The sequence below is a fragment of the Actinacidiphila sp. bgisy144 genome, assembly GCF_057708105.1.
The window spans coordinates 1-57,671 of record NZ_JBYIRM010000042.1; the positions used below are offsets into that span (position 1 = coordinate 1).

The window sequence follows — 57,671 nt, forward strand, 5'->3', positions numbered from 1 at the left end:
CGCCCCCCCCCCCCCCCCCCCCCCCCCCCCCCCCGCGGCCACCCGCGCCGGTCGCGTGCCTCCGCCCGCCGGGGTGGCCGCCGCAGGCGCCGGGCAGGAATCCGGCCGAGGAGGTGGCGACATGGCACCGTTCGCCCCGGGAACGACGGTCGTCCGCAGGGACGTCTTCCGAGGCAGGGTCTGGAGCGCCCAGGCGCTCCGCGTGGTGAACGACGACCCCGAAGCGCTGGTCGCGGCCTGCCGCCCCGGCGCCCAGTCCCTGGCCCCGGCGGCCTGGATCGCGACGCAGGTGTCCGGGCAGCGGGTCGGGCGGATGCGGGCGCTGGACGACCTCGCCTCGGGCGACTGGCGGCTGGGCCGCTGGACCTGGCAGGACACCGTCCTGCTGCTCTGGAACCCCCCGGCGACGTACTTCAGCGTCAACGCCTTCTACACGCCCGACGGCGACCACCGCCTCGACCACTGGTACGTCAACTTCCAGCGGCCGCTGCGCCGCACCGGCCTCGGCTTCGACACCTTCGACCTCCTCCTCGACCTCGTCGTCAGCCCCGACCTCTCCCGGTGGACCTGGAAGGACGAGGACGAGTACGCCCAGGGGCGCCGGCTCGGCGTCGTCGACGACACCGACCACGCCGCCGTCGAGGCCGCCCGCGACCAGGTGCTGGCCATGATCAAGAGCGCCGACGGGCCCTTCGCCCCCGCCGCGGGCTGGCACCGGTGGACCTCCTCCGCCAGCTGGCCGACGGCGCTCCTCCCCGCCGCCTCCGCGATCCCCTGACGCCGCGGGGGGCGCGGGCGCGGCCGCGGTTCCGGCCGGACCGGGGGACGTAACAGGTCGGGCGTGGCATCGTTTCGTGTTGTAGCGGGTCCGACGAAGGGGTCCGCGGCCTGTCCCGGAAGGAGCGCGGCATGCGCATGGCCGGTCCGCTGTATGCCCTGTACACGCGGCGGTTGCGCCGCAAGGTCGCCGCGTCCGGGCCGCTGCCGCGGCACATCGGGCTGATCATGGACGGCAACCGGCGCTGGGCCCGGCAGATGGGCCTGGCCAGCCCGAGCCAGGGGCACCGGGCGGGCGGCGAGCACGTGGAGGAGGTGCTCGGCTGGTGCGACCGGCTGGGCGTGACCCACGTGACGGTGTTCGTGTGCTCCACGGAGAACCTGGCCCGCCGCGACAGCGCCGAAGTGGCGTTCCTGATGGGCCTGATCGAGGACCTGGTCGGCCGGCGCCTGGCCGGGGCCGGCGCCCGCCGCCAACTGCACGTCGCGGGAACGCTGGACGCGCTGCCCGACCGTACCGCCCGCGTGCTGAAGGAGGCGGTGGCCGCGACGAGCGGCTGCGCGACCGGTGCGCACGTCACCCTCGCCATCGGCTACGGCGGCCGCCAGGAAGTGGTCGACGCGCTGCGCGAACTGCTCTACGAGCAGGCCGAGTCGGGCCGCACCCTGGGCGAACTCGCCGACGAGATCGACCTCGACGACGTGGCCCGGCACCTGTACACCGCCGGGCAGCCCGACCCCGACCTGGTCATCCGCACCAGCGGCGAGCAGCGGATGTCCAACTTCCTGCTGTGGCAGAGCGCCCACGCCGAGCTGTACTTCTGCGAGGCCTACTGGCCCGCCTTCCGCGAACTGGACTTCCTCCGCGCCGTCCGCAGCTACGCCGACCGCCGCAGCTCCTCCCCCACCCCGTAAGCCCCCGCCCGGTTTGGGCCCGGTGCTCCCGCCGCACCTCTTCCGCCCGGACAACGCCCGGGACACGGCCGCTTCCCCGTTGGTACGGTCGTCACTCCCGCCGTGCGGCACGGCCGCGGGAGCGCGAGGATCTGGGGGGATCTGTGAGCAGCCGGTCGATCGTCCGACGCGTGTCCACGGCCACGGCGGCGGCCCTTCTCGTGCCGTTGGCGCTGGCGTCGTGCCAGGGCTCCGCGCCCTCGAACCACCGGGGTCACGTGACTGCGCGCCCCACGCCGTCGGCGGACCCGCACACCGCCGACCCCGACCCGCGGCATCTGGCGCTGGGCGACTGCTTCACCGCGGACCGCACGCTCACCCTCATCGGTGCGACGATGCCCCTCGCGCCCGTGCACATCGTGCCGTGCACGAGCCGGCACGACGCCGAGGTGTACGGCCGGTTCACCTTCTACCAGGGCCGCCTGCCCTACCCCTCCTCGGAGGACCTGACGGACACCGCCGAGGGCGACTGCGAGAACCTCGTGACGCCCTACGACATGGACAGCTGGACCCTCTCCCCGACGGAGGTCCTGGCCCGCTCCCTCCTGCCGACGCGGGCGGAGTGGGCCGCGGGCGACCAGGACATCATCTGCTACTGGACGCACCGCGACGGCACGAGCGACGTCTCGCTGCGCCGCGACCGGACCACGCTCGACCCCGACCAGTACGCCTACCTCGACGCCACCGACCGGCCGGAGACCGCCCTCGCGCAGGACCCGGCGTCGCAGGGCGAGAACGACCTGTCCTCCTACCAGTTGTGGGCGGGCGGCATGGCCGACTCGCTCACCATCGAGGCGCAGTTGCTGCGCCGGCGCACCTGGCCCGCACGCGCAAGGGGCCCGCTCGACGCGCTGCTGCGCCGCGTCGACCTGCTCGCCGGGCGGTGGCGCGACGCTTCGGAGGACAGCACCCGCGCATCGATCAGGCGCGACACCCGTGCCCTCCGGAGCGAGGACTCGGTGCAGCAGGAGCGCGCCGTCCGCCAGGCGCTCGGCCTCACCGCCACCCGCGCGCGCTGACACCGCTTCATCACGGGTTGGGCGGGGGCGGGGCCGCGGGGGGCTTGACGCTTGGCTGGGGGCGGGCCTATTTTGACATGCAGATAGGAAAGTTTACTAACAGTGAATTGGGGGAGGATGGCGCGCATGGCTGGCACTCCCGGAACGCCGCGCGTCCTGCGCGCCATGAACGACCGCGCCGCGCTCGACCTCCTGCTGGAGCACGGCACGCTCTCGCGTACCCGCATCGGCAAGCTCACCGGCCTGTCGAAGCCCACCGCGTCGCAGTTGCTCGCGCGGCTGGAGGCGGCCGGGCTGGTGCTGGCCACCGGCACCACCGCGGGCCGCCCGGGGCCCAACGCCCAGTTGTACTCGGTGAACCCGGCGGCCGCCTACGTCGCCGGGCTCGACGTGAAGACCGAGCGGATCAGGGCCGCGGTCGCCGACATCACCGGCCGCACGGTCGGCGACTTCCGGCTGCCCACGCCGACCCACCCGGCCGGCAGCGCCGTGCCGCAGGTGGTGCAGGCGCTGGAGGGCGCGCTGAAGGCCGCCGGGCTCGGCCGCGCCGACCTGCACCGGGTGGTGATCGGCACCCCCGGCGCGTTCGACCCGAGCACCGGGCGGCTGCGCTACGCCAGCCACCTGCCCGGCTGGCACTCCCCCAGCCTGCTCGACGAGCTGGCCGCGGCGCTGCCGATCCCGCTGGAGTACGACAACGACGTGAACCTCGCCGCGATCGCCGAGCAGCGCCTCGGCGCGGCCCGCGGCCACGGGGACTTCGCGCTGCTGTGGAACGAGGAGGGCATCGGCGCGGCCTTCGTCCTCGGCGGGCGGCTGCACCGCGGCTGGACCGGCGGCGCCGGCGAGGTCGGCTTCCTGCCGGTGCCCGGCACCCCCCTGGTCCGCAACGTCGCCAAGGCCAACAACGGCGGCTTCCAGGAGCTGGCCGGGTGCAACGCGGTCCTGCGCATCGCCCGCGAACTCGGGATCGACGTGCCGGACGGCAGCCTGGAGGACGCCGCGGCCGAACTGCTGCGCCGGGCCGCGGACTTCCACCAGGAGGCGGCCGGCGCGGACGGCGGCGGCGAACCCGCGGGCCCGTACGCGGAGTTGCTGGCCCGCTGCGCCACCGGGCACGCCATCGGCCTCGCCTCGATCGTCGCGGTGCTCGACCCTGAACTGATCGTGCTGGCCGGCGACGTCACGGTCTCCGGCGGCGAGCCGCTGCGCGCCTTGATCCAGTCCGAGCTGGCCGAACTGGCCGTACCCCGGCCTCGGTTGGTGCTCGGCACCGTCGCGCTGCACCCCGTGCTGAGCGGCGCCCTGGAGAGCGCGCTCGCCACCACCCGCGACGAGGTGTTCGACACCTCCCGCTGACCCCGCACCCGCGACCGCACCCGTGGCGGCCACCACACCCACGGGAATCCGACCCGGCGGCCGCCGTTCTCGTGACGGCCCCGGTGGTCGTGGTCCTCTTCCTCGCATTCGCACAGAAAGCCTTCATCGAAGGTGTGACGCTGACAGGAGTCAAAGGTTGAAACTCGCAGTCGTGGGCGGCGGTTCCACCTACACGCCCGAACTGGTCGACGGGTTCGCGCGGTTGCGGGAGACGCTGCCGGTGGAGGAGCTGGTGCTGATCGACCCGGCCGCCGAAAGGCTGGAGCTGGTCGGCGGGCTGGCCCGGCGGATCTTCGCGAAGCAGGGGCACCCCGGGCGGATCGTCACCACCGACGACGTCGCCGCGGGCGTGGCCGGCGCCGACGCGGTCCTGCTCCAACTGCGCGTCGGCGGACAGGCCGCGCGCAACCAGGACGAGACCTGGCCGCTGGAGTGCGGCTGCGTCGGCCAGGAGACCACCGGCGCGGGCGGGCTCGCCAAGGCGATGCGCACCGTGCCGGTGGTGCTCGACATCGCCGAGCAGGTGCGCAGGACCGCCCCGGACGCCTGGATCATCGACTTCACCAACCCGGTCGGCATCGTCACCCGGGCGCTGCTCCAGGCCGGGCACAAGGCGGTCGGCCTATGCAACGTGGCCATCGGCTTCCAGCGGAAGTTCGCCCGGCTGCTGGACGTCACCCCCGAGCAGGTGCACCTCGACCACGTGGGCCTGAACCACCTCACCTGGGAGCGCGGGGTGCGGCTGGGCGGACCGGACGGCGCGGACGTGCTGCCGCGGCTGCTCGCCGAGCACGGCGACGCCATCGCCGAGGACCTGCACATGCCGCGCACCCTGGTGGACCGGCTCGGCGTCGTGCCGTCGTACTACCTGCGCTACTACTACGCGCACGACGCGGTGGTGCGCGAGCTGGGCACCAAGCCGTCGCGGGCCGCCGAAGTCGCCGCGATGGAGAAGCAGTTGCTGGCGATGTACGGCGACCCGGCGCTGGACGAGAAGCCGGAGTTGCTGTCCAAGCGGGGCGGCGCCTTCTACTCCGAGGCGGCCGTCGCGCTCGCCGCCTCGCTGCTGCGCCCGCCGTCGCCGTCGTGGACCGGCGACGTGCAGGTGGTCAACACCTACAACAACGGCACGCTGCCCTTCCTGCCGGACGACGCCGTCGTCGAGGTGCCCGCGCGGGTGGACGGCACCGGCGCCACCCCGCTGCCGGTGCCGCCGCTGGAGCCGCTCTTCGCCGGCCTGGTCGCGAGCGTCACCGCGTACGAGGACCTGGCGCTGGACGCGGCGCTGCGCGGCGGCCGGGACCGGGTCTTCGCCGCGCTGCTGGCCCACCCGCTGATCGGCCAGTACGCGTACGCCGACGGCCTGACCGACCGGCTGATCGCGCACAACCGGGAGCACTTCGCGTGGGCGTGACATCCGAGCCGCTCGTCCCCGGCGGCGTCCTCGCCGTCGACGCGGGCAACAGCAAGACCGACGTGGCGCTGGTCGCCGCCGACGGACGGGTGCTGGGCGGCGCCCGCGCCGGCGGCTTCCAGCCGCCGGTCACCGGGGTCGACCGGGCCGTGGCGGTCGTCGCCGACGCGGTGGAGCGCGCGGCCGCGGCCGCCGGGCTGCCCGCGGCGGGCGACCGCGGCGGCCGGCCACTGGCCGAGCACACCTCGGCGTGCCTGGCCAACGCCGATCTGCCGGTCGAGGAGCGGCAGTTGCGGCAGGCGCTGCACGCGCGCGGCTGGGCGCGCGAGACCCACGTCGCCAACGACACGTTCGCGGTCCTGCGGGCGGGCGTGGCGCAGCCGCGCGGCGTCGCCGTGGTGTGCGGCGCCGGGATCAACTGCGTCGGGCTGCTGCCGGACGGGCGCACCGCGCGCTTCCCCGCGATCGGGAAGATCTCCGGTGACTGGGGCGGCGGTTCGGGCCTGGCCGAGGAGGCGCTGTACCTCGCCGCGCGCGCCGAGGACGGCCGGGGCGGCCCGACCGCGCTGGCCGCGGCGCTGCCCGCGCACTTCGGGCTGCGCACCATGTACGAGCTGATCGAGGCGCTGCACCTGGCGCACATCCCGTACGAGCGGCGGTACGAGCTGACGCCGGTGCTCTTCGCGACCGCCGACGCGGGCGACCCGGTGGCCCGGTCCGTCGTCGACCGGCAGGCCGAGGAGGTGGTCGCGCTCGCCACGGTCGCGCTGCGGCGGCTGGAACTCCTCGACGACGAGGTGGACGTGGTGCTCGGCGGCGGAGTGCTGGCGGCGGGCAACGCTCGGCTGCTGGACGGCGTCACCGCCGGGCTCGCCGCGGCCGCGCCCAAGGCCCGCGCGCACGTGGTCACCGCGCCCCCGGTGCTCGGGGCGGCACTGCTCGGGCTGGACCGCACCGCGGCCCCGCCCGACGCGCACACCGCGCTGCGCGCGCACTACCGCTAGAGCGGGGACCGGGGGCCGGGCCCGGGGCACAGGGTGGCCAGGAACCGCGCGGCGGCCCCAGGCGTGTGCAGAGGTAGCAGACGGCAGCCATACTGCTGCTGCACACCGAACGCTCTGTGGGGAGGGTGCGTGACGCAGACGCCAACCGGCAACACCACGGGCACGGCACAGGTGCCGGCGCCGGTACCGGGCCAGGCGCGGGGCCACCAGGGCGCCCCCGCCCACCCGTTGCCGCCGGCTGCGCACGCCCCGCGCCGCGCCGCCTGGCGGGAGTCCCTCACCCGGGTGCGCGCGGCGGCCACCACGGAGCCGGGCCGGCTGCGGGTGGTCGGCGCGGTACTGGCCGTCGTCGTGGTCGCCTTCGGCGCCGTCACCGCGTGGCAGGTCGCCGAACGGCAGTCCGCGGCGGGCAACGTGATCGACCACAGCGGCCCGCTCAGCGCCAACGCCGCCGAGATCTACCGGTCCCTCGCCGACGCGGACGCCACCGTCGCGGGCGGTTTCCTCGTCGGCGGCGAGGAGCCGAAAGCGGTCTCCGACCGCTACCAGCGGGACATCACCACCGCCGCCGAACTCATCGCCGACGCCGCCGCGAACAGCGCCGGGTCCAAGGAGGCGCGCACCCAGATCGCCGCCCTCAACAGCCAACTCCCGCACTACACCGAGCTGGTGGCGACCGCGCAGGCCGACAACCGGCAGGGCCTGCCGCTCGGCGGCGCCTACCTGCGCTACGCCGACCAGCAGATGCGCAAGCAGGGCGGCCTGCTGGACGCGGCCGACAAGCTCTACCAGGCGGAGAACGGCCGGCTCGGCGCCGACTACGCCGACGCGAAGGCCCTGCCGTACGCGTCGTGGGCGCTGGGGGTGATCGCGCTGGGCACGCTGGTGTGGGCGCAGCGGCGGCACTACCGCCGCACCAACCGGGTGTTCAACCAGGGCATGCTGACCGCGACGGCGGCGACGTCGGTGGTGCTGCTGTGGCTGGTCGCCGCGCACACCGTGGCCCGTACCGACCTCGCGGACTCCTACCACCACGGCGCGCAGTCGATGCAGGTGCTCAACAACGCCAGGACCGACGTGCTCCAGGCCCGCGGCGACGAGAACCTGACGCTGGTCGCGCGCGGTTCGGGCGACGCGTACGAGGAGAGCTTCAGCAAGGAGATGGACGCGCTGGCCGGGCCGGCCGCCGGCGACCGGGCGGGCCGGGGCAGCGAGTTGGCGCAGGCACTGGCGCTGGCCGACAAGGAGGCCGGGCGCGCCCCGGTACGCTCCGCGATCGCGAACGTGGCCGAGTGGCGGCAGCGCCACACCGACGAGCGGTCGGCCGACGACAGCGGTGACTACACCACCGCGGTTGCCGAGGTGATCGGCGGGAAGAAGAGCAGCGGCGCCACCGTCACCGAGACCACCGCGCAGACCTTCGACGCGGTCGACACCAGCCTGGGCAAGGCCGTCGCGCAGGAGCAGCAGGAGTTCCACCAGGCCGCGACGGACGGGCGCGGCGCGCTCGCCCTGCTGCCGGTCGGCGCCGGGGTGCTCGCACTGCTCGCCGCGGGCGCGGCGGTCATCGGCGTCGGGCGGCGCCTGTCGGAGTACCGGTGAGCGCCATGCGCACGGACACACGTACCCCGGGGCGGGGCCGGTCCGGCCGGGCCGGGAGCAGGGAGGTCGCGATGAGCCGTACAGCACGCGGATGGGGCGGGGTCGCGGCGATGGCGGCGGCGTGCGCGCTGACCGTCACGGCGGCGCTGGGCCCGCTGGGCGTGGGGCCGCTCGGCGGCGGTTCGGCCGCCGGGGACACCCCGGGGGTCGCCACGGGCCGGACCGTGCACGTCCAGGACGCCGCCGCCACCGACGCCGGCAGCTGCACCACGCCCGAGGCGAGCCTGTCGCCGTCGTCCGGCAGCACCGACGGCGCCGCCGTGGAGCGGATCAGGAAGCGCGGCCGGCTCATCGTCGGCGTGGACCAGAACAGCTACCTGTGGGGCTTCCGCGACCCGGAGACCGGCGCCATCACGGGCTTCGACATCGACATCGTCAAGGCCATCGCCCAGAACATCCTGGGCAGTTCGGCGAAGGTGCAGTACCTGACCGTGCCGACCGACAAGCGGGTGCCGGACATACAGGACCACAAGGTCGACATGGTGGTGCGCACCATGTCGATCACCTGCGACCGGCTGAAGCAGGTCGCGTTCTCCATCGCCTACTTCGAGGCGGGACAGCAGCTGCTGGTGCCCAAGGACTCCGCGATCACCGGCTTCGACGACAGCCTGGCCGGCAAGCGGGTGTGCACCGCCAGCGGCTCGACCGGGTACGCGAAACTCCAGCAGGGCGCCCACGGCGCGCGCGTCACCACCGTCGACAACCAGCTCGACTGCCTGGTGCTGCTCCAACTCGGCCAGGTCGACGCGGTGTTCACCGACAACGCGCTCGCCGCCGGACAGGCCGCGCAGGACCCGACGGTGCACCTCGTCGGCCAACCGGTCACCAAGGAGCCGTACGGTGTGGCCATGAACCTGGACGACCAGGACCTGGTGCGCCGGGTCAACCAGGTGCTGGCGGCCTATGAGGCGGGCGGCGCGGACAGCGCCTGGATGCACGCGTACGAGACCTGGCTCGCCAAGGACCTGCCGGGGGTCACCGGACCGCCGGCGCCGACGTACAAGTAGCGGCAGGAAGCGCCCGGTAGGACATATCAGCAGGACGTACCCGTAGGACGTACCAGTAAGGCCGACCGGCGGACGGGAAGAGAAAGAGGGTGTGATGGCGGTCGCGGGAGCCTCCGGCCCGGTCATGGGCCGGGAGGATGTCGATCTTGCGCTGGAACGGCTCGGCGCCGAGCACGAAGCCGTCGAGACCTCCCTACTCGCCCTCCAGGACCACTCCGGGCGCAGACTGCTCGAAGGCGCCGAGCTGACCGGCGTCACCAAGGAGCGGTGGGAGCGCACCGACACGGCGATCACCGCGCTGTGGGCGCACTTCGACGCGTACACCGCCGCGCTGGACACCGCCCGCGAGCTGCGGGCCCGCCGCCGCTGGCCGACCCAGACCGAACTGGCCAGGCTCACCGAGCTGTTGCGCGGCGACGGCATCACCGTGGTCGGCGCGGCCGTGCCGGACCACGAGCGCTCGCTGACCGGACCGGCCCGCGCCACCGAGCAGTTGAGCCTGGACGAGCTGGTCCGCCGGATGAACACCTGGTACGACCAGGCCATGGAGACCGTGGCCGCCGCGGACGCGGTGTGGTCCGCGCTGCCGGCCAGGATCGACCTGCTGGCCGCCGAGACGCAGCGGGTGCGCTCACTGGCCCACTCGGTGGGCGTCCGCCCGGGCGAGCACCCCGCCGGGGACGAACTGGAGTCGCTGGTAGCGGAGTTGAAGGAGCTGCGGGCCCGTACGGTGGCCGACCCGCTGGCCTTCTGGAACCCGCGGCCGGCCCCCGGCCGCCCCGACACTTCGGGCTACGACGACGCGGGGCGGCGGCTGGAGGAGATCCGGCGCGAGGTCGAGGCGGTGCTGCACGTGCGCGACGACGCCGAGCACCGGCTCGGGCGGCTGCGGGACGTGATGTCACGGGCCGACCGCACCCTCACCGAGGCGCGCGGCGCCCGGGTGGAGGTGCTCTCGAAGATCCTCGCCTCCGACGTGCCCGCGGTCAGCGGCCCGGCCGCCGCACTGCACGAACGGCTCGCCGCGGCCGAGGAGTTCGCCCGCACCGCGCAGTGGCACCGGCTCTCCCCGCTGCTCGACAGCCTGGAGGGCCACGCGGACGAGGAACTGCTGCGCGCCCGCGAGTCGTTGACCGCGGTCACCGCCCCGCTGGCGGTCCGGGCGGAACTGCGCGGCCGCCTGGACGCCTACCGGGCGAAGGTGGCCCGGCTCGGCATGGCCGAGGACCCGGTGCTGATCGAACGGTACGACCAGGCACGGCGGTTGCTGTGGACCGCGCCCTGCGACCTGGGCGCGGCCGAACGGGCGGTGCGCCGCTACCAGCAGGCCGTCAGCGACCTGGGCGGCACCCCGCGCACCCCCACCGACCGGAGCCCGGCATGAAGGCGCCCGCGGGGACGGCACCGGGGACGGCCTCGGGTGCGGCATCGGGGACTGCCTCGGACACGTCTACGAATGCGGGCTCGCGTGCGATCGCGGGCCGGCGCGCGAGAATCGGCAGCGTCACCACGACCGGCGTACCGGTCGGCATCATGAGCGGCAGTGCGGCAGCGGCAGTCAGGGACCGGGACAGAAACAGGGAAGGCTGAGGGGGAGACCGTGAGCGAGTGCCAGCGACCCGGCTGCGGCGGGACCTTGGAGGACATGGGCGGCGGCGACCTGTACTGCGACACCTGCGGGCTGGCTCCGGCCGCGGCCGCGCCACCGGCCGCCCCGGTGGGCAGCGCGGGTGCGGGCGCGGGATCGGGTGCGGCGGGCGGCTCAGGCTCCGGTGCAGGCTTCGGTGCGGGCTCGGGCGGCTCCGGCGGCTCGGGCGGCACCTCCGTCCCCGGCACGTCCTCCGCACCCTCCGCACCCTCCTCCCGCTCCTCGCGCTCCTCCCAGGCCTCCCGCCGGTCGGTCTCCGGGCGGCTCTCCCAGTCCCTCGCCGGCAGCTCCACCGGCCGCTCGGTGTCCGTGCGCAGCACCCGCGGCAGCGGCTCCGGCCCCACCCGCGGCAAGCTGGGCGCCGGCCTGGTCCCGGTACCCACGGTGCCGCGGGCCGACCCGGCCGCCGCCGTGCTGGCCAACCCCGAGGTGCCCGAGCGCAAGCGCTTCTGCAGCAAGGGCGAGTGCGGGGCGCCGGTGGGCCGCAGCCGCGAGGGGCGGCCCGGCCGTACCGAGGGCTACTGCACCAAGTGCGGGCACCCGTACTCCTTCACGCCCAAGCTGCGCCCGGGCGACGTGGTGCGCGGCCAGTACGACGTGGCGGGCTGCATCGCGCACGGCGGCCTCGGCTGGATCTACCTCGCCCGGGACCGCGCGGTCGCCAACCGCTGGGTCGTGCTCAAGGGCCTGCTCGACACCGGCGACGAGGACGCGCTGGCCGCCGCGGTCTCCGAGCGGCGCTTCCTCGCCGAGATCGAGCACCCCAACATCGTGCGGATCTACAACTTCGTCGAGCACCTCGACCAGCGCACCGGCACCCTCGACGGCTACATCGTCATGGCGTACGTCGGCGGCAAGTCGCTCAAGCAGATCGCCAACGAGCGCCGCACCCCCGACGGCAGGCGCGAACCGCTGCCGGTCGCCCAGGCGATCGCGTTCGCCATCGAGGCGCTGGACGCGCTCGGCCACCTGCACAGCCGCAACCTGCTGTACTGCGACTTCAAGGTGGACAACGCGATCCAGACCGAGGACCGGCTCGAACTGATCGACATGGGCGCGGTGCGCCGCATGGACGACACCGAGTCGGCGATCTACGGCACGGTCGGCTACCAGGCGCCGGAGATCGCGGAGGTCGGCCCGTCCGTCGCCTCCGACCTGTACACCGTCGCCCGCACCCTGGCCGTGCTGACCTTCGACTTCCAGGGCTACAGCAACATCTTCGTCGACAGCCTGCCCGACCCCGACAAGATCGAGGTCTTCCAGCGCTACGAGTCGTTCTACCGGCTGCTGGTGCGCGCCACCGACCCGGACCCGCACAAGCGGTTCTCCTCGGCCGAGGAGATGTCCGACCAGCTGCTGGGGGTGCTGCGCGAGGTCGTCGCCCTGGAGTCGGGCACCCCGCGCCCGGCGCTGTCCACCCTGTTCGGGCCGGAACTGCGGGTGGTGGACACGGAGTTGGTGCGGCCGCTGACCGGTGACACCTCGCGGCTGGGCGCGTCGCGGCCGCCGGACGCGCCACGCCGGCCCCGCGCGGACCGGGGCAGGCGGGCGATCCCGGCGCAGGCCGGACCCGCGGGCGCCCCGGCCGTACCCGGTGCGGCGGGCGGCGGCCCCCTTCCCGTCCCCGGCGCCGTGCCCGGCGCCGTCCCCGTCCCCGTCCCCGTCCCCGGGCGGCCGATCGTCTCCCGGCTCGACGCGGCCGCGGCCGTCCTGGCGCTGCCCGTCCCGCACGTCGACACCGCCGACCCCAACGCCGGCTTCCTGGCCGGCATAGCGGCCGCGGCACCCGGCGAGGCGGTGGCCGCGCTCCGGTCCGCGCCGGTCGACTCCGTGGAGAAGCGGCTGCGCGCGGTGCGGGCCCACCTGGAGCTGGACGACCTGCCGGGCGCCCGCGAAGTGCTGCGCGGCCTCGACGAGTCCGAGGACAGCGCCGACTGGCGGGTGGTCTGGCACCGCGGGCTGGTCGCGCTGTGCACCGCCGACCACGCCACCGCGGCGCTCAGCTTCGACGCGGTCTACGACGCGTTCCCCGGCGAGCCCGCGCCGAAGCTGGCGCTGGGCATCTGCGCGGAGGTACTCGGGCAGCTCGACAACGCCGCCGAGTACTACCGCCTGGTGTGGACCACCGACCACAGCTATGTCAGCGCGGCCTTCGGGCTGGCCCGGGTGCTGCTGAAGTCCGGCGACCGGGCCGGGGCGGTGCGCGCGCTGGAGTCGGTGCCCGAGTCGTCCATCCACTACACCGCCGCCCGGGTGGCCGCCGTCCGGGCCCGGCTGCGCGACCGGGGCCCGCAGGAACCGCTGCTGCCGGACCTGTACTCCGCGGCCCACCAGGTCGAGGCCCTCCAGCGGCAGGGCCTGGACCACGACCGCCGCGAACAGCTCGCCACCGAGGTGTACGGCAGCGCGCTGGACTGGCAGCTGGCCGGCCGGGCCGGCGCGGGGGGTGCGGAGGGCGCGCCCGCGGTGCCGCTGCTCGGCGTCGCGCTGGACGAGCGCGGACTGCGGTTCGGCCTGGAGCGGTCCTACCGGGTGCTCGCCCGGCTGGCCGGCCAGACCGGTACGAGGATCGAACTGGTGGAGCGGGCCAACCGCTTCCGCCCCAGGACCTGGGTGTGAACCGATGCCACCACTGCCCGAGTCGGCGCACAAGGCGCCCGCGGCCCGCCCGGCGATCTGCCCGGGCTGCTCCGAACCGCACGACCCCGGGGACCGGTTCTGCGGTGCCTGCGGCCGCGATCTGAGCGCGCCGCCGCCGGTCGCGCCAGTCTCCCCGGAGGCCGCCGGGGAGCCGGCGGACGGGGCGGACGGCGAGGGCGGTTCGGACGGCGCGGGCAGCTCGCACGACGCGGGCGGTTCGGGCGGCGGCGACACCACCAGCTCCTTCGTGCTCGCTCCCCCGCGGGGTGCCGCCTCCCCGCCGCCCTCCTCCGACGCCACACTCCCGCTCGGCTTCTCCGCCCACGGCGCCGACAGCACCGGTGCTACGGGCAGCCGGGGTACGGGCAACGGCGGTACGGGCAAGGACAGCACGGGCAGCGGCCACCCGGAGGCACCGTACGGCCCGGTCTGCGTGGCCTGCGGCGTCGGCGGCGTGGACGACGACGGCTACTGCGAGCACTGCGGGCACGCCCAGCCCCGCCAGCGCGACCACCAGGAACGGGAGTTGGCGGGCGTCGCCGCGGTCAGCGACCGCGGGCTGCGCCACCACCGCAACGAGGACGCCTTCGCCCTGGCCACCGCCGCCCTGCCGGGGGGCGCCGCCGCCGTCGCGGCCGTGGTGTGCGACGGCGTGTCCACCGCGTACCGCCCCGACGACGCCTCCGCCGCCGCGGCCACCGCGGGCAGCGACGCCCTGGTCGCCGCCCTGGAACGCGGCACCGCGCCCGACGACGCGATGCGCGAGGCGCTGCTGACCGCCTTCGACGCGGTCGGCGCGCTCGCCGCGGAGGAGCCCAAGGAGCCGATCCACCGCAACTCCCCGGCGTGCACCTACGTCAGCGCGGTCGTCACCGGCCAGGTCTTCACCGTCGGCTGGATCGGCGACAGCCGCGCGTACTGGGTGCCCGACGACCGCGAGCGGCCCGCCGCCCGCCTCACCGAGGACGACTCATGGGCAGCGCGGATGGTCGAGGCCGGGCTGATGTCGGAGGCCGAGGCGTACGCCGACGCGCGCGCCCACGCGATCACCGGCTGGCTCGGCGCGGACGCCGCGGAGGTCGACCCGCACGTGGCCGCCTTCCAGCCGGAGTGCCCGGGCGTGGTCGTGGTGTGCACCGACGGGCTGTGGAACTACGCCGAGTCGGCCGCGGAGATGGCCGAGGCGGTACCGGCCGACGCCCGCACCAGGCCGCTGGCGAGCGCGCGTTCGCTGCTCGGCATGGCGCTGGACGGGGGCGGCCACGACAACGTAACGGTCGCGGTGCTGCCGTTCCCGGCAGCGGCCGCAGGGGCAGGATCACCCTCCGCGTAGCCGGTCCGGGCGCGGCGCGCAGGCGCACCGCGCACGGCGGGGGCGGACGAGCACAGCGTGAAGGAGTACAGGAAGCGATGCCCAGTCTTTCGAAGTCGAACGTGCCGCAGTTCTCCGTGGACGTCTACCAGAACGCGTACCTGCCCGAGGGCGGCCGCGAGGTCAACGCGATCGTCACGGTGACCTCGACCGGCGGCGGCACGTCCGGCGGCCTGCCGCTGCCGGGCGGCGCGCCGTCGGCCGGCGTGGTCATCATGGTCGACTGCTCCGGCTCGATGGAGTACCCGCCGACGAAGATGCGCAACGCCCGGGACGCGACCGCGGCCGCCATCGACACGCTGCGCGACGGGGTGTCGTTCGCGGTGGTGGCCGGCACCCACCAGGCCCGCGAGGTCTACCCGGCCGACGGCGGCCTGGCGGTGGCCGACGCGCACACCCGCGCGCAGGCCAAGCAGGCGCTGCGCAAGCTCACCTCGGGCGGCGGCACCGCGATCGGCACCTGGCTGCGGCTGGCCGACCGGCTGCTGTCCGGCTCCGACGTCGCGATACGGCACGGCATCCTGCTCACCGACGGCCGCAACGAGCACGAGAAGCCGGAGGACCTGCGCGGCGCACTGGACCACTGCGCCGGCCGCTTCACCTGCGACGCGCGCGGGGTCGGCACGGACTGGGAGGTCAAGGAGGTCACCGGGATCGCCTCGGCGCTGCTCGGCTCGGTGGACATCGTCGCCGACCCGGCCGGTCTGGCCGCGGACTTCCAGGCGATGATGGAGAACGCGATGGGCAAGGAGGTCGCCGACGTGAGCCTGCGGGTGTGGACCCCGCAGAACGCCGAGATCGCCTTCGTCAAGCAGGTCGCGCCCACCGTGGAGGACCTGACCGGGCGGCGGACGCAGGCCGGCCCACGGATCGGGGACTACCCGACCGGGTCATGGGGCGACGAGTCGCGCGACTACCACGTCTGTGTGAAGGTGCCGCCGGTCGTCGTCGGCCAGGAGATGCTCGCCGCGCGGGTGTCACTGGTGCTCCCGGAGCCCGACGGCAGCACGCAGGTGCTGGCGCAGGGCCTGGTGCGGGCGCTGGGCACCGACGACATGGCGGCCTCCACCCGGATCAGCCCGCAGGTCGCCCACTACACCGGGCAGGCGGAGCTGGCGCAGGTGATCCAGCAGGGCCTGGAGGCCCGCAAGTCCGGGGACATGGACTCCGCCACGGCCAAGCTGGGCCGCGCGGTGCAGCTCGCCAACGCCTCCGGCAACGAGGACACCGCCAAGCTGCTGGCCAAGGTGGTGGACGTGGTCGACGCCGCGAACGGTACTGTGCGGTTGAAGCCCAAGGTCGCCGACGCGGACGAGATGACCCTGGAAACGCGGTCGACGAAGACCGTACGCGTGAAGAAGTAGCCATCGGGTACAACGTGCTCGCGCACAACCTTTGGAGCCGCCCGAATCCGGCGGAGGGGGAGCCGACACCATGCCGATCTGTGCCAACGGCCATCAGAACAGCGCCACCGACTGGTGCGAGGTCTGCGGCGTGCTGTTGACGGCACCGGCCGCGGGATCGCGGCCGGCGTCCTCCGCGACGTCGTCCTCGTCCTCGCCGTATTCGACGCCGCCGTCCTCGCCCTCGCCCCCCGGTTTCGGCGGCGAGGGCGAGGGCGGCGAACACTGCCCGAGCTGCGGGACACCGCGGGAGGGGGCGGCGCTGTTCTGCGAGGGCTGCCGCTACAACTTCCTCACCCACACGCCGACCGTGGTGCCGTCGCAGCCGGTTCCGCAGCCGGTCCCGCCGCCCGACTACCCGCCGTACCAGCGGGAGGACTCGCAGGCCTCGCGGCCCTCGCAGGTCAACCGCCCGGCGGAGTCGGTGCCGGACGGCTCGGTCACGGTCGGCTCCGGCTCGGGGGACTTCGAGCTGGAGCCGCCGTCCAGGCCCGCCCGGCGCTCGGACACCGGCGGCACCGGGAGCGGCCCGACCGGCTCCACCAGCAGCGGCCGGTCGTCCTCCGCGGCCGCGGGCACCAGCGCCGGCTGGGTGGCGGTGATCGCGGCGGACCGGGCGTACTTCACCGCGATGATGGCCCGCAGCGGCCCGGACGCCGGGCAGCTGTACTTCCCGGCGTTCTCCCCCGAGGTGGAGCTGCCGCTCACCGGGCACCAGGTCACGATCGGCCGCCGCCGGCACAGCACCGGCGAGGCGCCCGACATCGACCTGTCCCGCTCCCCGGAGGACCCGGGGGTCTCGCACCACCACGCGGTGCTGGTCCAGCAGCCCGACGGCTCCTGGTCGGTGGTCGACCAGGACTCGACGAACGGGACCACCGTCAACCTCGCCGAGGAGTCCATCCGGCCCTACCTGCCGGTGCCGCTCGCCGAAGGGGACCGGGTGCACGTCGGCGCGTGGACGACGATCACGCTGCGCAGGGCCTGAGCGCCGCCCGCGCGAGCCGGCCGGCCGCCGGTCAACCGCCGGTGAGCGGCCAGGTCAGCGGGCCGTCGGGGCGGTCCCGCCAGATCCACTGGTGCGTCCCGTCCACGGTCAGGCCGTAGCGGGTCCGGTCCGCGCCCCCGCCGAACACCCTTGCGGCCAGGCCGTGTTCGGGTGCCCCGGCCGGCGCGCCGGCCGCGCCCCGCAGCGGCACGAAGTACGCGGGAGTGTCCAGGAACCGCCCCTGCGCGCGCCCGGGACCGTACACCGTCAGCGCCACCAGCCCCGCGGCCAGCGGCAGCAGCACCAGCCCGCCCGGCACGCACTGCTCCAGCCACGCCGGCGGCACCGACGGCAGCTCGCAGGTCGCCATGACCCGCTGGTACGGGGCGCCCGGCGGGTGGCCGAACGCGCCGTCGCCGGTGACCACCTCGACCGAGCGGGCCGTCTCGGTGCCGTACGCGTCCAGGTGGGCGCGGGCCGCGGCCGTGATCTCCGGCTCCAGGTCGATCGTGGTGACCGTGCCGGGGCCGAGCCGGTGGGCCATCAGCGCCGCGTTGTAGCCGGTGCCCGCGCCGATCTCCAGCACCCGTTCCCCGCCGTGCACCTCCAGCGCCTGGCACATCAGCGCCATCAGCGACGGCTGGCTGCTGGAGGAGACCAGTTCGCCGCCGACGACACGGGTGGCGATCGGCCGGTCCTCGTAGGCCCCGGCGAGCAGCCGCCCGGTGCGCTCCTCGCCCTCCTCCAGCACGAACAGCTCCCGCGGGACCTCGGCGAAGGCCGCCCGCCAGGCGGGGTCGGTCAGGCCGCCCCCGGCCACGATCCGGTCGACCATCCGGGCCCGCAGCTCGCCCGGGGCGGCGGCGTGCCGCTGCCCGTGGCGCCAGTAGCGCCCGTCCTCCGGCCAGGTCCCGGCCATACCTCCATGGTGCGCCGGAAGGCCCGCCGACACGAACCGCCCCGCCTGCCGGCCTTCCGCCCGCCCTTTCCCCGCCTCCCTTCCCCTTCGGAAGCGGGCGCCGCGTCTGCGACGATGGAAGGGTGAATGAGATCCGGCGCGGCGAGTTGCAGCAGCAGACGTTCTACGAACTCGTCGGCGGCGAGGAGACCTTCCGCCGCCTCGTACACCGCTTCTACCTGGGCGTCGCCGACGACCCCGAGCTGCGGGCGATGTACCCCGAGGAGGACCTCGGCCCGGCCGAGGAGCGCCTCACCCTGTTCCTGATGCAGTACTGGGGCGGCCCGCGCACCTACAGCGACGAGCGCGGCCACCCGCGGCTGCGGATGCGGCACATGCCCTTCGCCGTCGACCGCGCCGCCCACGACGCCTGGCTGCGCCACATGCGCGCCGCCGTCGACGAGCTCCAGCTCCCCGCCGACCAGGAACGCCAGCTCTGGGACTACCTCGTCTACGCCGCCGCCTCCATGGTCAACACCCCCGGCTGACCCCGGCCGCCGGCCCCCCTCTGCCCCCGTGTGACCCCCGGCCGTCCCCTCGGCGGCGCCCGATCCGTCCGCTGGCCGGACCATCACGATCGGATTGCGACATACGCCGCACCGCTTCTGCGCCGCAGCTCTCTTTGAGAGCATCTCGTCAGCATCTGACGGGGGGAACACGTGACCGGATTCGTGCTGCTCCGTGTCCGGGCCCACCGGCTGCTGCTCGCGGCCGCGCTCCTGACGGTGCTGCTCACCACGTGCGTGCTCGCGACCTTCACCGCCTTCACGGGGGCGATCGGTGACGCGGCCCTGCGCCGCACCCTCCAGCACCAGGCCGCCGGGCAGGCCACCGTCGAGGTCACCAGCGACCTGAACGGCACGACCACGGGCGCCGTCGACACCGCGGTACGGCGGCACCTGCGCACCTCGTTCGCCGGGCTGCCCACCACCGTGCGCGGCAGCACCCGCTCCGGCCCGTACGGCCTGCCGAAGACGCCCCGGACCACCGGAAAGCCCGCGGACGGCGACCCCGACCTGACCCTGCTCGCCACCTTCGACCGGGCCCAGGTCCGCCTGGTGAAGGGCAGTTGGCCGACCGCGGCCGCACGCGGCGCGACGCGGGTGCAGGTCGCGGTCCCCGAAGTGGCCGCGCAGGCGCTGGGCACCGCCCCCGGCGACGTCCTGACCCTCACCGACCGGTTGGGCGGCGCCCCGCTGACGATCCAGGTCAGCGGCGTCTTCCAGCCACGCGACCCGGCCTCCCCATACTGGCACCTCGACCCGCTGGGCGGGCGCGGCGCGCACACCGTCGCCTTCACCACCTACGGGCCGATGCTCGCCGACCCGGGCAGCTTCGGCTCCGGCCGGGTCACCGCCGCCGCGATGTCCTGGCAGGCCACCGGGGACTTCCGGCAGGCCGGCAGCCATGACATGGACCGGCTGGAGAACGGCGTCCGGCAGACCCTCTACGCGCTCCACGACGACCAGGCCACCTCCACCACCACCGCCACCAGCGACCTGCCCGCGCTGCTCGACGCGCTGCGCCGCAGCATGCTGGTGACCCGCTCGACGCTGCTGATCGGCGCGCTGCAACTGGTGATCCTCGCCGGGTTCGCGCTGCTGCTGGTGGCCGGGCTGCTCGCCGAGGAACGGGCCGGGGAGACCGCGCTGCTGCGGGCCCGCGGCGGCTCACGGGCCCGGGTCGCCCGGCTGGCCGGCGCGGAGGCGCTGCTGCTCGCGGTGCCCGCGGCAGTCCTCGCCCCGCTGCTGGCCGGGCCGATCACCCGGCTGCTGGCCGGCACCGGCGCCATGGCCCGTACCGGGGTCAGCCTCGGCTCGGGCAGCACCGGCCTGGCCTGGCTGGTCGCCGGGGCCGCCGCGCTCGCCTGCGCCGGCGCGGTGATCGTGCCCGCGCTGCGCACCGGCGGCGCCGACTCCGCCGAGCGGGCCGCGCGCTCCCGGCGCCGCTCCCTGCCGGGCGCGATGCAGGCCGGCGCCGACGTCGGGCTGCTGGTCGTCGCCGCCATCGCCTACTGGCAGCTGGACCGGCGCGCGTCGGGCAGCGGCGCGTTGAGCACGAACGCAGGGGGCGGCCTGGGGGTGGACCCGATCCTCGTCGCCGCGCCCGCGCTGTGCCTGCTGGCCGGCACCGTGCTGGTGCTGCGGCTGCTGCCGCTGGTCGCGCGGCTCGGCGAGCGGCGGGCCGAGCGCGGCCGGGCGCTGCCGCTGGCGCTGGCCGGGTGGCAGCTCGCGCGGCGGCCGCGGCGCGGCGCGGGCGCGGCACTGCTGCTGGTGCTGGCGATCGCGATGGGCGTCTTCTCCATCGGGCAGAGCGCGAGCTGGGACCGCTCGCAGCGCGACCAGGCCCAGTTCGCGGTCGGCGCCGACCTGCGGGTGACCGGCATGACCACCCCGCCGTTCGGACAGCCCGGGATCTTCGCCCGGCAGGCGGGCGTCGCGGCGGCGGCACCGGCCACCCGCACCGGCCTCTACCTCGACCAGAACCGTACGGCGAGCGTGCTGGCCATCGACTCCGAGCAGGGCGGGAAGGCGATGCGGTTCCGCTCCGACCTCACCGGGGGGCGGTCGGCCGCCGCGGTGCTGGCGCCGCTGCGCCAGGGGGTTCGGGCCGGGGGCGGGTTCGCGCTGCCCGCCGGCACCCGGCAGGCCGCCTTCGAGGCGGTGCTGCGGCCCGCGGCGGGCTCCCCCGGCGGCGCCGCGGTCGTCCACCACGTCGGCGTCACCGTCCTGGACGCCGACGGCGTCCCGTACTCCGTCCCGCTCGGCGACGTACCCGCCGACGGCAAGCAGCACCGGCTGCTCCTGGACCTCGCCGCGCAGGCCGGCACCACGGACGGCGCACCCGCCGGACCGCTGCACGTCACCGCCGTCAGCGTCGGCTTCGACATGCCCGCCCAGGGCGGCACCTACGCCCTGACGCTGTCGGCCCCGCAGGTCACCGGCGGTTCGGGCGCGGTTCGTACGCTGACGGTGCCCGCGCAGCAGTGGTCGGCCGCGCCCTCCTACGACGACCCGGCGCTCGCCGAACTGCCCGGCGCGCACGCCCCGTCGTCCGACGTGCCGCGGGTCGGCGGGGCCGCGACGCTGTCCCTGGGCTACGGCACCGGGTCGGTGCGGGTCGCCTCGAACGCGTACGACTCGGCACCGACCGGCACCGTGCTGGTCCGCGCGCCCAGCGCCGACCCGGCCGCCGTGGCGGGTGTCGCCACCGACGACTTCCTCGCCGCGCAGCACGCGAAGGTCGGCGGCCGCGTCACCGTGCAACTGGGCGGCATCCAGGTGCCGGTGCGGGTCGTGGGGGCGGTCCGCGCGATCCCCGGGCTGGGCGACGGCACGGGGTCCGGGGCGGATAGTTCCTCGGCCGCATCCTCCGGGTCCTCCTCCACCGGGTCGGGCGCGGACGACGGCGGCGCGGACGCGGGCCGCGACCAGGACGTCGGCGGCATGGTCGTCGACCTGCGCGCGGTCAACCAGTACCTCCAGTCCCACGACGGCCAGGCCATGGAGCCCACCGAGTGGTGGGTCGCCGCCCGGCCGGGCGCGGTCGCGCGGACCGCCGCCGCGCTGCGCGCCCGTACCGACGTCGACACCGTCCTGGTCGCCGACGAGACCGCCGCCGACCTGCGCGCGGACCCGCTGGGCGCGGGCCCGCAGTCGGCGCTGCCGGCCGCCGTGGTGGCCGCGGCGGTGCTGGCCGCGGTCGGTTTCGCGGTCTCCGCGGCCGGCGCCGTGCGGGAGCGCACCGCGGAGTTCGCGATCCTGCGGGCGCTGGGCGCGCCCCGGCGCCAACTGGCCCGGGTGATCGCGGCCGAACAGGGGCTGCTGGTGCTGGTGTCGGTGGTCGTCGGCGTGGCGCTCGGCGCGCTGCTGACCCGGCTGGTGGCCCCGCTGATCGTGCTGACCCCGCAGGCCACGACGCCGACGCCGGCCCTGCTGGTACGGCTGCCGGCCGGGCGCGTACTGGAACTGCTCGCGGAGGTCCTGGTGGTGCCGGTGCTGGTGGTGCTGGCGACGGCGGTACGGCGCGGCGATCCGGCGACGGCGCTGCGGCGGCAGGGGGAGGACTGAGATGGCGGCGGCACGGGAACAGGGATCTGCCGTACCGGAGCCGGACGGTGGGGTCGTAGCCGGGGACGGTGCGCGCGCGGGTGCCGGTGGCGCGGGCGGTTCCGCTGGTACGGCCGGCGACGCTGGTACGGCCGGGGACGGCGGGGGCGTGCGGCTCGCCTGGGTACGGGTGCGGCTGCGCTCGGCCCGCGGCGCGGCGCTCGCGACGTTCGCGCTGGTCCTGGCCACCGCCTTCCTCGCCGCCGCGCTGCCGCGGGCCGTGGACCGCTACGAGGACCGGGCGCTGCGGCAGACGGTGCTGGCCGGGCAGTTCCCGGACCGCGGGGTCGCGCTGACCGAGGACTACGACGCGCGGCAGGGGCTCGGCGGCACCTCGCCGCTCGACCCGTCCGGCATCGGCAGCGTGCAGTCCTCGGTCCGCTCGCTGCTGGCCGGCGCCGCGCCGCTCGCGCCGGGCGCCGCGGTGTACGGGGCGCGGACCGCCAAGGAGTCCGGGGTCCCCGACCAGGGCCTGCCGCTCACCTCCTCGCACCTGCCGACCGCCGACCTCGTGGCGCAGGCCGATGTCGGCGCGCACGCGCGGCTGCTGTCCGGCCGGCTGCCGCACGCCCCGCGCAGTTCGGCCCAGGACGCGTCCGCGCCGGTCGTCGAGGCGGCCGTGACGGAGCGGACCGCCCAGGTGCTCCATCTGAAGGTCGGCCGCACCCTCCACCCGCAGGGGCTGAGCCCGACCCCGCTGACCGTGCGCATCACCGGCATCGTCGCCCCGCGCGACCCCGCCGCCGCGTACTGGAACGAGGACGGCGACATGCTCGGCCCGGTGGTGAACGAGCAGCCGGCCGGCGTCGGCGAAGCGCCCCACACCTACTGGCACTTCACGCTGCTCACCGACCCCGCCGCCGCCGTCCTGCTGCCGCGGCTCGGCGCGGGCGTCACCCTCTACTGGTACGAGCCGATGGCCGTCGGCCGGCTGACCGCGCACGGCGTCCCGGCACTGCGCGGCACGCTGGACTCGCTGTCCGGCGGCCCGCTGGCCGCCCGGCTCCAGGACACGGTCGGCGCACCGGTGGACATCGGCGACGGACTGGCCACCGTGCTCGGCGAGTTCGTCCGGGAGCGCGACGCCACCGCGCCGCTGGTGCTGGTGGCCGCGGTCGGCGTCGGCACCACGGCGCTGGCTGTGCTGCTGATGGCCGGCGGGCTCGCGGCGGAACGGCGGCGCGCCGAGATCGTGCTGCTGCGGGCGCGCGGGGGTTCGCTGCGCGCCGTGACGGGGCGGCTCGCCGCGGAGACCGCCGCGGCGGCCGTGCCGGGCGGGGTGGTCGGCGCGCTGCTCGCGGTGGTGCTGCTGCCGACCGGCCGCTGGCTGCTGCCGGTGCTGCTGGCCGCGCTGGCCACCGCGGTCGTCGTGGTGGCGCTGCCGGTGCGGGCCGGGTTCGCGGTGCGGCGGCCGCGGCCGGGCGGGCGGGAGGACGTGGCGACGGCCCGCCCGTCACGGCGCCGGCTCGTGGTCGAACTGACGGTGGTGGTGCTGACGGTGGGCGCGGTGGCGGCGCTGCGGCAGCGGGGCGGCGGTTCGGGCACGGACCCGTTCCTGGCCGCGGCTCCCGTGCTGGTGGCGATCGCTGCCGCGCTGGTCCTGCTGCGGCTGTACCCGGTGCCGCTGCGGCTGCTGGCGCGTCCGGCGGCGCGGCTGAGCGGCGCGGTCACCCACCTCGGCCTGGCCCGTGCGGGCCGCTCCTCGACGGGGGGCCAACTGCCCCTGCTGGCGGTGCTGGTGGCGCTGACCGTGACGTCGTTCGGCGGCTCGGTGCTGGCGGGGATCAGCCAGGGCCGGGACCGGGCGGCCGCGGCGACGGTCGGCGCCGACGCGCGGCTGGACGCGGCCACCTCCACGCTGTCCCCGCGGCTGCCGGGCGCCGTACGCAAGGTGCCCGGGGTCGGTCTGACCACCACGGCGCGGGTGGAGCAGAACTCGGCCGACGCGACCTTCAGCGAGTCGTACGCGGTGGTGCTGGTCGACCCGGCCTCGTACGACAAGCTGACCCGCGCGGTGGGGCTGCCGTCCTTCCGGTCCGGCGCCCTGTCCGGGCACCGGGGCACGGGGGCGGACGAGGTGCTGCCCGCGGTGCTCTCGCCGGGCCTGGCCGAGCAGGTCGGCCAGGAGACGGTGTCGCTCAGCACCGGCCTGGGCAGCACCGACATCCGCGCCGCGGGCGTACTGCCGACCACACCGGCCGCGCCCGGCGGCGAGTTCGTGCTCGTGTCGGCGGCCTCGGTCGCCGCGCTGCACCCGGTCGCCGGGGCGGACACGCTGGAGGAGCCCACGACGCTGCTGGCGATGGCGGCGCCCGGTCGGCACATCGACGCGGCGGCGCTGCGCAAGGTGGCGGCCATGGATACCTCGTCGGTGTCGGTCCTGCTGCGCAGCCAGGAGCGGGCCGCGCTCGCCGACACCCCGTTGCAGCGCGGCGCCCGGAACCTGTACCTGGCGGCGGTCGCGGCCGGCGCGGGCTACAGCGCGCTGGCGCTGCTGCTGTCACTGCTCCAGGCGGCGCCGGGGCGGGCCACCGTGGTGGCCCGGCTGCGCACGATGGGCATGACGCGGCGGCAGGCGCGGCGGCTGGTGCTGCTGGAGACGCTGCCGCAGGTGCTGCTGGCGGCGGTCGGCGGGGTGCTGGTGGGGCTGGCGGTGGTGCCGCTGCTCGGGCCGGGCATCGACCTGCGGGCGCTGACGTTCGGGACCGGGCCGCGCGACTTCACCCCGGTCGACTTCGGGCTGGGGCTGCGGGCGAACCCCTGGGCCCTTGCCCTGCCGTCGGCGGGGCTGCTGATACTGGCGTGTGCGGTGCTGCTGGCGCAGACATGGCTGTCGGGACGGCGGCGGGAGAGCACGGAACTGAGAGCGGGGGACCGGGTATGAGCGGGGATGTGCGGGGCGCGGGGGCGGGGGGCACGGGTCCGGCGGGTGTAGGTGCGGCCGGTGCGGGTACGGCTGGTGCGGGTGCGGCCGGTGCGGACGGGCGGCCGGCGGTACGCAGCCTCGCCGACCTGGAACAGCAGGCCGCCGCCCGCCGGGACGGCCCCGCCTACGGGCATGACGCGCTGATCAGCTGCGACCGCCTGGTACGGATCTTCACCGCGGACGGCGTCGAGGTGCAGGCGCTCCAGGGCCTGGACCTGCTGGTCGGCAAGGGCGAGCTGATGGCACTGGTCGGCGCGTCCGGGAGCGGCAAGTCCACCCTGCTGAACATCCTCGCCGGCCTGGACGTCCCCACCGCGGGCGCCGCCTCCGTCGGCGGCTACGACCTGCTCGCCATGGACGCCGCCGCCCGCCTCGAATACCGGCGGCGCGTGGTCGGCTTCGTCTGGCAGCAGACCGCCCGCAACCTGCTGCCCTACCTGACCGCGGCCCAGAACGTGGTGCTGCCCATGCAGCTCGCCGGCCGCGGCGGTCCCCGCGCCAAGCGCCACCGGGCCGCCCGGGCCGCCGAACTGCTCGACATGGTCGGCGTCGGCCACTGCCGCGACCGGCAGCCCGGCCAGATGTCCGGCGGCGAGCAGCAGCGCGCCGCGATCGCCGTCGCGCTGGCCAACGACCCTGCCGTGATCCTCGCCGACGAGCCGACCGGCGAGCTGGACTCCGCCACCGGCGAGCAGGTCTTCGCGTCCTTCCGCACCGCCAACGAGGAACTGGGCACCACCGTGGTCGTGGTCACCCACGACCACGCGGTCTCCAGCTCCGTCCGGCGCACGGTCGCCATCCGCGACGGCCGCACCGCCTCCGAGGTGGTCCGCCGCACCGAAGTCGACGAGCACGGCCAGGAGTCGGTCGTCGCCCGGGAGTACGCCACCGTCGACCGCGCCGGGCGGCTCCAGCTGCCCCGCGACTACACCGACGCCCTGGACATCCGCTCCCGGGTGCTGCTGGAGCTGGAACAGGACCACATCGGGGTCTGGCCGGACCGCCCGGAGCAGTAGGGCCGCGCCGGCGGCCCGGTCAGGAAGGCGAGACCGTCAGCCCGGACGCCCCGGACGCCGAGCGCGTCGCCACCGAGCCGTAGCCGGTGCGCAAGCGCAGCCACGGGCCGGCCGCGAGCACCGCGACCGCCTCACCCGCGGCCTCGCCGGAACGCCGCGCGGGCAGGAACCCGAGCGCGTGGGCGGCGTGCACCACGCGCAGGGTCACCCCGGCCCCGCCGCCGGGCAGCGGCCGGCTCCACAGCTCCTCGGCGAGCGCGTCCAGCTCCGCCCGGGAACGCCGCTCCGGCACCAGCGCCTCCGTCCGCGCCCGGAACTCCGCGACCGCCCTCGCCGCGACCTCCCGTACGACGGCCGCCTCCAGCTCCGCGACGCGCCGCCAGCCCTCCCGCGGCGGCAGCAGCCCGGCCCAGGCCGGACCCGTGACGGACGGCGGCACCGTGAACCGCCCGCCCCCGACCGCCTCGCCGACCGCCTCCAGCAACTGCCCGGCCGACACCGTCGCGTCCACCGCCGCCGCTATCCCGTCGCCGCCGAGCGCCAGGCTCTTGACCGCCAGCACCCCGCCGAACGGCGGCTGCCCGAACACGCCGAGCGCCGCCTCCCCGGCCGCGGAACGCAACCGCACCACCGCGGCCTTGTCCCACCTCACCAACCGCCCCAGAAACGCGGCGAGGTCGGCCTCCACCACGGCCGCCCCGCCCGGTCCCTCGGCGAAGCCGAGCCGCACGCTCACCCGACCACGGCCCCCTCGTCGCGGTAGCGCTCCAGGAACGCCCGCTCCTCCTCGGTGATCCGCCGCGGCCGCTGCTCGGCCAGCAGGTACGGCACCACGACCGTCGCCGCCCGCGCGTACACCGCCTCGTCGTCCTTCACCTCGTACCTGACCGTCATCGACGCGGCGTTGATGCTGTCCACCCACGTCTCGATCGCCACCGGCTCGTACCGGTGCACCAGGGGCCGCAGGTAGTCGATCTCGTGCCGGGCCACCACCGACCCGCCCGAGAACGTGCCCCCGCCTTCCCTGTCCGCCAGCCGGAACATCAGGTCGATCCGCGCTTCCTCCAGATACCGCAGGAACAGCACGTTGTTGACGTGCCCGTACGCGTCCATGTCGCCCCAGCGCAGCGGACAGCGGAAGACGTGCCGGGCCATCAGCCGCGCGTCAGCTTCTTGTACGTGGCCCGGTGCGGGCGCGCCGCGTCCGGCCCCAGCCGCTCGACCTTGTTCTTCTCGTACGACTCGAAGTTGCCCTCGAACCAGAACCACTTCGAGTCGCCCTCGTACGCCAGGATGTGCGTCGCCACCCGGTCCAGGAACCACCGGTCGTGGGAGACGACCACGGCCGCACCCGGGAACTCCAGCAGCGCGTTCTCCAGCGACGACAGCGTCTCCACGTCGAGGTCGTTGGTCGGCTCGTCGAGCAGCAGCAGGTTCCCGCCCTGCTTGAGGGTCAGCGCCAGGTTGAGCCGGTTGCGCTCCCCACCGGACAGCACCCCGGACGGCTTCTGCTGGTCCGGGCCCTTGAAGCCGAACGCCGACACGTACGCCCGCGACGGCATCTCCACCTGTCCGACGTTGATGTAGTCCAGGCCGTCCGAGACGACCTCCCACAGCGTCTTCTTCGGGTCGATGTTCGCCCGGCCCTGGTCCACGTACGAGATCTTCACCGTCTCGCCGACCTTGATGGTGCCGGAGTCCGCCTGCTCCAGGCCCTGCAGCATCTTGAACAGCGTGGTCTTGCCGGCGCCGTTCGGCCCGATGACGCCGACGATGCCGTTGCGCGGCAACGTGAACGACAGGTCGTCGATCAGCACCTTCTCGCCGAACGCCTTGTGCAGGTGGTCCACCTCGACCACGACCGACCCGAGCCGCGGACCCGGCGGGATCTGGATCTCCTCGAAGTCCAGCTTCCGCATCTTGTCGGCCTCGGCGGCCATCTCCTCGTACCTGGCCAGTCGGGCCTTCGACTTGGCCTGCCGCCCCTTGGCGTTGGAGCGGACCCACTCCAACTCCTCCTTCAGGCGCTTCTGCCGCTTGGCGTCCTTCTGCCCCTCGACCTTCAGCCGGGATGCCTTGTTCTCCAGGTACGTCGAGTAGTTGCCCTCGTACGGCAGCGCCCGGCCGCGGTCCAGCTCAAGAATCCACTGCGCGACGTTGTCCAGGAAGTACCGGTCGTGGGTCACGGCCACCACGGTGCCCGGGTACTTCGCCAGGTGCTGCTCCAGCCACTGCACCGACTCCGCGTCGAGGTGGTTGGTCGGCTCGTCCAGCAGCAGCAGGTCCGGCGCCTCCAGCAGCAGCTTGCACAGCGCCACCCGGCGCTTCTCGCCACCGGACAGGTTCGTCACCGGCCAGTCCCCGGGGGGGCAGCCGAGCGCGTCCATCGCCTGCTCCAGCTGAGCGTCCAGGTCCCACGCGTTCGAGTGGTCCAGCTGCTCCTGGAGCTTGCCCATCTCCTCCAGCAGCGCGTCGGAGTAGTCCGTCGCCATCTGCTCGGCGATCTCGTTGAACCGGTCGAGCTGCGCCTTCGTCTCCGCGACGCCGTCCTGTACGTTCTCCAGGACCGTCTTCGACTCGTCGAGCGGCGGCTCCTGGAGCAGCATCCCCACGCTGTAGCCCGGCGACAGGAACGCGTCCCCGTTCGACGGCTGCTCCAGCCCCGCCATGATCTTCAGCACGGTGGACTTACCGGCGCCGTTCGGGCCGACCACACCGATCTTCGCGCCCGGCAGGAAGCTCAGCGTCACATCATCGAGGATGACCTTGTCGCCGTGCGCCTTACGCGTCTTGCGCATCGTGTAGATGTACTCAGCCAAGAGAAACCGTCCGGCAATCGAGAAGGGCCAATGTGCGGCTCCGCCGCGTGAGGGCAGATACGCCCCATCTTGCCAGCCGTCCACCCCAGGGGGCGAACGGGTAGGTCAGCCCCGCCCCGTACCCGAACCGTTCCCGGCCCGCCCTGCCCGTCCCCGCGGCCCGGTCCGGCCCCGGCGGAGCCGGTCCAACCGGTTCGGCCGCACCGGAGCCGGCCGAGCCTGGGACTTCCGTGCCTGCGCCGACCGGGCCTGACCGTCCCGGGTCCGGCCGGACCGGGCGGTCAGGCGGGACCGGGCGGTCAGGCGGGCTGGACGGACAGGCGCGCCCGCCCGTCCAGCCGGCTCACACCGATCAGGCGGCGGAGTTCTTGCGCGCGTTGCGGCGGAAGAAGAAGACCGCTCCCCCACCGACCACCACGAGGGCGACCGCTATGCCCGCGATCATCGGGGTGGCGCTGCTGCTACCGGTCTCGGCAAGGTTGCCGGTGTCGGAGGCGGACGCCGGGCTGGGCTGGTTGGTCGCCGGAATGGTCGGCGGCGCGGTGGCCGCCTTGCAGTCCAGCACGCCCTTGAACGTCTTCACCGACTTGTCGGGCAGCGCGATGTCGATCTTGTAGCCCTGGTCCTCGGCGACGGGGACCGTGATCGTCTGCGACTCGCCGGGGGCGATGGTGTAGGTCTTCCCCTCCAGCGTGAAGGTGAAGGACTCGTCGCCCTTGTTGCTGGCACTGACGTCCACACCGGACTTGGAGCAGTTCACCTGCGCCGACAGCGCCGGTATCGGGCCCTGGTCCGCCCACGTGGCCGTCGCGGTGGCCTGGATCTCCGACTGGCTGGTGCCGGCCAGGATCATGGTCTGGCTCGGGCCGTTGTTCTTGGAGTTGGTACCCGCGAAGGCGCGACCGACCGGCACGCTGGTCGTCGCGGACACCGTCACCGAGGTGCTGCCCTCCTTGGTGCCCGCGGGCACGTCGAAGTACAGCTGGCTGCCGTCCGAGACCGACGTGACCGGCTTGCCGTCACCGTCGACGAGCTTCACGCCGTCGGGCGCGTCAGCGGCCAGGACCGCCTGGGCACCGGTCGCGCTGGTGTGCGCGGTGATCGGGCCGATCCGCCCGCCGGACTTGCCGGACACCGACGGCGGAGTCAGCTCCAGCGACGGCGACGGCTCGGCGACGGCCTGCGCGGACTGGTCGAGGTAGTCCGCCAGCTTCTCCGCGGCCGGGTCGTTCGCGGCGGCCTTCGGGTCGTCGGAGAGCCGCCAGATCGCGACCTGGGTGCCGGCCGCAGCCGACTCCTTGGTCAGCGGACCCGATCCCGCGGTGGTCGCCAGCGCGCCGAGGTCGTTGACCGTCGGGAAGGAGTGCTGGAGTATCCAGGTGATCTTCCCGGCCACGTCCTTGTCCCGGCCCTCCTGGGTCAGGGACGTCGCGCTCCAGGGGACCTCGTGGTAGACGGCGTTGCCGCTGGTGTCGGCGCCCCTGTAGAGGTCGATGCAGTAGGTGTAGACGCTGGTGCCGTCGTCGAGCTTCAGCTGGAACAGGCCGGCCAGCTCGGGAGCGGACTTGCCGCTCTTGTCGGTCACGGTCGCGCCGCCGTACATACCCGGTGCGAGCTCGCCGAGCTTGCCGGTCGCGCCGCCGGACGTCGTGGTGGCTGTGCTGTCACCGGAGTTGCCGCCGTCGGCGGCGGCCGTGGTCGCGCCGGCGAACACGCCGGCCGCGAGCAGGCCGGCCGTGACACCGGCCGCCGCGAAGCGGGCAGCACCCCGTCTGTAGGTGTTGAACATGAATTTTCCCCTCCGGGCGAGGTACCTGGTCGTGATGAAGGGGTTGACCCCGCCTGTGCCGAGCCCCCGTACATACGAACGCCGAAATCCTAGGAACCGCGCATGTGATCCCCACAGTCGAGAGCCGCCCGAGCGGCATTCGAATCTCAATCGTTATGCGCGAAGGGCGTGTCTCTGTCATTGTCGATAAATCATTGACACAATTCACGCCACGAATACCCGCGGGTATTCACCCGCCGCTCGCACGCCGCACGGCCCACGTCAACCCCGCTCACGGCACGGCAGCCGTCAACTCCGGTGCGGACGGCCGGACTTCCGCCCCCGCACCTGTGGTCGCCCCGCCGCGGCCGCCGGAACGGCTGAATCGTGCCACACCGCGGGCGAGGTCGTGCCCGATCGCCACCGCCTCCAACTCCGCCGCGAGATAGCGGCGGCCGTCCTTCTCGTCCTCCCTGATCCGCAACCGGCCCTGCACGACCAGCGGTTCACCGAGGCAGACGGACTCCTTCACATTGCTTCCGAGGTTCCGCCACGCACGCACGGTGTAGAAGCTCGTCGCGCCGTCGGTCCAGGCGCCGCGCTCGGCGTCCCAGCGCCGCGTGGTGGTCGCGAGCCGAAAACGGGTCACGACCAGACCGGTGGCCGTCACCTGGCTCTCGGGCTCGGTCGCGACATTTCCCACAACCGTCACCAGCGTCTCGTTCATCGCGCATTCCTTTCGTCCGCCGCGCTCCCGTGTGGAACGCGGCAAGACCATCTTGCGCGAAATCGGACGACTGAGGAAAAAAGATCCGGAAAATGTGGATAGACCGCCTGTTGTGGATAACTTCGTCACCCGGACGAGTGAGACGAGCGCTCCACAGCCCGCCCGAGCGGCAGCGGCGCACCGGTCGAGCCCTCCGCGGACCTGCCGGCCGGGACGAGCCGGGCGGGCGCCGGAGCGGAGCCGGCCACGACCGCGTACTGCTCGCGCACCTCGCGGTAACGCATCAGCTCGGCCGCGACCGGTTCGAGGACCCGGGCCCGACCGCGGTCGGCCGCCGCATCCCGCAGCCGCCGCTCGGCGGCCTGGCCGTACCTCCTGGCCGGTCCGCGCGCGGCGATCCGGCAGGTGCCGGAGACCAGCGGACCGCCGAGCCCGCCCACCGCGACCGTGACGAGCGGCGGCCACCACGACATGTCCAGCGAGCCGGAGCCGACCGCGGACAGGCAGACCACCCCGGCCAGCGCGAGCGCCATCAGCAGCCACTGCACGGCCGCGGCCACGGACCACCAGCCGGGCCGCTCCGGCGTGCGCGGCCGGGCCCGGACCGCCGCGGCGTCGAGCGCCGCCGGCAGCCCTTCCCCGCCCCGCCGTGCCGCGTCGCGCACCGCCCTGGCCCACGGCGCGGGCAGTCCGCGCGCGGCGTCGGCCGCAAGTCCGCGCACCGCCTCGTCGATCACCGGCCGCGACGCCGTCGGCCGCGCCGGCGCTTCCTCCTTGTCCGCGCCCGCACGCGCGGGCGCGCGGACAACGGACGGGCGGGCAATGGGCTGCCGCGGCACCGTTTTCCCTCGACCGAGTGAACCGGTCATTTTCCGGGCGAAACGGGAACAGCTCGCGGCTCCGGCCCGTTCCCCCAACAGTCGACTCCACGGAGTGCCGCAGGCGTCCCATGCGGCGCTCGCCCACTCCTTTTCCGCCGACTGACCGGCGCCGGCCGCTCCCACCGCGTCCGCGAGCCGGTCGACGAACTCCTCACGCGCCGGATCGGTGAGCCCGGCGCCGCCCTCGCCGACGTAGAGCGGCTGGAGCCCGCTCGCCATGCGGTCCATGTCCGCCGCCAACCGCCGCCCCGCAGCGGCGCGTTCGGAGACGATCTGGGCCAGCACGGCGCGCAGGTCCGGCACGCCCTGCCCGGTGAGCGCGGAGGCGGCGAGCACGACGGCCCCCGCTTCGCCGTGCTCGCCGACCGCCAGCCCGTCCTCGTCGAGCAGCCGCCGCAGGTCGTCGAGGACGAGGTCGGCCGTGTCCCCCGGGAGGCGGTCGACCTGGTTCAGCACCAGCACGGTGACATCGGCGTGCCCCGCCAGAGGCCGCAGATACCGCTCGTGCAGTGCCGCGTCGGCGTACTTCTCCGGGTCCAGCACCCACACGACGACGTCCACCAGCCGCAGCAGGCGGTCCACCTGCTCGCGGTGCCCGGGGGCGGCGGAGTCGTGGTCGGGGAGGTCGATCAGCACCAGCCCGTCGAGGCTCAGCTCCTTGGCAGCACCGAGGTCGCCACCGATCTCGGCGCTGTCGCCAACTGCACAGTGGGAAGCGTCGTCCGCGGCCGCGGCCTGGCCGGGCAGACAGGGCGCCTGGCCACCGGGATACTTCTCGTCCCGCCCGTCGGCCGGTGCTTCCGCGTCCGCCTCGGCTGCCGCGCCTGCCTCCCCGGACGCCGGGGCCGAGGTGTCCCGCAGCCCGTAGCGGGCGTAGCGGTCCTGCGGGGCCACACCCAGCCGGTCGAGCAGTCCCGCCGCCCGCTCCGGCTGCCACGCGCAGGAGACCGGTCGTGAGGTGGTGGGCCTGCGCACACCTGTGGCGGACAGTTCGAGCCCGGTCAGCGCGTTGAAGAGCGTGGACTTGCCACTACCGGTAGCCCCTGCCACGGCGACCACGGTGTGGTCGAGCGACAGCCGCCGCCGCTCGCCGACCCGGGCGAGCAGCTCGCTGCTGTCGGCCAGCTCGTCCGGGCTGATCCGGGTCCTGGACAGGCCGAGCAGTTCGCCGAGGGCTTCGACCCGCACGGTCAGCGGGTCGGCCACCGTCGGCTCGACTGATGCGTTCGGGTCGTCCAGGGCCGAGGGGCTGGTGGCCACCGGGTTCACCTCTCCTTCTGCAGTACGGACAGGGCGGCGATCAGGGCGGACTGCTGTCCGGCGGTGACGTCGTAGCCGTCGATGGGCGCGAGCCGGCGTTCGCGTTCGCGGGACAGCAGTCCGGCGACGGCGTCGTCGAGCAGGGCGCGGGCGGCGTCGCGCAGCCGTACGGCGGCCTGGGCGCCGAGGGTTTCGGCCAGTTGCTCGCCGGCCGGCCGACCGGCCCTGCCGCCGAGCAGCACCGTGGCGAGGAGTGCGGCGATGTCCTCCGGGTCGGTGGCCGGCCGGTCGGCGGAGCGGGCGGCACGGGCCTCGGTGTAGGCGAGCTCGGTCACACCGCGCCGCCAGCGCCGTACTCCCTTGTCGATCCGGGCCGCGACGGCCACCCGGTCCCGGTCGGGGCGGGAGGTGGGTTCGTCGAGCAGCGCGGCTCCGGCCGGCTCGCGCTGCCACGCCTCGGCCACGCGGTCGTCGGCGGCGTCGGTCTCGGTGCGCAGCAGGGCGGCCAGTTCCTCGGCCAGGGCGCGCTGGAGCGCGTCGGGGCCGCAGGCCGGATAACTCTGCCAGTACGCCAGCGCCTCTCCGGCGAGTGGGCTGCCCTCCTCGATCGCGGCCGCGGTGCGGGATGCGGCCTGCTCGTAGGATTCCTCGGCGGCGCGGGTCAGCCGCTGGGCGGCCGCATGCTGGGCGGCGGAGGCGGCGGCCAGCGCGGGCAGTCGCTCGTTCATCGAGTCGAGGGTGCCGACGGCGGTGCGGCGGGCGGCGTGCTGCCGCGCGGCGGGGTCCTCGGCGCAGTGCGCCAGCCAGGCGCGCAGCGAGGCGACGGTGGTCTGCGGCAGCAGGCCGGCGCCGGCAGCCGACTCGGGCAGTTCCGGCACGGTGAAGCGGGGCACGTCACCGAGCCCGGCTTTGGCGAGCAGGGCACTGTAGTGGCGGCTGATGTCCTCGACGACCTGGTGCGGGACCCGGTCCAGGACGGTGGCGAGGGTGACGTCGTACTCCTTGGCGGCGCGCAGCAGGTGCCAGGGCAGGGCGTCGGCGTAGCGGGAGGCGGTCGTGACGAGAATCCAGATGTCAGCGGCGCAGATCAGTTCGGCGGCGAGTTCGCGGTTGTGGCTGACCAGCGAGTCGATGTCCGGGGCGTCGAGGAGGGCGAGGCCGCGGGGCAGGGAGTCGTCCGCCTCCAGACGGAGTTCGGCCCGCTCCGGTCCGAGGCGCTCGGCGTCGGAGCGGTCCGGTCCGTCCTCGTCCGCCCGGGAACGCTGACGGACGGACCAGATGCGGGCCAGCCCCGGCAGCACCCGGGGGTCCGCGAACCACGCCCGGTCCTCGGGGTGGCAGACGAGCACCGGTGTGCGGGTGGTGGGGCGCAGCACTCCGGAGGGGCTGATCCGGCGGCCGACCAGCGAGTTGACGAGGGTGGACTTTCCCGCCCCCGTGGACCCTCCCACGACCGCGAGGAGCGGCGCTTCCGGGGCTTTCAACCGGGGGACGAGGTAGTCGTCGAGCTGGGTGAGCAGCTCCTGCCGGGTCCGGCGAGCCCGTTCGGCCCCGGGCAGTGGGAAGGGGAAGCGCGCGGCGTCGACACCATCACGCAGTGCGGACAGCGCATCAAGCAGCTCGGGCCGTACGTCCAAGATCACCACAATGGCACAATGCCCCATATTGGCGTGATTTTGAAGCGTATTCGAGCGGGTTTGCCCTATTCGCCCGCCACGAGACCCCGATGGGACGCATGTGGACCAGGGGACGGAATGAGCCACCGGCATAACGAGTGCACAACAGCAGCATTTCGACCCGTCAAAAGCGATGCGGCTTCAGTGGTCACCTGGGATTATCGGACCGCTTCACCGAACCTCCACAACGTGTCACGCGGGTGAAGCATGCGGCAGCGGGCATCTGTCGCCCTATCCTTGACCCCGGTACGAGGTCACGGAACCACCCAGGGGCGGAGACAGCCGCGGCCACTGTCCGGCCCCCGTAGCTCAGTGGATAGAGCAGGTGCCTTCTAAGCACTTGGCCGCAGGTTCGAGTCCTGCCGGGGGCACCACAGCGAGAGCCCGCAGGCCACGCACGGAGTCATTTCATCCTCTTTTTTCGCTTTTATGGCGATTTCCGACCTGGCGAACCGTTGCCTCAGATGGCTGGTTTCAGCCCCCAAGGCCGCTGTTGACGCGGTTGCTGCGGCTACATCCCGGATCGTGGCGGCCCGCCCGAGGGCGTCACCGTGCGAGGAAGTCGATCACGGCCGGAAGCGCGCCGGGGTCCTGGAAGGGAAAGATGTGTCCGCCCTCGAAGACCCGCAGCTCGGCGTCCGGGACAGCCCGGGCGATGGCCTCGCTGTTGGCGACCGGGGCGATGCCGTCGTAGCGCCCGGCGGCGACCAGCGTCGGGCAGGTGACGGCTGCGAGCCGGTCGTACACGTCGTGCGCGGCTCGGGCCCTCATCTGGAGTTCCTCGCCCCGCTGTACGCCGGCCGGCCGGTCCGACGCCAGCCGCCCGCGCATCGACTCGACCACGGCGCGGTCGCCGGGGTGGGCGGCCAGCCACTCGGCGGAGAAGCGGGTGTCGAGGATGCTCGTGTACCGGGCCACCCGCTCCTCCGGCGGAAGCAGGGGCAGCGTGTGCAGCGGGTAGGAGGAGCCGCCGCGGCCCCCGGAGGACGTGCACAGCAGCGCCAACCGTTCCACCCGCTCCGGCCGGGTGACGGCCAGTTCCTGCGCCACCATCCCGCCGAAGCTGAACCCGAGCACGCGGAAGGACGGCCAGCCGAGGTGGTCGGCCAGTGCCAGCGCGTCCGCGCCCAGGTCCGCCATGGTGTACGGCCCGGCGGCGGGCCCGGACCTGCCTATGCCGCGCTGGTCGAAGGCGGCCACCTCGAACCGGCCGGACAGGCGCATGATCAGCACGGCCGCCTCGGCGAGCGTCCCGCCGGAGCCGTTGAGGAACAGCAACCGCGGCCCCTTGCCCGTCACCTCGTAGTTCAGGGCGACTCCGTCGAGGTCGGCGGTGGCCATGCGATCAGCTCCTTGTCCGGTCCGTCGTGCGCGGCGGCCGTGCCCGGCGCCGTCGGTGGGATTCTCGCGCACGGCGAAGTCGCGCCGTCCGCAAGCCCCGTTCGACCGCCGACCCGCACTCCCGTGGATCAGGACCAGGCCGCGCCGCCCGCGTAGTCGGAGGCAAGCGCCGTGTTGATGCCGGAGATGATCGACGTGGAGGTGGTGATGAAGCCCAGCTCGCGGTTCTTGTTGAGGGAGGCGTTGGAGAAGTTCTGCGAGCCGACGTCCACGGTGGCGGCGCTGGTGCCGTAGTCGGCGACGATCGCCTTGGCGTGGATGTACAGGGACGCGGTGTAGGCGTAGGTGTGCACATGGACGCCGGCCGCGGTGAGGGCATCGAACTCGTCGGCGTACTCGTTGTCGTCGTTGGTCATGGTGACCTCCACGTTCACCCCGCGCTTGGCGGCGTTCTCCAGCGCGGTGACGACGGTGGCGTAGCCCATCTCCTCGTTCTCCACCGACAGGCTGGTGGTGGCGCCGTTGATGATCGCCAGGATCTTCGACTGGGCGTCGGTCGGGCTCCACACCAGGTGGTCGCCGTCGGTCGGGGTGATCGCGGTACCGGCGTAGTCGGCCGCGAACACCTTCTCGATCGCCTTGACGTCCAGGGAGTTGTTCTCGATGACGGCGAAGTCGCGGCTGGTGGAGTAGTACTGGCTGGTCAGGTTGCCACTCATGATGGCGGTGGTGGCGTCGTCCACCGTGAGGGTCTTCTGGTGGGTGGCGGCGTACGTGGTGGAAGCCCAGTGCGTGGGCACGCCGTTGGCATTGAGGTAGGTGTAGGCCGCGGTGTTGTTCGACTTCTCCAGGTTCTGGTCGAGGATCACCCGGACCGTCACCCCGCGCTTGGCGGCGGCGACGAGATCCTGCTCGGCGGTGGTGTCGGTCAGTTCGTACATGGTGAGGTCGATGCTGGTCGTCGCCGAGCCGATCAGGTCGTAGATCGCGCCGTAACCGGCGGACGGCTCGGTGACCAGGGTGTAGGTGACCGCCGAGGGGGCGACCGAGGCGGAAGCGGTCGCAGCAGTACCGGACGTGGCGGCACCGGCGGTTCCGGCAGCCCCAGCGACCAGAGCGGCGGCGGCGAGCAGACAGGCAGGACGGATGTACGGGCGGGACATGCGAACCTCGCATAGGTCGTCCGATGTGGCATGTACAGGACATCACGACCCGCCTCGGCGATCTCCACAGTCCAGGCGAAATCCTGGACTCGGCTTGGCAAAGTCCCCAAGCGCGGAGGGCCTCGTCCAGCCGGACCCGGATGCGTACCGCCATCACCAGTCTGCGACGAACTCCCCCCGCACACAGGAGTGTTGGCGCCCCACCCGGAGCTCTCCGCATACGCCCCGCACCCGCAGCACTACGGCACACGAACCCCGGCGCACGGCCGCGCCGCACACGCAGCCCGACCAGGGGCGCCACACGCAGATGGTCGCCCTTTTGACTATTTGATCCTTTTAAGGTGGTTTGTCCCACATCTCACCGGGCACACCACCTTCGGCCCCTCCCCCGGCCGTGACCGACCGTATCCCTGAGGGGTCGCAGCGCGAGGAGCTGGTGATTGATGGCCTCTTCCGTCCCCGCTTCCAGTCACACATCCGCACACGCCTCCCCCCGGGGCCGGCACCCGCACGACGACGCCCCCGACACGGCCGAGGCGTTCCGCTTGCTCGCCCGGCTGCCGGACGGCGCCTCCAAGGAACATCTTCGGCAGCAGATCGCCACGGAGTGGCTGCCGATGGCTCACCGCCTGGCCGGGCGCTACCGCAACCGCGGCGAGTCCCTGGACGACCTGCGCCAAGTGGCCGCCCTCGGCCTGGTCAAAGCCGTGAGCCGGTACGACCCGGACCGCGGCACCGCCTTCGAGAGCTACGCGGTGCCGACCATAGACGGCGAGATCAAACGGCACTTCCGCGACTGCATGTGGTCGGTGCACGTACCGCGCCGGGTCCAGGCCCTACGAGCCCGCGTCCGCGCCGCACACCAGGAGCTGACCCAGACCCGGCCGGGACGCGAACCCACCGCCCGGGAGATCGCCGAGCACTCCGGCCTCACCGAGGAGGAAGCCGCCGCCGGCCTGGAAGCCCTGGAGAGCTTCAGCTCCCTGTCGCTGGACGCCCAGTGCCGGCAACCCTTGGACTCCGGACCTATGTCCCTGGCCGACACTCTGGGCGCCCCCGACCCCGCGCTCGACGTCGTACTCGACCGCGAAGCGGTCAAACCGCAACTGTGCCGCCTTCCCGAGCGCGAACGCCAGATCCTCTACCTGCGCTTCTTCCACGGAATGACGCAGAGCATGATCGCCGACCGGCTCGGCATCTCGCAGATGCACGTATCCCGCCTGATCGCCCGGTCCTGCTCGGCGATCCGAGAGGAGGTCGTCGGCGCCGAACACGCAGTGGACGCCCTCGAACGCGGCGCCCCCGACGCCGCCTCGCAGCAAACCCTGCACCGCCGTGATCACACACCGGCTCCGAACGCCGCCGCACCGCACAGACGCGCTGCCTGACCACTCCCGGCACCGCCCCTGCCGCCTCCCTGGCCCCTGCTCTCCACCAGCGCATCCTCCCTCCCGGCGGCCCGAACTCCCCTGTCCAGGACCAGGCATGCTTTTGCCAGAAAGGGCTACGAGGGTGAACAGACGGTGTGAGAAAGTGTGCGCCTGAGCTGTCCCCAGCAGGCTTCGAGCACCTGCCGGTACCGCGCTCGCCGCCGGGGGCGAGCGCGCTGGCAGCTATGGGCCACCCCGGCGATCAAGCAAACGATGCGAGGGATCGTTGCGTATGGACTCCACCCTGTCCGGGGCGACTTCGACAGCCCGACGCCGCAGACGGCTGACGAACCACATCAAGGAGCATGTGCGGGACCTCCATGCCCAACTCACGCTTCTCAACCACCAGATAGGTGCGCACCTCGACCTTCGGGACGCCGATCTGGAGTGCCTGGACCTGATCAGCCGACACGGCCCGATGGGCCCGACAGCACTGGCGCGGCGCGCGGGCCTGCACCCCGCCACCCTCACCGGCGTGCTGGACCGGCTGGAACGAGGCGGCTGGGTTGTCCGCACCCCCAACCCCAGCGACCGCCGAGCGATCCTCGTCCAGGTAATCAAGGAGAAGGAAGCCGAAATCGGCTATCTCCTCTCCGGCCTCAGCCATGCCATGGACGGCGTGTGCGCCGATTACGACGATGACGCCCTGACCACCATCGCCGACTTCCTGCAGCGCAGCACCGAGGCGGGACGGACCGCCACCGACGAACTCACCAAGAGCTGATCCACCCGCCTCCACACCGGCCCGGCCCCCTGCGCCAGCAACTCCACCACCCCAGGCGCAGGGGCCGGGCTTTGTGCTTCCCGCCCCCACGGCGGCGCCCGCCCACCCGATAGAGCAACCGAACTGCGCACTCCTGTTCATTACACCCTCACTTCAAGCAGAATCAATCATCTACACTGACCGAAGTACGCGCACGACACCCGACCGCGCAGCCCCGCGCGCCGCCTGCCCGAGGAGCCCTTATGGCCGCCCCGTCACTGACCACCACCGAGATCACCACCCAGCCCGACTGCTGGCAGCGCGCGGTCGAGCTCGCTCCGGAGCAGTCCGGGAAGCTGCCCGCCCGTGGTGAGCGGGTCGCGGTCATCGGCTGCGGCACCTCCTGGTTCATGGCGCAGTCCTACGCCACCCTGCGCGAGAGCACCGGTCAGGGTGAGACGGACGCCTTCGCCGCCTCCGAGTTCCCGCTCGGCCGCAGCTACGACCGTGTGCTGGCGATCACCCGCTCCGGCACGACCACCGAGGTGCTCAGGGCCTGCGAGCAACTGCTCGGCTCCACCCCGGTCACCGCCATCACCGCCGACCCGAAGACCCCGGTCATGCAGGCCGCGGACGAGATCGTCGTCCTGGATTTCGCCGACGAGCAGTCCGTGGTGCAGACCCGCTTCGCCACCACCGCGCTGGCGCTGCTCCGTGCCCACCTCGGCGAGGACCTCACCACCGCGATCGCCGACGCGCGCACCGCCGTGAGCGACGATCTGTCACCCGAGGCACTGGCCGCCGAGCAGGTCACCTTCCTCGGCACCGGCTGGACCTACGGGCTGGCGCAGGAGGCCGCGCTCAAGATGCGGGAGGCCGCCGGCGCCTGGACCGAGGCATATCCGGCCATGGAGTACCGCCACGGCCCGATCAGCATCACGGGCCCCGGCCGCGTCGCCTGGTCCTTCGGCCCACTGCCCGAGGGGCTGGCCGACAATGTCGCCGCCGTCGGCGGGCACCTGGAGCACCGGCCCAGCGTCGACCCGCTCGCCGACCTCGTCCGCGCCCAGCGCCTCGCCGTCGCGATCGCCGAGGCCAAGGGCTACAACCCGGACCGTCCGCGCAACCTGACCCGATCGGTCATCCTCGGCTGACCCCATCTCCATCCACCGCCCTTCTCCGCTTCTCCCGCTGACGGCGCTTCCGCATCCGTCGGCACCCGCTCCGCATCCGTCCGCCGCTGCCACGGCGGACCGACCCACCTGCACCGTCGGCACGCCGCGTGCCGGCCCACCGGTCCCCGAACGACCCCGGGGACCCGGACCCGAGGAAGCCGCATGCCGACCGCCGCCACCGCCGAACTCGTCCTCGCCGCACACGCGTCCGGCGGTGGCGTGGCCGCCTTCAACGTGATCACCCTGGAGCACGCCGAAGCGATCACCGCCGCCGCCGAGCAGACCGGTCTGCCCGTCATCCTCCAGATCAGCGAGAACGCCGTGAAGTTCCACGGCGGCCGCCTCGATGGTGTGCTCGCGGGCGCGGCGGCCGCCGCCGAAGCGGCCGCCGTACCCGTCTCCCTCCACCTGGACCACGTGGAGGACGAGGCACTCCTTCGCGCCGGGGTCGCCGCCGGCGTGACCTCGGTGATGTTCGACGCATCGGTCCTGCCCTACGAGGAGAACGTCAGCGCCACTGCCCGGATCACCGAGTGGGCCCACACCCACGGGGTGTGGGTGGAGGCCGAACTCGGCGAGGTCGGCGGCAAGGACGGTGCGCACGCCCCGGGTGTGCGCACCGACCCGGCGGAGGCCGCGGCTTTCACCGCTGCCACCGGTGTGGACTCGCTGGCCGTCGCGGTCGGCAGTTCGCACGCGATGACCGAGCGCACCGCCCGGCTCGACCACGAACTCATCGGCCGGCTGCGCGAGTCCGTGGGCGTGCCGCTGGTCCTGCACGGCTCGTCCGGCGTGTCCGACGGCGAACTGCGGCAGGCGGTCACCGCAGGCATGGCGAAGATCAACATCGGGACGGCGCTCAACATCGCCTTCACCACCGCCGTACGCGACTACCTCGCCTCGGACCCCACAGCCGTCGACCCGCGCCGCTACCTCCGCCCTGGTCGCGACGCGATGACCGCTACCGCCGCCCACCTGCTGCGAGTGGTGGCCGGCGGGCCCGAGCAAGAAGGCTGAGACCCGAAGCGGGATTGTCACGCACGGTAATTCTGCCGCAGTCCGGCCGGTCCGAAACGATCTCCACCGACAAGCAACTCGAACGAGTGATCGAGTGCGCTTCGATGTGATCAATACTTCGGTAATACTGGCCGTGACCTGCGGTTTGTCACCGTTACGCGGGTTCCGTGTCACAGAAGATCAACAACCGCATGCGCGCGTCGCGCCCCGTCGTTGTCCGGACGAAGGTGCTGATCGATATCGCCGTCGCATGGAGGTGCTTCATGACCGATCGGACCCTGTGGTCGTACGCGGACATCGCAGCCCACATCCGCGTCCAGGTGGACACCGTGCGTTCCTACCGGAAGCACGGCCACCTGCCGGACCCCGACGTCGTCGAACGCGGGAAACCGTTCTGGTACGCGGACACGATCCGGGCGTGGAGCGCCCGCCGCCCGGGCAACAGGGGGCGCCGGGACCCCGGCTGACCCGGCGCCGCGGCGCAGCTCACCGCTAAGTGCCGCGCCCGGTCAGCGGACGCGAACTGTCGCCCGCATCGTTGTCCGGCGGCGGCACGGGAGACGGCAGGATCTCCCGGCCGTCCTCGGGCACCGAGACCGGGGGAGGACGCTCGGACGCGGCAGGCGGCGGGACGATCACGGCACCCGTGGCTGCGGACGGCTGCGGGGCGGACGCCGCCGAGGTGCCGCCCTCGACACCCGCCGCAGTCGGTCCGCCCGGCCCTTCACACCCCCCGGCGGCGGACGCGACCACGACGGACGGGGGGCTGCCCCCGTCGCCATGCCGTCGGTCCCGCCCGCGTGAAACCCACTGCGCCACCGTGCCGACCCCGGCGACCAGCAGGGATATGCCGAGCCCGAGGGACAGCGCGTAGAAGGAGTTCGAGGCTGCCCGGCCGCTGATGTATCCGGCACCGACGGAATACGACGCCCACACCGCCTCCGCGACACCCGCGCCGACGGCATACCGCCGTGCCGGATACCGCACGACGCCCGCGGCCAGCCCGCCGATCACCCGGCCGCTGGGCAGGAAGCGGACGCCTATGACAAAGGGCACACCATGCCGCTGGATGCGCAGGGCGGCCCATTTGAGCAGTGCCGCCTGGCGGGGCCGGCGGCGCATGCGGTGCAGCACCCGGCCGCTCAGTGCCCGCCCGGCGCGGTGCAGCAGCATGTCACCGACAACGGCGCTGCCCGCCACCACCAGCAGCACGAGGGCGATGCTGAGACGGCCCTCAGCGGCCATCACACCGCCCGTGACGAGCAGGACGGCGTTGGGTACGAGCGGCGGGGCCGTCGTCGCGGCCAGCAGCGCGTACGCCCAGAAGACGTTGCCACCCCGCAGGTGCTCGGCGAGACCGGAGGTGAAGTCGATCGACGACACGCTCAGTGCAACGTCCATACCACCGCCCCTCTTCCCACCCCCTGGGATCAACGCTCCCAGCGGTTCCCTCGGCTCGGCAAGCGGGTTTGGCGGTGTAGGGGTACTTCTCCGCCGATTCCCCGGAAATCTCATCCTCGGGATGCAGCGGGCCTACTCCCGTGGGTGGAGGCCCGGAAACCACTGGTCGCCGTCAACGCCCGAGCAACTCGCCGCCGTTGCACTGCAGGATCTCGCCGGTGATGAAGCCGGCCTCCGGGGAGGCCAGGAAGAGCACGGCCGCCGCCACGTCCGCCGGCCTGCCGACCCGGCCCACCAGCGTGCGTCCCGCGCGCCGGGTCAGCTCCGCGTCATTGAGCCGCGACCCGAAGAACTCGGTGCCCGCCACGGTCCCGGGAGCCACGATGTTGCACGTGACGCCCTGCGGACCCAGCTGGGCGGCCAGGGAGTGGTTCCAGGCGTGCAGGGCGGCCTTGGAGGCCCCGTAGGAGCCACCGCCGCGCAGCGCCGCGACCGAGGTGACGGTGACCACCCGGCCGGCGTCGGAGAAGCGGTCCCGCAGCGACTCGGTGAGCAGCACCGCCGTCAGGACGTTCCGTTCGAAGTCACCGCGCCAGCGCGCCAGCAGACCGTGCGGCCCGGCTCCCACGGCCAGCTCGCGGCTGCCCGCGCTGTTGACCAGAACGTCGACCCGCTCGGGCAGTTGTGCCAGGACCCTCTCGACGTCGTCGGGATCGGCCAGATCGCAGACGGCCGGAGTGACGTCCAGCCCGCGCTCGGTGTGCAGCTCGTCCGCGGCGGCGTGCAGGACCTCGCGGCGGCGGCCGACGATCGTGACGCGGTGGCCGTCCTCCGCGAACCGGATCGCGATGGCCAGGCCGATCCCTGTGCCTCCGCCGGTCACGACGATGTTCCGGACCGTTGTCGCGTTCTCTGCCATGTGCTCCGCCCCTCGAGGAGAAACAGCACGCTACGGGATCACGCCGGACCGGCCGCGAGCGGGGTAGCCAGCACAAACACCCACAGCGAAGAGACGTAGATCACATCGCCGAGAGCGTAACCAATACGGCGTCTCGTGGGTCTTATGTCTTGAACACCGGCCCCCGGCGGAGCCGGTGTAGAGAGTTGAGGTACGGTCCATCTTGGGGGATGGATCGAGTTGCGTCGCCGGGGCGATCTCCGGGGAGCTTGAGCGGCCCTCCCGGCCGCTTCGTCCCGGCTTGGCGCGGCCGCCGAAAAACGCCCGGTACGGACCCGTGGGGGGATCCGCTCCGGGAAACGGGAGCGCCCCGTGCCGGACCCGTGGGGGGATCCGTCGCGGGGCGCTCTCTTTACGCGTGGGCCCAGGTCAGCGGGCCTCGACCGGGACGTAGTCGCGGGTGACGACGCCGGTGTAGATCTGCCGCGGGCGACCGATGCGGGAGCCGGGCTCCTTGATCATCTCGTGCCACTGGGCGATCCAGCCGGGCAGCCGGCCCAGCGCGAACAGCACGGTGAACATGCTGGTCGGGAAGCCCATCGCGCGGTAGATCAGGCCGGTGTAGAAGTCCACGTTGGGGTAGAGCTTGCGCGAGACGAAGTAGTCGTCGCTGAGCGCGTGCTCCTCCAGCTTGAGCGCGATGTCGAGCAGCTCGTCGGACTTGCCGAGCGCCGAGAGGACATCGTGCGCCGCCGCCTTGATGATCTTCGCCCGCGGGTCGAAGTTCTTGTAGACGCGGTGCCCGAAGCCCATGAGCTTCACGCCGTCTTCCTTGTTCTTCACCCGGCGGATGAAGGAGTCGACGTCGCCGCCCTCGGCCTTGATGCGCTCCAGCATCTCCAGCACCGACTGGTTGGCACCGCCGTGCAGCGGCCCCCACAGCGCGCTGATGCCGGCGGAGATCGACGCGAACAGGTTGGCCTGCGAGGAGCCGACCAGCCGGACCGTGGACGTCGAGCAGTTCTGCTCGTGGTCGGCGTGCAGGATCAGCAGCTTGTCCAGCGCGTTGACCACGACCGGGTCGAGCTCGTACTCCTCGGCCGGGACCGAGAAGGTCATCCGCAGGAAGTTCTCGACGTAGCCGAGGTCGTTGCGCGGGTAGACCACCGGCTGGCCGACGGACTTCTTGTACGCGTACGCCGCGATCGTCGGCAGCTTGGCGAGCAGCCGGATCGTGGACAGGTCGCGCTGCTCGGGGTCGAACGGGTTGTGGCTGTCCTGGTAGAACGTCGACAGCGCGCTGACCACGGAGGACAGCATCGCCATCGGGTGGGCGTCCTTCGGGAAGCCGTCGTAGAACCGTTTGACGTCCTCGTGCAGCAGCGTGTGCTGCGTGATCTGCCCCTGGAACGAGGAGAGCTGGTCGACGGTCGGCAGCTCGCCGTTGATCAGCAGGTACGCGGTCTCCAGGAAGGAGCCGCGCTCGGCGATCTGCTCGATCGGGTACCCGCGGTAGCGCAGGATGCCCTGCTCACCGTCGAGGAAGGTGATCGCGGACTTGTACGCCGCGGTGTTGCCGTAGCCGCTGTCCAGGGTGACCAGCCCGGTATCGGCACGCAGCTTGCCGATGTCGAAGCCGTTGTCACCGACGGTGCTGTCCACAACGGGGTAGCTGTACTCGCCGTCCCCGTACCGCAGTACTACAGAGTTGTCGCTCACGTCATTCCCTCACCGACGGTTTTGCCTCTTCTTCGAGGTGCCCTGACTACGTCCACTGTCCCCCATTTGGCACTGGGGTGTGCACTCGGGGTCGGCCATCGGGCCGAAAAGTGGCACGGAGTGCCTATTTTGCGCCCAGATCAAGCCGATGGTCGAGAGCGGTGAAGCGCCGACCCGCCGAGACCGTGCGCACCGCCTGGCCGATCGCCCGGCGGGACCCCACCAGCACGACCAGGCGTTTCGCCCGTGTGACCGCGGTGTAAAGCAGGTTCCGTTGGAGCATCATCCAAGCGCCGGTAGTGACGGGGATCACCACCGCGGGGTACTCGCTGCCCTGCGACCTGTGAATCGTGACGGCATAGGCGTGGGTCAACTCGTCCAGTTCGTCGAAGTCGTATCCGACCTCTTCGTCCTCGTCGGTCCGCACCGTCAGCTTCTGCTCCACCGTGTCGAGGGCGGTGACCACGCCCACGGTGCCGTTGAAGACGCCGTTGGCACCCTTCTCGTAGTTGTTCCTGACCTGCGTGACCTTGTCGCCGACCCGGAAGGTGCGCCCGCCGAAGCGGCGCTCGGCGACGTCCGGGCGGGCCGGGGTGACAGCCTGCTGGAGCAGCCCGTTGAGCACGCCCGCGCCGGCCGGCCCGCGGTGCATCGGGGTGAGCACCTGGACGTCGCGGCGCGGGTCGAGACCGAACCTGGCCGGAATTCGACGGGCCACGACGTCGACTGTCAGCCGGGCCGCCGCCTCCGAGTCCTCCTCGGCGAAGAGGAAGAAATCGGCCAGTCCCTGAGTGACCGGCGGGGTGCCCGAGTTGATCCGGTGCGCGTTCGTCACCACACCGGACTGCTGGGCCTGGCGGAAGATGCGGGTCAGCCGCACCGCCGGCACCGGGCCGCTCGGGGTGAGCAGATCCCGCAGCACCTCGCCCGCTCCCACGCTCGGCAGCTGGTCGACATCGCCGACGAACAGCAGGTGCGCTCCGGGTGGCACCGCCTTCACCAGTTTGTTCGCCAGCAGCAGGTCCAGCATGGACGCCTCGTCGACGACCACCAGGTCCGCGTCGAGCGGCCGGTCCCGGTCGTAGGCCGCGTCCCCGCCCGGCTTGAGCTCCAGCAGGCGGTGCACCGTCGAGGCGGCGGCCCCGGTCAGTTCGGCGAGCCGCTTGGCAGCCCGGCCGGTCGGCGCGGCCAGCACCACCTTGGCCTTCTTGGCAACCGCCAGGGCGACCACCGAGCGCACCGTGAACGACTTGCCGCAGCCCGGGCCGCCGGTGAGTACCGCGACCTTCTGTGTGAGCGCCAAGCGCACGGCGTCCTGCTGCTCGGGGGCGAGGTCCGCGCCGGTCTGCTCGGCGAGCCAGGCCAGCGCCTTGTCCCAGTCGACGTCCTGGAAGGCGGGCATACGGTCCTCAGGTCCGCGCAGCAGCCGCAGCACCTGGGCGGCGAGCGCGATCTCCGCCCGGTGGAATGGCACGAGGTACACCGCCTTGATCGGTTCGCCGTCCCCGTCGGGCGACGGGACGCTCTCACGCACCACGCCCTCCTCGTCGGCCAACTCCCCCAGGCACTCGATCACCAGGCCGGTGTCCACCTGCAGCAGCTTCACCGCGTCGGCTATCAGCCGCTCCTCCGGCAGGAAGCAGTTGCCGTTGTCCGTGGCCTGCGAAAGGGCGTATTGCAGGCCGGCCTTGACCCGCTCGGGGCTGTCGTGCGGAATTCCCACCGCCTGTGCGAGCCGGTCGGCGGTCAGGAACCCGATGCCCCACACCTCGGCGGCGAGCCGGTACGGCTGGTTCTTCACCACGGAGATCGAGGCGTCGCCGTACGTCTTGTAGATGCGCACGGCGATGGAGGTGGACACCCCGACGCCCTGGAGGAAGACCATCACCTCCTTGATCGCCTTCTGCTCCTCCCACGCGGCCGCGATCAGCTTCGTCCGCTTTGGCCCGAGGCCGGGCACCTCGACGAGACGGGTGGCCTCTGTCTCGATGACGTCCAGCGTGTCGGTGCCGAAGTGGTCCACGATGCGCTCGGCGATGCGCGGCCCGATGCCCTTGATCAGCCCGGAGCCGAGGTAGCGCCGGATGCCCTGGACCGTGGCCGGCAGGACCGTCGTGTAGTTCTCGACGGTGAACTGCTTGCCGTACTGCGGGTGGGAGCCCCAGCGGCCGTTCATCCGCAGGGACTCGCCGGGCTGCGCGCCCAGCAAGGCGCCCACCACCGTGAGCAGGTCGCCGGAACCGCGTCCGGTGTCCACCCGCGCGACCGTGTAGCCGTTGTCCTCGTTGGCGTACGTGATCCGTTCGAGGACGCCCTCCAGGACCGAAAGGTGCGGTGCCTCACCCATCTGCGAGCTCCCTTCGGGCCGGTCGGTGATCTGCTCCGAAGGTACCGGCAGCGGCCGACAGCGCGGCGGCGGTCACCCGCCCGGCTGTGGACAACTCCGAAGCCGGCGGGCGGAAAGCGAGAGGGGCCCGGCCGAAGCCGGGCCCCTCTTCATCCCTCCCCCTGTACCCCCGAAACCCCCCTCGGGCGTACCAGCCGGGCTCCCTGAACCCCCTCCGGGAGCCCCGATGCCATGTACGACACACCACGGCCCGAAAGGGTTGCACCGCGGAACGGCAAAATTCGAAGATTTTTTTTTCCGGCCCCGTCAGGGCACGTCAGAGCACGTGCCTCCGGTACCTGTCGGCGACTTCGGCGAGCACCTCGGCCCCGTCCCTCGCCCACAGGCCGGGGTTGAAGATCTCCACCTCCACCTGGCCCTGATAGCCGGCCTTGTCGGCCAGGACGCGGAATCCCCTGAGGTCGACGCAGCCGTCACCGAGTTGACCGCGCCCGAGCAGTACGCCCTCGGGCAGCGGCGTCACCCAGTCGGCCACCTGGAAGCAGGCGATCCGGCCGCCCTCGCCGGCGCGCGCGATCCCGGCCGGCGCACGGTCATCCCACCACAGGTGGTAGGTGTCCACCACGACGCCGACGTGTTCGGGCGCGAAGCGCTCCGCGATGTCCAGGGCCTGTTCCAACGTCGAGATCACACAGCGGTCCGAGGCGTACATCGGGTGCAGTGGCTCGATCGCCAGCCGCACGCCGTGCTCCGCGGCGTACGGCACGAGCGAGCCGATCGCTTCCGCGACCCGTTCCCGGGCGGCCGCGATGTCGCGTTCGCCCTCGGGCAGGCCGCCGGAGACCAGCACCAGGGTGCCGGTGCCCAGGGTCGCGGCCTCGTCGATCGCCGCACGGTTGTCGACCAGTGCCTCCGCCCGCTGCGCCGGGTCGGAGGCGGTGAAGAAGCCGCCGCGGCACAAGGAGGTGACGGTGATCCCGTGGTCGTGCATCAGCGCGGCCGCCTCCGACACGCCGTACTCCTGGACCGGTGCGCGCCACAGGGCGACCGACGTGATGCCGACCTCCGTGCAGCCCGCGGCCAGTTCGGGCAGCGACCACTGCTTGATGGTCTCCTGGTTGATGCTCAGGCGCGCGAGGTCCGTCATGGCGCCCAGGTCTCCGGTCATGCGTCCACTCCGTATACGGCCAGCAGCCCGCGCATCCGGGCCTCGGCGAGTGCGGGGTCGGCGAAGATCCCCACCTGGTCGGCGAGTTCATACGCCCGCGCGAGATGCGGCAGCGAGCGGGCCGACTGGAGTCCGCCGACCATCGTGAAGTGGTCCTGGTATCCGGCCAGCCAGGCGAGCAGGACCACACCGGTCTTGTAGAAGCGGGTCGGCGCCTCGAAGAGGTGCCTCGACAGGCCGACCGTGGGGTCCAGCAGTGCCCGGAAGCCCGCGGCGTCCCCGGTGTCCAGGGCGCTGACCGCGGCAGAGGCCAGCGGAGCCAGCGGGTCGAAGATGCCGAGCAGGGCGTGGCTGAAGCCTTCGTCGTCGCCCTCGATCAGCTCCGGGTAGTTGAAGTCGTCGCCGGTGTAGCAGCGCACCCCTTCGGGCAGGCGGCGGCGCAGCGCGACCTCGCGGCCCGCGTCGAGCAGCGAGATCTTGATGCCGTCGACCTTGTCCGGGTGGGCGGCGATCACCTCGAGGAACGTCTCGGTCGCGATGTCGAGATCGCCGCTGCCCCAGTAGCCGGCGAGTGCGGGATCGAACATCGGGCCGAGCCAGTGCAGGATCACCGGGTCCGCGGACTGCCGCAGCAGGTGCCCGTACACCTCCAGGTAGTCGTCCGGCCCCTTGGCGACCGCGGCCAGGGCGCGCGAGGCCATGATGATGGCCTGCGAGCCGGCCCCTTCCACCACGGCCAACTGCTCCTCGTAGGCGGCGACGACCTCGGCGAGGGTGGCCTGTGCGGCGGCGGGGCCGACGAGTTGGTCCGTGCCGACACCGCACGCGATGCGGCCGCCCGTCGTCCGTGCCTCGGCGGAGGACCTGCGGATCAGCTCGGCCGCGACCGGCCAGTCCAGGCCCATGCCGCGCTGCGCGGTGTCCATGGCCTCGGCCACTCCGAGACCCTGGCTCCACAGGTGGCGGCGGAAGGCGAGGGTCGCGTCCCAGTCGACGGCCGCGGGGGCGTCGGCGGCGGTGTGGAAGGGGTCGGCGACGACATGAGCGGCCGAATACACCACCCTGCTGCGCAGGGGCAGACCCGCCTTGTGGTGCATCGGCTCCGACCGGGGTTCGTAGGCACGGGTCGTGCCGGACGCGTCCGGCAGCAGGATGGTCACAGCGAAAGCTCCGGGACGTCGAAGCGGCGGCCCTCCGCGGAGGACTTCAGGCCCAGTTCGGCGAGTTGGACGCCCCGGGCCCCGGCCAGCAGGTCCCACTGCCAGGGCTCGTCGAGCACCACGTGCCGCAGGAAGAGCTCCCACTGCGCCTTGAAGCCGTTGTCGAAGTCGGCGTTGTCCGGGACTTCCTGCCACTGGTCGCGGAAGGTCTCGGTGGCCGGCAGGTCAGGGTTCCAGACCGGCTTGGGAGTCGCCGAGCGGTGCTGGACACGGCACTTGCGCAGCCCTGCGACGGCGGAGCCGTGGGTGCCGTCCACCTGGAACTCGACGAGTTCGTCGCGGTTGACGCGCACGGCCCAGGAGGAGTTGATCTGCGCGACGGCGCCGCCCTCCAGTTCGAAGATGCCGTAGGCCGCGTCGTCCGCCGTGGCGTCGTACGGCTTGCCCTGCTCGTCCCAGCGCTGCGGGATGTGGGTCGCGGTGAGCGCCTGCACGCTGCGCACCCGGCCGAACAGCTCATGCAGCACGTAGTCCCAGTGCGGGAACATGTCCGCCACGATGCCGCCGCCGTCCTCGGCACGGTAGTTCCAGGACGGGCGCTGCGCGCTCTGCCAGTCGCCCTCGAAGACCCAGTAGCCGAACTCGCCGCGCACGGAGAGGATCTGACCGAAGAAGCCGCCCTCGACCAGGCGTCGGAGCTTCTGCAGACCGGGCAGGAACAGCTTGTCCTGCACCACGCCGTGCTTGACGCCGGCCTCGGTGGCCAGCCGCGCCAGCTCCACCGCGCCGGCCACCGAGGTGCTGGTGGGCTTCTCGCAGTAGATGTGCTTGCCTGCCGCGATGGCCTGCTTGACGGCTTCCTCACGGGCGGAGGTCACCTGGGAGTCGAAGTAGATCTCGATCGACGGGTCGGCCAGGACCGCGTCCAGGTCCGTGCTCCAGTGCTCCAGGCCGTGCTGCTCGGCGATCGCGCGCAGCGCGTGCTCGCGGCGGCCGACCAGGACGGGCTCCGGCCACAGCACGGTGCCGTCGCCGAGGTCGAGGCCGCCCTGTTCGCGCAGGCTGAGGATCGACCGCACCAGGTGCTGTCGATAGCCCATTCGTCCGGTGACGCCGTTCATGGCGATCCTCACGGTCTTGCGTGTCATGGGCCTCTCCTGAGCGGTCGGGGGGTGGGCACGAAGGCCGACTACGATGCGCTCGCACCATAGCAAGCGCTTTCTTCCGCATCACGCTAGCTTGCATGAGTGGCTGTCGACAAGACTCTCCAGGATGCGAAAGTAAGCGCTTGCTGAGAGGGTGCCTGCGGAACGGCACTGCCGCTGCCGCGCACGGCGGCGAAGTGAGAGCATGTGCCGCGACGGCCGAGCGCCGGTAGGGCGCCGGTCAGGGCGGTCGAACGTCCGGTCGCCGTACGAGGAGGTCAGGAGCGACATGGCAGTGACACTGGCCGACGTCGCGGCGCGCGCGGGAGTGTCGTCGGCAACGGTCTCCCGCGTGCTCAACGGCAACTACCCCGTGGCCGGCAGCACCCGGGAGCGGGTGCAGCGGGCCGTGGCGGAGCTGGACTACGTCGTCAACGGGCAGGCGCGAGCACTCGCCGCGGCGAGCTCAGATCTCGTCGGCGTGCTGGTCAACGACGTGGCCGACCCCTTCTTCGGCCTGATCGCCAGTGCACTCCAACGCGAGATCGCCGGCGGGTCCGGCAACGCGAACAGCGGCGGGAAACTCGCGGTGGTCTGCAACACCGGCGGCTCCCCCGAGTCCGAACTCACCTATCTGACCCTGCTCGAACGCCAGCGCGCGGCCGGCGTGGTGCTGACCGGAGGAGCGGTCGAGGACGGCCCGCACACGGCCACCGTGTCCGCCCGGCTGGCCCGGCTGGCGTCGTCCGGCACACGGATCGTGCTGTGCGGGCGGCCACCGCTGCCCGGCCCGGCGCCGGGCATCACCACCCTCACCTTCGACAACCACGGCGGGGCCCGGCGACTGACCGAGCACCTGCTCTCGCTCGGCCACCGGCGGATCGGCTGCGTGGCCGGCCCGATCGAACGCAGCACGACGCGGCACCGCCTCGAAGGCCACTTCGCGGCGCTCGCCGCACGCGGGCTCGCCCCGCGGCCCGACGACGGCGCGGACCTCGCCGATCTGCCGGGCCAGCCCGTCGTGCACGGCGGGTACGACCGCGCGTCCGGCTACGACGGCGCGCTGGAACTGCTCCGCAAGGACCCCTCCGTGACCGCGATCGTCGCGGCCAACGACGCGGCCGCGCTCGGCGTGTGCGCCGCCCTCCGCGACCGAGGGCTCAGCGTCCCCGGAGACATCTCCGTGGCCGGGTTCGACGACCTTCCCTTCAGTGTGGACGCCTCACCGGCGCTGACCACGGTCCGCATCCCGCTCCAGGAGGCCGGCGCACGCGCGGGCCGACTGGTACTGGGCCGGTCGGCTCCACCGCCGGGTTCGGTCGCCACGGTGACCACGGAACTGATGGTCCGGGACTCCACGGCGCCACCGGCGCACGCCGCCCGCTGAGCCCGCCGGGGGTTATCCACAGACCGGAAATCGGGGCTTTCGCTCGGCTCCGCCACGGGCATACCTTTGACTCAGGCAAAGAAAAACGGAAAGGCCGGAGTCGTCATGGCAGTCCAGGAGATCCGCGAGTTCAACCGCTTCTACACCAACCTCATCGGCGCGCTCGACTACAGCCGCCACCTCCACACGCCGTTCACGCTCACGGAGGCGCGTGTGCTGTACGAACTCGCGCACGCGCGACGCACGGACGCGGCCGACCTGCGCGTGGAGTTGTCGCTCGACGCCGGCCATCTCAGCCGGATGCTGTCGAAGTTCGAGGAGCGGCAACTCGTCACCCGCAGGCCTTCCGAGGAGGACGCGCGAAGACAGCGGATCGAACTGACCAAACAGGGGAAGGAAGCCGCGTCACTGCTGGAGGAGCGCGCCCAGGAGGCCGTGGGTTCACTGGTCGGCCGGATAACGCCGGAGGACCGGCCACGGCTCACCGCCGCGATGCGCACGGTCCGCGAGATCCTGCACGACGACCACCGCGTCACCACCGGTCCGCGCGTGATACTGCGCGTTCCGCGCTCCGGCGACCTGGGATGGGCGATCGAGCGCAACGCCTCGGTGTACGCGGCGGAGTACGGCTGGGACGAGGGGTACGAAGCGCTGGTCGCGCGCATCGTCGCGGACTACGCGGCCGACCATGACCCGGAGCGCGAGGGGATGTGGGTGGCCGAGCTGGACGGGGAACGGGCGGGGTGCGTCTTCTGCGTGCGGGACGACGCGCCCGACACGGCGCGGTTGCGCCTGCTGCTGGTCGACCCGGCTGCCCGCGGGCACGGGATAGGGGGGCGGTTGGTGGACGCGTGCATATCCTTCGCCCGCCAGGCCGGTTACCGCGACATGGTCCTGTGGACCAATGACGTACTCGCGGGTGCCCGCAGGATCTACCAGCGGGCCGGGTTCGAACTGGTGGCGCAGAAACCCCATCACAGCTTCGGTCAGGACCTGGTGGGCCAGGACTGGCGGCTGGTCCTGTGACGGGCTGGCCTGCGAGCGGACCCGGAGCAGACGCCGACGCCAGACCCGGAGCCGGAGCCGGAGCCCGGAGCCGGATGTGAAGGTGGGACCGCTGATGCGCCCGTACCCGTGGCGCTCCAGTGGGGTCCGAGGGTGAAGTTCCCGTCATCGAAAGGAGGCTGGGTTGCAGGGAAGCGGGGGCGACACGCCGGAGCGGGGACGCGTGGCACCGGTTGACCCCGTGCGGGAGCCGTGCCTAGTGTCCGGCAAATGAGACTCGCCTTCTCCACCCTCGGACTTCCCACGTTGCCCATCGACCAGGTGGTGCGCCTCGCGGCAGAAAACGGCTACCACGGCGTCGAGCTGCGCGCGAGCGACGAGGAACCTGTGCACCCTGGGCTCGCCGCGGATGAACGGGCCCGGGTGGTCGAGCAGTTCGCGGCAGCCGGGATCGACATCCTCACCGTGGCCGCCTATGCGCGGGTGGCCGCGCGTGGCGAGGACGGCCCGGTGCTGGCCGAGACCGAGGCCGCGGTCGACCTGGCCGCTGACCTGGGCGCGTCCTACGTACGGGTGTTCCCGGGCGGCGGGGACCTTCCGGCCGCCGAGGCGGACGCGCTGGCCGAACGGCGGCTGGCCGCGGTGGCACCGTATGCGGCCGACCGCGGGGTCCGGGTGCTGCTGGAGACGCACGACTCGCACCGGGCCGGCGCCGATGTGGCTCGGGTGTTGGGCGCCGTCGGGCACCACTCGGTGGGCACGATCTGGGACGTGATGCACACCTGGCTGGCCGGGGAGCAGCCGTCCTCGACGTATCCCGTGCTGGCCCCGTACCTGGGCTATGTGCAGGTGAAGGACATCGCTTCGGCGGAGGATCGGACGCCGCTGGCGCTCGGTAAGGGCGTGCTGCCCCTGGCCGAGACCATCGAGGTGCTCAGCAGGGCCCAGTGGGACGGCTGGCTGTGCTGGGAGTACGAGAAGCGGTGGAATCCGCAGGCGGAGGATCTGCCGGGCATGTTGGGCGCCGGGCGGGAGCACCTGGTCCGGCTGCTGTCCGAATCGGCCTGACCTGCCTGATCGGGCGAGGCAGCGGGGCCGGGGGCCGAGCCCTGGGAAGTCGACCGGGCTCCGGCCCGTGGGAGTGGGAAGGGAGCGTGCGGGTGTGCTCGATCTGGGCCGGTTGAGGGCGCTGCACGCGGTGCACACGCATGGGTCGATCGGTGCGGCGGCCGCGGCGCTGGGATACACGTCGTCCGCGGTGTCCCAGCAGATCGCCAAGCTGGAGCGGGAAGCCGGCTCGGTGCTGCTGGAGCGGCAGGGCCGCGGCGTGGTGCTGACGGATGCCGCGCAGCTCCTGGTGACCGCGGCGCAGGAGCTGATGCGGGTGGTGGAGTCGGCCGAGGTGGCGCTGGAGGAGCAGCGCGGCCGTCCGGGCGGGCGGTTGACGGTTGCGGCGTTCCCCACTGCGGCCTGCGGGTTGCTGCCGCCGGTGCTGGCCGGGTTGGCGGACGCGTACCCGGCACTGGACCTCCGGCTGGTCGAGGTCGACGCGCACCTGTCGGTCGACCTGGTGGTGCGGGGCGGGGTGGACCTGGCGGTGGCGCACGACTGGGACATCGCGCCGCTGCCCGTGCCGGAGGGGTTGGGGCGGGCGGTCATCGGTGACGACCGGTGCGACGTGCTGGTGCCCGCCGGGCATCCGCTGGCCGCGCGGGAGTCGGTGCTGCGCACGGACATCGCGCGGGAGCGGTGGATCTGCCAGCCGCCGGGTTCGGTGTGCCATGACTGGCTGGTGCGGACGTTGCGGGAGGCGGGCACCGAGCCGGACATGGCGTACCAGGTCGGTGAGTACGGGACGCAGGTCGCCCTGGTGGCGGCGGGGTTGGGTATCGCGCTGGTGCCGCGGCTGGGCCGGGGTCCGCTGCCCGCAGGGGTGCGGGTGGTGCGGTTGGAGCCCGCACCGGTACGGCGGTTGTACGCGCTGTGGCGGAAGGGGGCCGCGCGGCGACCGTCGATCATGGCCGCGGTCGAGGCCTTGCGGACGCACTGGAGGGACACGCAGTGAGCGAACCCCGCTGCCGGGGCAGCGGGGTTCGGATGAGGTGGGCGGTGGTGGGTGTCAGGCGGCGGAGCGGACTTCGCCGGTGAACGTGCGCCACAGTTCGGCGTAGCGGCCGTCCTGGGCGAGGAGTTCGTCGTGGGTGCCGTCCTCGACGATGCGGCCGTGGTCGAGGACCACGACCCGGTCGGCTCGGGCGGCGGTGCTGAGCCGGTGCGCGACCACCAGGGTGGTGCGGCGGACGGCGAGGCGGTCGGCGGCTTGGTTGACCAGGGCTTCGGTGGCGAGGTCGAGTGCCGCGGTGGCCTCGTCGAGGAGCAGGATGGCGGGGTCGACGAGTTCGGCGCGGGCCAGGGCGATGAGCTGGCGCTGTCCGGCGGACAGGTTGCGGCCGCGTTCGGTGACCTGGTGGAGGTAGCCGCCTTCGAGGGTGGCGATCATCCCGTCGGCGCCCACCGCGCGGGCGGCGGCCTCCACTTCGGCGTCGGTGGCGTCCATCCGGCCGTATGCGATGGCGTCGCGCACGGTGCCCGCGAACAGGTAGGGCTCCTGGGGGACGACACCGAGTTGCTGCCGGTAGCCGGTCAGGTCGAGGGCGCGGATGTCGGTGCCGTCGACGAGGACGGCACCGCCGGTCGGGTCGTAGTAGCGGGCGACGAGCTTGACCAGGGTGGACTTGCCCGCACCGGTCTCGCCGACGAAGGCGACGGTCTGGCCGGCCGGTACGTGCAGTTGGATGCCGGCCAGGGCGTCGGGGGTGTCGGCGTCGGCGCTGCCGTAGCGGAAGTCGACATCCTCGAAGGTGATCTCGCCGCGCAGGCGGTAGACCGTCCGCGGGTCGGCGGCCTGCGGGGTGGTGGTGGGCTGGCGCAGCAGCTCGCGGATGCGGCCGAGCGAGACCGTGGCCTGCTGGAAGCCGTCGAAGACCTGGGAGAGTTGCTGGACCGGGGAGAAGAACAGGTCGATGTAGAGCAGGTAGGCGACGAGGGCGCCGGCGGTGAGGGTGCCGGCGTTGACCCGGTGGGCGCCCACGATCAGCACCAGTGCCGCCGCCACGCTGGACAGCAGTTGGACGAACGGGAAGTACACCGAGATCAGGAACTGACCGCGGACCCGGGCCGTGCGGTACTCGTCGCTGCGGTTCA

General features: G+C 73.2%; 44 protein-coding genes, 1 tRNA gene and 1 pseudogene (1 of these 46 running past the window's edge). 28 read left to right on the top strand and 18 right to left on the bottom strand.

Translation table 11 applies throughout. From position 1 onward, the window contains the following. Positions 1-121: 121 nt before the first annotated feature. The 14 genes and pseudogenes from AC3EVP_RS32845 (at position 122) to AC3EVP_RS32910 (ending at position 17,268) form a co-directional block, all read left to right on the top strand. Positions 122-778: a ribonuclease FAU-1 family protein gene (locus tag AC3EVP_RS32845; protein WP_435136328.1), complete on the top strand. Its 657-nt coding sequence runs from the start codon at positions 122-124 to the stop codon at positions 776-778. A 131-nt stretch (positions 779-909) separates the two neighbouring features. Beyond that, positions 910-1,692, top strand: coding sequence for a polyprenyl diphosphate synthase (uppS, locus tag AC3EVP_RS32850; RefSeq protein ID WP_435136331.1), 783 nt, complete (start codon positions 910-912; stop codon positions 1,690-1,692). 257 nt (positions 1,693-1,949) lie between these two features. Next, positions 1,950-2,750: a septum formation family protein gene (locus AC3EVP_RS32855; RefSeq protein WP_435136334.1), complete on the top strand. Its 801-nt coding sequence runs from the start codon at positions 1,950-1,952 to the stop codon at positions 2,748-2,750. Between the two features lie 117 nt (positions 2,751-2,867). Continuing rightward, a complete protein-coding gene (locus tag AC3EVP_RS32860; protein ID WP_435136337.1) occupies positions 2,868-4,109 on the top strand; it encodes an ROK family transcriptional regulator in 1,242 nt (413 codons plus the stop codon). Between the two features lie 21 nt (positions 4,110-4,130). Then, a pseudogene (locus AC3EVP_RS32865) lies at positions 4,131-4,270 on the top strand (carbohydrate ABC transporter permease); the annotation flags it as partial. Continuing rightward, a complete protein-coding gene (locus tag AC3EVP_RS32870; RefSeq protein ID WP_435136340.1) occupies positions 4,267-5,544 on the top strand; it encodes a family 4 glycosyl hydrolase in 1,278 nt (425 codons plus the stop codon). The pseudogene AC3EVP_RS32865 and the gene AC3EVP_RS32870, both read left to right, overlap by 4 nt. Continuing rightward, the gene (locus AC3EVP_RS32875) at positions 5,535-6,548 is read left to right on the top strand and encodes an N-acetylglucosamine kinase (RefSeq protein ID WP_335977993.1); all 1,014 of its coding nucleotides are present in this window, start codon (positions 5,535-5,537) and stop codon (positions 6,546-6,548) included. The genes AC3EVP_RS32870 and AC3EVP_RS32875 overlap by 10 nt, the downstream gene beginning before the upstream one ends. Before the next feature lie 129 nt (positions 6,549-6,677). Further along, on the top strand, positions 6,678-8,150 hold the full coding sequence (locus tag AC3EVP_RS32880) for a hypothetical protein (protein WP_435136343.1): 1,473 nt from the start codon (positions 6,678-6,680) through the stop codon (positions 8,148-8,150). A 71-nt stretch (positions 8,151-8,221) separates the two neighbouring features. Then, entirely contained in the window at positions 8,222-9,217 is a 996-nt protein-coding gene (locus tag AC3EVP_RS32885) for a glutamate ABC transporter substrate-binding protein (RefSeq protein ID WP_435136346.1), read from the top strand. 94 nt (positions 9,218-9,311) lie between these two features. Further along, positions 9,312-10,601, top strand: coding sequence for a hypothetical protein (locus tag AC3EVP_RS32890; RefSeq protein WP_435136349.1), 1,290 nt, complete (start codon positions 9,312-9,314; stop codon positions 10,599-10,601). A gap of 261 nt (positions 10,602-10,862) precedes the next feature. Beyond that, on the top strand, positions 10,863-13,484 hold the full coding sequence (locus AC3EVP_RS32895) for a serine/threonine-protein kinase (protein WP_435136453.1): 2,622 nt from the start codon (positions 10,863-10,865) through the stop codon (positions 13,482-13,484). 4 nt (positions 13,485-13,488) lie between these two features. Then, positions 13,489-14,838: a protein phosphatase 2C domain-containing protein gene (locus AC3EVP_RS32900; RefSeq protein ID WP_435136352.1), complete on the top strand. Its 1,350-nt coding sequence runs from the start codon at positions 13,489-13,491 to the stop codon at positions 14,836-14,838. Between the two features lie 77 nt (positions 14,839-14,915). After that, positions 14,916-16,241 carry a vWA domain-containing protein gene (locus AC3EVP_RS32905; protein ID WP_335977984.1) on the top strand — a complete coding sequence of 442 codons (1,326 nt, stop codon included), beginning with the start codon at positions 14,916-14,918 and terminating at the stop codon, positions 16,239-16,241. A 70-nt stretch (positions 16,242-16,311) separates the two neighbouring features. Next, complete coding sequence (locus AC3EVP_RS32910) at positions 16,312-17,268, top strand: FHA domain-containing protein (protein ID WP_435136355.1); 957 nt, start codon at positions 16,312-16,314, stop codon at positions 17,266-17,268. A 31-nt stretch (positions 17,269-17,299) separates the two neighbouring features. On the opposite strand, the gene AC3EVP_RS32915 is transcribed toward AC3EVP_RS32910, so the two are convergent. Beyond that, positions 17,300-18,187 (bottom strand): methyltransferase domain-containing protein, encoded by an 888-nt coding sequence (locus AC3EVP_RS32915; RefSeq protein WP_435136358.1) that lies wholly within the window; start codon positions 18,185-18,187, stop codon positions 17,300-17,302. Positions 18,188-18,309: 122 nt separating this feature from the next. On the opposite strand from AC3EVP_RS32915, the gene AC3EVP_RS32920 reads away from it, so the two are divergent. The 4 genes from AC3EVP_RS32920 (at position 18,310) to AC3EVP_RS32935 (ending at position 26,277) form a co-directional block, all read left to right on the top strand. Beyond that, positions 18,310-18,714, top strand: a complete 405-nt coding sequence (locus AC3EVP_RS32920) for a globin (protein WP_435136361.1) — start codon at positions 18,310-18,312, stop codon at positions 18,712-18,714. A gap of 171 nt (positions 18,715-18,885) precedes the next feature. Next, positions 18,886-22,296 (top strand): FtsX-like permease family protein, encoded by a 3,411-nt coding sequence (locus tag AC3EVP_RS32925; RefSeq protein ID WP_435136364.1) that lies wholly within the window; start codon positions 18,886-18,888, stop codon positions 22,294-22,296. Positions 22,297-22,444: 148 nt separating this feature from the next. Then, positions 22,445-25,219, top strand: a complete 2,775-nt coding sequence (locus AC3EVP_RS32930) for an FtsX-like permease family protein (RefSeq protein ID WP_435136367.1) — start codon at positions 22,445-22,447, stop codon at positions 25,217-25,219. Further along, positions 25,216-26,277, top strand: coding sequence for an ABC transporter ATP-binding protein (locus tag AC3EVP_RS32935; RefSeq protein WP_435136370.1), 1,062 nt, complete (start codon positions 25,216-25,218; stop codon positions 26,275-26,277). Before AC3EVP_RS32930 ends, AC3EVP_RS32935 begins: the two co-directional genes overlap by 4 nt. Positions 26,278-26,296: 19 nt before the next feature. Here AC3EVP_RS32935 and AC3EVP_RS32940 read toward each other — a convergent pair whose 3' ends face one another. From AC3EVP_RS32940 to AC3EVP_RS32970, 7 genes are all read right to left on the bottom strand, one after another. Further along, positions 26,297-27,013 carry a DUF8185 domain-containing protein gene (locus tag AC3EVP_RS32940; RefSeq protein ID WP_335977974.1) on the bottom strand — a complete coding sequence of 239 codons (717 nt, stop codon included), beginning with the start codon at positions 27,011-27,013 and terminating at the stop codon, positions 26,297-26,299. Next, positions 27,010-27,432, bottom strand: coding sequence for an acyl-CoA thioesterase (locus tag AC3EVP_RS32945; RefSeq protein ID WP_335977972.1), 423 nt, complete (start codon positions 27,430-27,432; stop codon positions 27,010-27,012). Before AC3EVP_RS32945 ends, AC3EVP_RS32940 begins: the two co-directional genes overlap by 4 nt. Next, positions 27,432-29,096 (bottom strand): energy-dependent translational throttle protein EttA, encoded by a 1,665-nt coding sequence (ettA, locus tag AC3EVP_RS32950; RefSeq protein ID WP_335977971.1) that lies wholly within the window; start codon positions 29,094-29,096, stop codon positions 27,432-27,434. Before ettA ends, AC3EVP_RS32945 begins: the two co-directional genes overlap by 1 nt. Positions 29,097-29,448: 352 nt before the next feature. Next, on the bottom strand, positions 29,449-30,885 hold the full coding sequence (locus AC3EVP_RS32955) for an LAETG motif-containing sortase-dependent surface protein (protein ID WP_435136375.1): 1,437 nt from the start codon (positions 30,883-30,885) through the stop codon (positions 29,449-29,451). A gap of 271 nt (positions 30,886-31,156) precedes the next feature. Further along, complete coding sequence (locus AC3EVP_RS32960) at positions 31,157-31,591, bottom strand: single-stranded DNA-binding protein (protein WP_435136378.1); 435 nt, start codon at positions 31,589-31,591, stop codon at positions 31,157-31,159. A gap of 125 nt (positions 31,592-31,716) precedes the next feature. Beyond that, positions 31,717-33,732 (bottom strand): dynamin family protein, encoded by a 2,016-nt coding sequence (locus AC3EVP_RS32965; RefSeq protein ID WP_435136381.1) that lies wholly within the window; start codon positions 33,730-33,732, stop codon positions 31,717-31,719. A gap of 5 nt (positions 33,733-33,737) precedes the next feature. Continuing rightward, entirely contained in the window at positions 33,738-35,378 is a 1,641-nt protein-coding gene (locus tag AC3EVP_RS32970; protein WP_435136384.1) for a dynamin family protein, read from the bottom strand. 328 nt (positions 35,379-35,706) lie between these two features. On the opposite strand from AC3EVP_RS32970, the gene AC3EVP_RS32975 reads away from it, so the two are divergent. Beyond that, positions 35,707-35,782, top strand: a tRNA-Arg gene (locus AC3EVP_RS32975). A gap of 172 nt (positions 35,783-35,954) precedes the next feature. On the opposite strand, the gene AC3EVP_RS32980 is transcribed toward AC3EVP_RS32975, so the two are convergent. Both AC3EVP_RS32980 and AC3EVP_RS32985 read right to left on the bottom strand, forming a co-directional pair. After that, on the bottom strand, positions 35,955-36,749 hold the full coding sequence (locus AC3EVP_RS32980; RefSeq protein WP_435136387.1) for an alpha/beta fold hydrolase: 795 nt from the start codon (positions 36,747-36,749) through the stop codon (positions 35,955-35,957). A gap of 128 nt (positions 36,750-36,877) precedes the next feature. Continuing rightward, a complete protein-coding gene (locus AC3EVP_RS32985) occupies positions 36,878-37,912 on the bottom strand; it encodes a phospholipase D-like domain-containing protein (protein WP_435136390.1) in 1,035 nt (344 codons plus the stop codon). Between the two features lie 443 nt (positions 37,913-38,355). On the opposite strand from AC3EVP_RS32985, the gene AC3EVP_RS32990 reads away from it, so the two are divergent. From AC3EVP_RS32990 to AC3EVP_RS33010, 5 genes are all read left to right on the top strand, one after another. Further along, entirely contained in the window at positions 38,356-39,300 is a 945-nt protein-coding gene (locus AC3EVP_RS32990; protein WP_435136393.1) for a SigB/SigF/SigG family RNA polymerase sigma factor, read from the top strand. A 274-nt stretch (positions 39,301-39,574) separates the two neighbouring features. Continuing rightward, the gene (locus AC3EVP_RS32995; RefSeq protein WP_335977957.1) at positions 39,575-40,066 is read left to right on the top strand and encodes a MarR family transcriptional regulator; all 492 of its coding nucleotides are present in this window, start codon (positions 39,575-39,577) and stop codon (positions 40,064-40,066) included. Between the two features lie 242 nt (positions 40,067-40,308). Then, on the top strand, positions 40,309-41,199 hold the full coding sequence (locus tag AC3EVP_RS33000) for an SIS domain-containing protein (RefSeq protein WP_435136396.1): 891 nt from the start codon (positions 40,309-40,311) through the stop codon (positions 41,197-41,199). A gap of 183 nt (positions 41,200-41,382) precedes the next feature. Then, complete coding sequence (locus tag AC3EVP_RS33005) at positions 41,383-42,237, top strand: class II fructose-bisphosphate aldolase (RefSeq protein ID WP_435136399.1); 855 nt, start codon at positions 41,383-41,385, stop codon at positions 42,235-42,237. A gap of 263 nt (positions 42,238-42,500) precedes the next feature. After that, a complete protein-coding gene (locus tag AC3EVP_RS33010; RefSeq protein WP_335977953.1) occupies positions 42,501-42,704 on the top strand; it encodes a MarR family transcriptional regulator in 204 nt (67 codons plus the stop codon). Positions 42,705-42,729: 25 nt separating this feature from the next. Here AC3EVP_RS33010 and AC3EVP_RS33015 read toward each other — a convergent pair whose 3' ends face one another. The 7 genes from AC3EVP_RS33015 to AC3EVP_RS33045 all read right to left on the bottom strand — a co-directional run bounded on the left by AC3EVP_RS33015 (position 42,730) and on the right by AC3EVP_RS33045 (position 52,078). Further along, a complete protein-coding gene (locus AC3EVP_RS33015; RefSeq protein ID WP_435136403.1) occupies positions 42,730-43,638 on the bottom strand; it encodes a DedA family protein in 909 nt (302 codons plus the stop codon). Between the two features lie 172 nt (positions 43,639-43,810). Next, positions 43,811-44,557 (bottom strand): SDR family NAD(P)-dependent oxidoreductase, encoded by a 747-nt coding sequence (locus AC3EVP_RS33020; protein ID WP_335977951.1) that lies wholly within the window; start codon positions 44,555-44,557, stop codon positions 43,811-43,813. 408 nt (positions 44,558-44,965) lie between these two features. Further along, positions 44,966-46,255, bottom strand: coding sequence for a citrate synthase (locus AC3EVP_RS33025; RefSeq protein WP_335977950.1), 1,290 nt, complete (start codon positions 46,253-46,255; stop codon positions 44,966-44,968). A gap of 124 nt (positions 46,256-46,379) precedes the next feature. Beyond that, positions 46,380-48,602, bottom strand: coding sequence for an SF1B family DNA helicase RecD2 (gene recD2, locus AC3EVP_RS33030; protein ID WP_435136408.1), 2,223 nt, complete (start codon positions 48,600-48,602; stop codon positions 46,380-46,382). Between the two features lie 316 nt (positions 48,603-48,918). Next, positions 48,919-49,770, bottom strand: coding sequence for a sugar phosphate isomerase/epimerase family protein (locus tag AC3EVP_RS33035; RefSeq protein WP_435136411.1), 852 nt, complete (start codon positions 49,768-49,770; stop codon positions 48,919-48,921). Then, positions 49,767-50,930 (bottom strand): dihydrodipicolinate synthase family protein, encoded by a 1,164-nt coding sequence (locus tag AC3EVP_RS33040; RefSeq protein ID WP_435136414.1) that lies wholly within the window; start codon positions 50,928-50,930, stop codon positions 49,767-49,769. Before AC3EVP_RS33040 ends, AC3EVP_RS33035 begins: the two co-directional genes overlap by 4 nt. Beyond that, complete coding sequence (locus AC3EVP_RS33045) at positions 50,927-52,078, bottom strand: Gfo/Idh/MocA family protein (protein WP_435136417.1); 1,152 nt, start codon at positions 52,076-52,078, stop codon at positions 50,927-50,929. Before AC3EVP_RS33045 ends, AC3EVP_RS33040 begins: the two co-directional genes overlap by 4 nt. 286 nt (positions 52,079-52,364) lie before the next feature. On the opposite strand from AC3EVP_RS33045, the gene AC3EVP_RS33050 reads away from it, so the two are divergent. From AC3EVP_RS33050 to AC3EVP_RS33065, 4 genes are all read left to right on the top strand, one after another. Then, complete coding sequence (locus tag AC3EVP_RS33050; protein WP_435136420.1) at positions 52,365-53,462, top strand: LacI family DNA-binding transcriptional regulator; 1,098 nt, start codon at positions 52,365-52,367, stop codon at positions 53,460-53,462. A 105-nt stretch (positions 53,463-53,567) separates the two neighbouring features. Further along, positions 53,568-54,488, top strand: a complete 921-nt coding sequence (locus AC3EVP_RS33055; protein ID WP_435136423.1) for a bifunctional helix-turn-helix transcriptional regulator/GNAT family N-acetyltransferase — start codon at positions 53,568-53,570, stop codon at positions 54,486-54,488. A 249-nt stretch (positions 54,489-54,737) separates the two neighbouring features. After that, positions 54,738-55,535, top strand: coding sequence for a sugar phosphate isomerase/epimerase family protein (locus AC3EVP_RS33060; protein ID WP_435136426.1), 798 nt, complete (start codon positions 54,738-54,740; stop codon positions 55,533-55,535). 94 nt (positions 55,536-55,629) lie between these two features. Beyond that, on the top strand, positions 55,630-56,532 hold the full coding sequence (locus tag AC3EVP_RS33065; protein ID WP_435136429.1) for a LysR family transcriptional regulator: 903 nt from the start codon (positions 55,630-55,632) through the stop codon (positions 56,530-56,532). Between the two features lie 54 nt (positions 56,533-56,586). On the opposite strand, the gene AC3EVP_RS33070 is transcribed toward AC3EVP_RS33065, so the two are convergent. Beyond that, positions 56,587-57,671, bottom strand: partial view of an ABC transporter ATP-binding protein gene (locus AC3EVP_RS33070; protein WP_435136432.1) — the 3' end only. It continues 2,737 nt past the right edge of the window; only the last 1,085 of its 3,822 coding nucleotides appear in the window; its start codon lies beyond the right edge, outside the window; the stop codon is at positions 56,587-56,589.

Bases quoted from the DNA above. Each gene is read 5' to 3' on its own strand.
- AC3EVP_RS33035 (WP_435136411.1), bottom strand. From the start codon at position 49,770: ATGACCGGAGACCTGGGCGCCATGACGGACCTCGCGCGCCTGAGCATC.
- recD2 (WP_435136408.1), bottom strand. From the start codon at position 48,602: ATGGGTGAGGCACCGCACCTTTCGGTCCTGGAGGGCGTCCTCGAACGG.
- AC3EVP_RS32980 (WP_435136387.1), bottom strand. From the start codon at position 36,749: ATGGCCACCGCCGACCTCGACGGAGTCGCCCTGAACTACGAGGTGACG.
- AC3EVP_RS32995 (WP_335977957.1), top strand. From the start codon at position 39,575: ATGGACTCCACCCTGTCCGGGGCGACTTCGACAGCCCGACGCCGCAGA.
- AC3EVP_RS32985 (WP_435136390.1), bottom strand. From the start codon at position 37,912: ATGTCCCGCCCGTACATCCGTCCTGCCTGTCTGCTCGCCGCCGCCGCT.
- AC3EVP_RS33015 (WP_435136403.1), bottom strand. From the start codon at position 43,638: ATGGACGTTGCACTGAGCGTGTCGTCGATCGACTTCACCTCCGGTCTC.
- AC3EVP_RS33020 (WP_335977951.1), bottom strand. From the start codon at position 44,557: ATGGCAGAGAACGCGACAACGGTCCGGAACATCGTCGTGACCGGCGGA.
- AC3EVP_RS32895 (WP_435136453.1), top strand. From the start codon at position 10,863: ATGGGCGGCGGCGACCTGTACTGCGACACCTGCGGGCTGGCTCCGGCC.
- AC3EVP_RS32845 (WP_435136328.1), top strand. From the start codon at position 122: ATGGCACCGTTCGCCCCGGGAACGACGGTCGTCCGCAGGGACGTCTTC.
- AC3EVP_RS32935 (WP_435136370.1), top strand. From the start codon at position 25,216: ATGAGCGGGGATGTGCGGGGCGCGGGGGCGGGGGGCACGGGTCCGGCG.
- uppS (WP_435136331.1), top strand. From the start codon at position 910: ATGCGCATGGCCGGTCCGCTGTATGCCCTGTACACGCGGCGGTTGCGC.
- AC3EVP_RS33045 (WP_435136417.1), bottom strand. From the start codon at position 52,078: ATGACACGCAAGACCGTGAGGATCGCCATGAACGGCGTCACCGGACGA.
- AC3EVP_RS32960 (WP_435136378.1), bottom strand. From the start codon at position 31,591: ATGAACGAGACGCTGGTGACGGTTGTGGGAAATGTCGCGACCGAGCCC.
- AC3EVP_RS33050 (WP_435136420.1), top strand. From the start codon at position 52,365: ATGGCAGTGACACTGGCCGACGTCGCGGCGCGCGCGGGAGTGTCGTCG.
- AC3EVP_RS32955 (WP_435136375.1), bottom strand. From the start codon at position 30,885: ATGTTCAACACCTACAGACGGGGTGCTGCCCGCTTCGCGGCGGCCGGT.
- AC3EVP_RS33060 (WP_435136426.1), top strand. From the start codon at position 54,738: ATGAGACTCGCCTTCTCCACCCTCGGACTTCCCACGTTGCCCATCGAC.
- AC3EVP_RS32890 (WP_435136349.1), top strand. From the start codon at position 9,312: ATGGCGGTCGCGGGAGCCTCCGGCCCGGTCATGGGCCGGGAGGATGTC.
- AC3EVP_RS32990 (WP_435136393.1), top strand. From the start codon at position 38,356: ATGGCCTCTTCCGTCCCCGCTTCCAGTCACACATCCGCACACGCCTCC.
- AC3EVP_RS33010 (WP_335977953.1), top strand. From the start codon at position 42,501: ATGACCGATCGGACCCTGTGGTCGTACGCGGACATCGCAGCCCACATC.
- AC3EVP_RS32910 (WP_435136355.1), top strand. From the start codon at position 16,312: ATGCCGATCTGTGCCAACGGCCATCAGAACAGCGCCACCGACTGGTGC.
- AC3EVP_RS32860 (WP_435136337.1), top strand. From the start codon at position 2,868: ATGGCGCGCATGGCTGGCACTCCCGGAACGCCGCGCGTCCTGCGCGCC.
- AC3EVP_RS32915 (WP_435136358.1), bottom strand. From the start codon at position 18,187: ATGGCCGGGACCTGGCCGGAGGACGGGCGCTACTGGCGCCACGGGCAG.
- AC3EVP_RS32900 (WP_435136352.1), top strand. From the start codon at position 13,489: ATGCCACCACTGCCCGAGTCGGCGCACAAGGCGCCCGCGGCCCGCCCG.
- AC3EVP_RS33005 (WP_435136399.1), top strand. From the start codon at position 41,383: ATGCCGACCGCCGCCACCGCCGAACTCGTCCTCGCCGCACACGCGTCC.
- AC3EVP_RS33000 (WP_435136396.1), top strand. From the start codon at position 40,309: ATGGCCGCCCCGTCACTGACCACCACCGAGATCACCACCCAGCCCGAC.
- AC3EVP_RS32885 (WP_435136346.1), top strand. From the start codon at position 8,222: ATGAGCCGTACAGCACGCGGATGGGGCGGGGTCGCGGCGATGGCGGCG.
- AC3EVP_RS32945 (WP_335977972.1), bottom strand. From the start codon at position 27,432: ATGGCCCGGCACGTCTTCCGCTGTCCGCTGCGCTGGGGCGACATGGAC.
- AC3EVP_RS33055 (WP_435136423.1), top strand. From the start codon at position 53,568: ATGGCAGTCCAGGAGATCCGCGAGTTCAACCGCTTCTACACCAACCTC.
- AC3EVP_RS32905 (WP_335977984.1), top strand. From the start codon at position 14,916: ATGCCCAGTCTTTCGAAGTCGAACGTGCCGCAGTTCTCCGTGGACGTC.